The 56,990-nt window shown below is 72.6% G+C and carries 50 protein-coding genes and 1 pseudogene (1 of these 51 running past the window's edge); 30 read left to right on the top strand and 21 right to left on the bottom strand.

The genetic code is table 11. The features are described 5' to 3' along the window. On the bottom strand, window positions 1–8 hold the 5' portion of the coding sequence (locus FVS66_RS30215; RefSeq protein WP_149184430.1) for a phosphatidylglycerol lysyltransferase domain-containing protein. It extends 1,834 nt beyond the left edge of the window; only the first 8 of its 1,842 coding nucleotides appear in the window; its start codon is at window positions 6–8; its stop codon lies off the left edge, out of view. Between the two features lie 162 nt (window positions 9–170). Between FVS66_RS30215 and FVS66_RS30210 the strand changes: the two genes are divergently transcribed. Further along, entirely contained in the window at window positions 171–1,283 is a 1,113-nt protein-coding gene (locus FVS66_RS30210; RefSeq protein ID WP_149184429.1) for an esterase family protein, read from the top strand. On the opposite strand, the gene FVS66_RS30205 is transcribed toward FVS66_RS30210, so the two are convergent. Continuing rightward, window positions 1,270–2,430, bottom strand: a complete 1,161-nt coding sequence (locus tag FVS66_RS30205; RefSeq protein WP_149184428.1) for a betaine/proline/choline family ABC transporter ATP-binding protein — start codon at window positions 2,428–2,430, stop codon at window positions 1,270–1,272. The two genes, FVS66_RS30210 and FVS66_RS30205, sit on opposite strands and share 14 nt — an antisense overlap. Window positions 2,431–2,593: 163 nt before the next feature. Between FVS66_RS30205 and FVS66_RS30200 the strand changes: the two genes are divergently transcribed. The 4 genes from FVS66_RS30200 to FVS66_RS30185 all read left to right on the top strand — a co-directional run bounded on the left by FVS66_RS30200 (window position 2,594) and on the right by FVS66_RS30185 (window position 6,145). After that, window positions 2,594–3,334 (top strand): ABC transporter permease, encoded by a 741-nt coding sequence (locus tag FVS66_RS30200; protein ID WP_149184427.1) that lies wholly within the window; start codon window positions 2,594–2,596, stop codon window positions 3,332–3,334. A gap of 3 nt (window positions 3,335–3,337) precedes the next feature. After that, window positions 3,338–4,021 (top strand): ABC transporter permease, encoded by a 684-nt coding sequence (locus FVS66_RS30195; protein ID WP_149184426.1) that lies wholly within the window; start codon window positions 3,338–3,340, stop codon window positions 4,019–4,021. Next, window positions 4,021–5,007 (top strand): ABC transporter substrate-binding protein, encoded by a 987-nt coding sequence (locus tag FVS66_RS30190; protein WP_149184425.1) that lies wholly within the window; start codon window positions 4,021–4,023, stop codon window positions 5,005–5,007. The genes FVS66_RS30195 and FVS66_RS30190 overlap by 1 nt, the downstream gene beginning before the upstream one ends. Window positions 5,008–5,125: 118 nt before the next feature. After that, on the top strand, window positions 5,126–6,145 hold the full coding sequence (locus FVS66_RS30185) for a hypothetical protein (protein WP_149184424.1): 1,020 nt from the start codon (window positions 5,126–5,128) through the stop codon (window positions 6,143–6,145). Between the two features lie 51 nt (window positions 6,146–6,196). Here FVS66_RS30185 and FVS66_RS30180 read toward each other — a convergent pair whose 3' ends face one another. Both FVS66_RS30180 and FVS66_RS30175 read right to left on the bottom strand, forming a co-directional pair. Beyond that, window positions 6,197–7,357, bottom strand: a complete 1,161-nt coding sequence (locus FVS66_RS30180; protein WP_149184423.1) for an NADH-quinone oxidoreductase subunit D — start codon at window positions 7,355–7,357, stop codon at window positions 6,197–6,199. After that, window positions 7,354–8,481: an SAM-dependent methyltransferase gene (locus FVS66_RS30175; protein WP_149184519.1), complete on the bottom strand. Its 1,128-nt coding sequence runs from the start codon at window positions 8,479–8,481 to the stop codon at window positions 7,354–7,356. Before FVS66_RS30175 ends, FVS66_RS30180 begins: the two co-directional genes overlap by 4 nt. Before the next feature lie 137 nt (window positions 8,482–8,618). Between FVS66_RS30175 and FVS66_RS30170 the strand changes: the two genes are divergently transcribed. Continuing rightward, window positions 8,619–9,809 (top strand): sensor histidine kinase, encoded by a 1,191-nt coding sequence (locus FVS66_RS30170; RefSeq protein WP_149184422.1) that lies wholly within the window; start codon window positions 8,619–8,621, stop codon window positions 9,807–9,809. A gap of 52 nt (window positions 9,810–9,861) precedes the next feature. Further along, on the top strand, window positions 9,862–10,542 hold the full coding sequence (locus FVS66_RS30165) for a response regulator transcription factor (RefSeq protein ID WP_149184421.1): 681 nt from the start codon (window positions 9,862–9,864) through the stop codon (window positions 10,540–10,542). 42 nt (window positions 10,543–10,584) lie between these two features. Here the strand turns inward: FVS66_RS30165 and FVS66_RS30160 are convergent, their stop codons facing one another. After that, window positions 10,585–11,685: a DUF5937 family protein gene (locus FVS66_RS30160; RefSeq protein ID WP_149184518.1), complete on the bottom strand. Its 1,101-nt coding sequence runs from the start codon at window positions 11,683–11,685 to the stop codon at window positions 10,585–10,587. 335 nt (window positions 11,686–12,020) lie between these two features. Beyond that, entirely contained in the window at window positions 12,021–13,316 is a 1,296-nt protein-coding gene (locus FVS66_RS30150; protein WP_262387290.1) for a beta-eliminating lyase-related protein, read from the bottom strand. A 158-nt stretch (window positions 13,317–13,474) separates the two neighbouring features. Between FVS66_RS30150 and FVS66_RS30145 the strand changes: the two genes are divergently transcribed. From FVS66_RS30145 to FVS66_RS30100, 10 genes and pseudogenes are all read left to right on the top strand, one after another. Beyond that, the gene (locus FVS66_RS30145; protein ID WP_149184420.1) at window positions 13,475–14,419 is read left to right on the top strand and encodes a Rossmann-like and DUF2520 domain-containing protein; all 945 of its coding nucleotides are present in this window, start codon (window positions 13,475–13,477) and stop codon (window positions 14,417–14,419) included. After that, window positions 14,416–15,594 (top strand): pantoate--beta-alanine ligase, encoded by a 1,179-nt coding sequence (panC, locus tag FVS66_RS30140; protein ID WP_222946994.1) that lies wholly within the window; start codon window positions 14,416–14,418, stop codon window positions 15,592–15,594. Before FVS66_RS30145 ends, panC begins: the two co-directional genes overlap by 4 nt. After that, window positions 15,591–17,438 (top strand): L-aspartate oxidase, encoded by a 1,848-nt coding sequence (locus FVS66_RS30135; RefSeq protein WP_399226600.1) that lies wholly within the window; start codon window positions 15,591–15,593, stop codon window positions 17,436–17,438. Before panC ends, FVS66_RS30135 begins: the two co-directional genes overlap by 4 nt. Beyond that, the gene (gene nadC / locus FVS66_RS30130; RefSeq protein ID WP_149184419.1) at window positions 17,435–18,478 is read left to right on the top strand and encodes a carboxylating nicotinate-nucleotide diphosphorylase; all 1,044 of its coding nucleotides are present in this window, start codon (window positions 17,435–17,437) and stop codon (window positions 18,476–18,478) included. The genes FVS66_RS30135 and nadC overlap by 4 nt, the downstream gene beginning before the upstream one ends. 3 nt (window positions 18,479–18,481) lie before the next feature. Further along, entirely contained in the window at window positions 18,482–19,288 is an 807-nt protein-coding gene (locus FVS66_RS30125; RefSeq protein WP_149184418.1) for a type III pantothenate kinase, read from the top strand. A gap of 126 nt (window positions 19,289–19,414) precedes the next feature. Next, window positions 19,415–20,029 carry a hypothetical protein gene (locus tag FVS66_RS30120; RefSeq protein WP_187645764.1) on the top strand — a complete coding sequence of 205 codons (615 nt, stop codon included), beginning with the start codon at window positions 19,415–19,417 and terminating at the stop codon, window positions 20,027–20,029. A gap of 14 nt (window positions 20,030–20,043) precedes the next feature. After that, complete coding sequence (locus tag FVS66_RS30115; protein WP_149184416.1) at window positions 20,044–20,232, top strand: hypothetical protein; 189 nt, start codon at window positions 20,044–20,046, stop codon at window positions 20,230–20,232. Between the two features lie 146 nt (window positions 20,233–20,378). Next, window positions 20,379–20,693, top strand: a pseudogene (locus tag FVS66_RS30110) (BlaI/MecI/CopY family transcriptional regulator); the annotation flags it as partial. 692 nt (window positions 20,694–21,385) lie between these two features. Further along, a complete protein-coding gene (locus FVS66_RS30105) occupies window positions 21,386–21,955 on the top strand; it encodes an amino-acid N-acetyltransferase (RefSeq protein ID WP_149184415.1) in 570 nt (189 codons plus the stop codon). 144 nt (window positions 21,956–22,099) lie between these two features. Further along, window positions 22,100–22,435 (top strand): Lsr2 family protein, encoded by a 336-nt coding sequence (locus FVS66_RS30100; RefSeq protein ID WP_149184414.1) that lies wholly within the window; start codon window positions 22,100–22,102, stop codon window positions 22,433–22,435. Here FVS66_RS30100 and FVS66_RS30095 read toward each other — a convergent pair. Continuing rightward, window positions 22,404–23,174, bottom strand: coding sequence for an SCO3374 family protein (locus FVS66_RS30095; RefSeq protein ID WP_222946993.1), 771 nt, complete (start codon window positions 23,172–23,174; stop codon window positions 22,404–22,406). The genes FVS66_RS30100 and FVS66_RS30095 overlap by 32 nt on opposite strands. 429 nt (window positions 23,175–23,603) lie before the next feature. On the opposite strand from FVS66_RS30095, the gene FVS66_RS30085 reads away from it, so the two are divergent. Continuing rightward, window positions 23,604–26,129, top strand: coding sequence for an ATP-dependent Clp protease ATP-binding subunit (locus tag FVS66_RS30085; protein WP_149184413.1), 2,526 nt, complete (start codon window positions 23,604–23,606; stop codon window positions 26,127–26,129). A 106-nt stretch (window positions 26,130–26,235) separates the two neighbouring features. Here the strand turns inward: FVS66_RS30085 and FVS66_RS30080 are convergent, their stop codons facing one another. The 3 genes from FVS66_RS30080 to dacB are packed head-to-tail and all read right to left on the bottom strand — an operon-like array spanning window position 26,236 to window position 31,114. Further along, window positions 26,236–29,103 (bottom strand): serine protease, encoded by a 2,868-nt coding sequence (locus tag FVS66_RS30080; protein WP_149184412.1) that lies wholly within the window; start codon window positions 29,101–29,103, stop codon window positions 26,236–26,238. Then, on the bottom strand, window positions 29,100–29,435 hold the full coding sequence (locus tag FVS66_RS30075) for a trypco2 family protein (protein WP_149184411.1): 336 nt from the start codon (window positions 29,433–29,435) through the stop codon (window positions 29,100–29,102). The genes FVS66_RS30080 and FVS66_RS30075 overlap by 4 nt, the downstream gene beginning before the upstream one ends. 41 nt (window positions 29,436–29,476) lie before the next feature. Continuing rightward, window positions 29,477–31,114 (bottom strand): D-alanyl-D-alanine carboxypeptidase/D-alanyl-D-alanine-endopeptidase, encoded by a 1,638-nt coding sequence (gene dacB / locus FVS66_RS30070; RefSeq protein ID WP_149184410.1) that lies wholly within the window; start codon window positions 31,112–31,114, stop codon window positions 29,477–29,479. A gap of 445 nt (window positions 31,115–31,559) precedes the next feature. Here dacB and FVS66_RS30065 point away from each other — a divergent pair, with 445 nt between their 5' ends. After that, window positions 31,560–32,315 (top strand): M23 family metallopeptidase, encoded by a 756-nt coding sequence (locus tag FVS66_RS30065; RefSeq protein ID WP_149184409.1) that lies wholly within the window; start codon window positions 31,560–31,562, stop codon window positions 32,313–32,315. Window positions 32,316–32,352: 37 nt separating this feature from the next. Here the strand turns inward: FVS66_RS30065 and cseC are convergent, their stop codons facing one another. The 6 genes from cseC to FVS66_RS30035 form a co-directional block, all read right to left on the bottom strand. Then, window positions 32,353–33,672 (bottom strand): two-component system sensor histidine kinase CseC, encoded by a 1,320-nt coding sequence (gene cseC / locus FVS66_RS30060; RefSeq protein ID WP_149184408.1) that lies wholly within the window; start codon window positions 33,670–33,672, stop codon window positions 32,353–32,355. Between the two features lie 198 nt (window positions 33,673–33,870). Next, window positions 33,871–34,584 carry a two-component system response regulator CseB gene (cseB, locus tag FVS66_RS30055; RefSeq protein ID WP_149184514.1) on the bottom strand — a complete coding sequence of 238 codons (714 nt, stop codon included), beginning with the start codon at window positions 34,582–34,584 and terminating at the stop codon, window positions 33,871–33,873. 24 nt (window positions 34,585–34,608) lie between these two features. Then, window positions 34,609–35,334: a hypothetical protein gene (locus FVS66_RS30050; RefSeq protein ID WP_399226593.1), complete on the bottom strand. Its 726-nt coding sequence runs from the start codon at window positions 35,332–35,334 to the stop codon at window positions 34,609–34,611. Beyond that, a complete protein-coding gene (locus FVS66_RS30045) occupies window positions 35,322–35,915 on the bottom strand; it encodes a SigE family RNA polymerase sigma factor (RefSeq protein WP_149184407.1) in 594 nt (197 codons plus the stop codon). Before FVS66_RS30045 ends, FVS66_RS30050 begins: the two co-directional genes overlap by 13 nt. A gap of 279 nt (window positions 35,916–36,194) precedes the next feature. Continuing rightward, entirely contained in the window at window positions 36,195–37,208 is a 1,014-nt protein-coding gene (locus FVS66_RS30040) for an A/G-specific adenine glycosylase (protein ID WP_149184406.1), read from the bottom strand. A gap of 70 nt (window positions 37,209–37,278) precedes the next feature. Next, complete coding sequence (locus FVS66_RS30035; protein WP_149184405.1) at window positions 37,279–37,995, bottom strand: phosphatase PAP2 family protein; 717 nt, start codon at window positions 37,993–37,995, stop codon at window positions 37,279–37,281. A gap of 169 nt (window positions 37,996–38,164) precedes the next feature. On the opposite strand from FVS66_RS30035, the gene FVS66_RS30030 reads away from it, so the two are divergent. After that, window positions 38,165–39,007 (top strand): hypothetical protein, encoded by an 843-nt coding sequence (locus tag FVS66_RS30030; protein WP_149184404.1) that lies wholly within the window; start codon window positions 38,165–38,167, stop codon window positions 39,005–39,007. A gap of 21 nt (window positions 39,008–39,028) precedes the next feature. Here the strand turns inward: FVS66_RS30030 and disA are convergent, their stop codons facing one another. Together disA and radA are read right to left on the bottom strand one after the other, a co-directional pair. Next, window positions 39,029–40,153: a DNA integrity scanning diadenylate cyclase DisA gene (disA, locus tag FVS66_RS30025; RefSeq protein ID WP_149184403.1), complete on the bottom strand. Its 1,125-nt coding sequence runs from the start codon at window positions 40,151–40,153 to the stop codon at window positions 39,029–39,031. Between the two features lie 265 nt (window positions 40,154–40,418). After that, entirely contained in the window at window positions 40,419–41,816 is a 1,398-nt protein-coding gene (gene radA / locus FVS66_RS30020) for a DNA repair protein RadA (RefSeq protein WP_149184402.1), read from the bottom strand. 188 nt (window positions 41,817–42,004) lie between these two features. Here radA and FVS66_RS30015 point away from each other — a divergent pair, with 188 nt between their 5' ends. Beyond that, window positions 42,005–43,780, top strand: a complete 1,776-nt coding sequence (locus tag FVS66_RS30015) for a BACON domain-containing protein (RefSeq protein ID WP_149184401.1) — start codon at window positions 42,005–42,007, stop codon at window positions 43,778–43,780. 220 nt (window positions 43,781–44,000) lie between these two features. On the opposite strand, the gene FVS66_RS30010 is transcribed toward FVS66_RS30015, so the two are convergent. Then, window positions 44,001–44,783, bottom strand: a complete 783-nt coding sequence (locus FVS66_RS30010) for a hypothetical protein (RefSeq protein ID WP_149184512.1) — start codon at window positions 44,781–44,783, stop codon at window positions 44,001–44,003. A gap of 124 nt (window positions 44,784–44,907) precedes the next feature. Here FVS66_RS30010 and FVS66_RS30005 point away from each other — a divergent pair, with 124 nt between their 5' ends. The 4 genes from FVS66_RS30005 (at window position 44,908) to ilvD (ending at window position 49,354) form a co-directional block, all read left to right on the top strand. After that, on the top strand, window positions 44,908–45,837 hold the full coding sequence (locus FVS66_RS30005; RefSeq protein ID WP_149184400.1) for a Ppx/GppA phosphatase family protein: 930 nt from the start codon (window positions 44,908–44,910) through the stop codon (window positions 45,835–45,837). Window positions 45,838–45,899: 62 nt separating this feature from the next. Next, entirely contained in the window at window positions 45,900–46,703 is an 804-nt protein-coding gene (locus tag FVS66_RS30000; RefSeq protein WP_149184511.1) for a sugar phosphate isomerase/epimerase, read from the top strand. Then, window positions 46,700–47,317 carry a TetR family transcriptional regulator gene (locus FVS66_RS29995; protein ID WP_149184399.1) on the top strand — a complete coding sequence of 206 codons (618 nt, stop codon included), beginning with the start codon at window positions 46,700–46,702 and terminating at the stop codon, window positions 47,315–47,317. Before FVS66_RS30000 ends, FVS66_RS29995 begins: the two co-directional genes overlap by 4 nt. A gap of 183 nt (window positions 47,318–47,500) precedes the next feature. Continuing rightward, complete coding sequence (ilvD, locus tag FVS66_RS29990) at window positions 47,501–49,354, top strand: dihydroxy-acid dehydratase (protein WP_149184398.1); 1,854 nt, start codon at window positions 47,501–47,503, stop codon at window positions 49,352–49,354. A 186-nt stretch (window positions 49,355–49,540) separates the two neighbouring features. Here the strand turns inward: ilvD and FVS66_RS29985 are convergent, their stop codons facing one another. Beyond that, window positions 49,541–51,748, bottom strand: a complete 2,208-nt coding sequence (locus tag FVS66_RS29985; RefSeq protein WP_149184397.1) for a serine/threonine-protein kinase — start codon at window positions 51,746–51,748, stop codon at window positions 49,541–49,543. 160 nt (window positions 51,749–51,908) lie between these two features. On the opposite strand from FVS66_RS29985, the gene FVS66_RS29980 reads away from it, so the two are divergent. The 5 genes from FVS66_RS29980 (at window position 51,909) to proC (ending at window position 55,318) form a co-directional block, all read left to right on the top strand. Continuing rightward, window positions 51,909–52,172, top strand: a complete 264-nt coding sequence (locus FVS66_RS29980; protein ID WP_149184396.1) for a peptidase — start codon at window positions 51,909–51,911, stop codon at window positions 52,170–52,172. A 45-nt stretch (window positions 52,173–52,217) separates the two neighbouring features. After that, window positions 52,218–52,760 (top strand): hypothetical protein, encoded by a 543-nt coding sequence (locus FVS66_RS29975; RefSeq protein WP_149184395.1) that lies wholly within the window; start codon window positions 52,218–52,220, stop codon window positions 52,758–52,760. Window positions 52,761–52,882: 122 nt separating this feature from the next. After that, on the top strand, window positions 52,883–53,668 hold the full coding sequence (locus FVS66_RS29970; protein ID WP_149184394.1) for an ABC transporter ATP-binding protein: 786 nt from the start codon (window positions 52,883–52,885) through the stop codon (window positions 53,666–53,668). After that, the gene (locus tag FVS66_RS29965; protein ID WP_149184393.1) at window positions 53,665–54,402 is read left to right on the top strand and encodes an ABC transporter permease; all 738 of its coding nucleotides are present in this window, start codon (window positions 53,665–53,667) and stop codon (window positions 54,400–54,402) included. Before FVS66_RS29970 ends, FVS66_RS29965 begins: the two co-directional genes overlap by 4 nt. 106 nt (window positions 54,403–54,508) lie before the next feature. Then, a complete protein-coding gene (gene proC, locus FVS66_RS29960; protein ID WP_149184392.1) occupies window positions 54,509–55,318 on the top strand; it encodes a pyrroline-5-carboxylate reductase in 810 nt (269 codons plus the stop codon). A gap of 70 nt (window positions 55,319–55,388) precedes the next feature. On the opposite strand, the gene trpS is transcribed toward proC, so the two are convergent. Then, entirely contained in the window at window positions 55,389–56,390 is a 1,002-nt protein-coding gene (gene trpS / locus FVS66_RS29955; protein ID WP_149184391.1) for a tryptophan--tRNA ligase, read from the bottom strand. Window positions 56,391–56,990 lie beyond the last annotated feature (600 nt).

The raw sequence follows: 56,990 nt of genomic DNA, 5'->3' as shown, positions 1-56,990 counted from the left end.
ACAGACATGGCTTCCCGTGGCTCCGCAAGAGATCGTTTTGTCCCTTCGGCCCGAACTGTTCTCGGCGCCGGACAACCGGACAATGTGTGCCCTCTAGGACGACGGGTCCATGCGACGGGTTTACTCGCGCCCCGTAGAAATCTCGACGAAGAAGAAGGCTTGGACAACGCATGGGTCTCACCAGTAACAAAGTTCTGGCGCTGGCCGTCCTTGTGGCCGTGGCGCTGTTCGCCGCCACCGTGTGGCTGTGGCCGCGGCTGTCACGGCGGAGCTGGCGTGCGGTGCTCGGCAGGGTGGGCCTCCTGCTCGTGACCCAGCTCTCGCTCTTCGCGTCGGTCGGCCTCGCGGCCAACAACTACTTCCTCTTCTACGGCTCCTGGGCCGATCTGCTGGGCCAGGAGCAGGAACTGGGCGTGGTCGTCGACCACTCGGCCGGCGGCAAGGACGTCAAGGTCGTCGAGAAGCAGCAGATGGACGTCCCCGGCGGCCGGCACCCGGAGATCGGCGGCCAGATACAGAAGGTCGTCATAGCGGGTGAGAAGTCCGGCATCGAGAGCCCGGCGTACGTCTATCTGCCGCCGGAGTACTTCCAGCCCGCGCACGCCGAGCGCACCTTCCCCGCCTCCGTCGTGCTGACCGGTTATCCGGGCACCGCCGAGAATCTGCTCAAGGGGCTGCGCTATCCGCGCACCGCGTACGAGCAGGCCAAGGAGAAGAAGATGCAGCCGATGATCCTGGTGCTGCTGCGTCCGACGGTCGCGCCGCCGCGTGACACCGAGTGCGTGGACGTGCCCGGCGGCCCGCAGACCGAGACGTACTTCGCCGAGGACCTGCCGAAGGCGATCTCCGAGACGTACCGGGTGGGCAAGGAGCCGCGGAACTGGGGGTTCATCGGCAACTCGACCGGCGGCTACTGCGCGCTGAAGATCGCGATGCACCACCCGGACCGGTTCTCGGCGGGCGCGGGCCTCTCCGCGTACTACAAGGCGGCCGAGGACGTCACCACGGGGGACCTGTTCAAGGGCGACGCGAAGCTGCGTCACCGGGCCGACCTGCTGTGGAGCCTGGACAACCTGCCGCAGGGCGCGTCGTCGTTCCTGGTCACGACGTCCAAGCAGGGCGAGAGCAACCTGAAGGGGACGCTCGACTTCATCAAGAAGGTGAAGGCTCCCGCGCGCGTGTCGTCCATCACCCTCGACAGTGGCGGCCACAACTTCGGCACGTGGAACCGGGAGATACCGCCTGCCCTGGTGTGGATGAGCGGCCGCCTCAGCGCGGCGTGACCTCGCCCTCGCCCACGGAGCGGCGCAGCGCCTCGTGCAGCCGGGCCGGGGTGAGGACGCCCAGGTAGCGGCCGCCGCGCGTGGCGCCCGCGGTGTCCGTCGCGTCCGTGGCGGCGGTGCCGTCCACTACGGCCACCCAGCCCGCGTCGTAGCGGAGCATCGCCGAGAACGCCTCCTTGAGGGAGGCGCCCAGCGGTACGCGCGCGTCCATGGGGCGGGCGAGCTCGCGGACGGTGCCGGTGCCCGTGGGTTCCGCGGCCGCCGGGAGCCAGCCGTACGGCCTGCCATCCTCGTCCAGGACGATGGCCCCTCCACCGTCGAGCGCCCGCTCCCGCGCGCGGGGCAGCGGGTCGTCCAGGCGCACGGCCGGCGGCTGCTCCAGGTCCCCCTCCTCGACCGGGGTGACGGAGAGCCGCCGCAGGGCGCGGTCGGCGCCGACGAAGTCCGCGACGTACGGGGTCGCCGGGGCGCCCAGGACCGTGGCGGGGGTGTCCAGCTGCTCGATGCGGCCGTGACCGTAGACGGCCATGCGGTCGCCCAGCCGGACCGCCTCCTCCAGGTCGTGCGTGACGAACAGGACCGTCTTGCGCATCCGGGACTGGAGCTTGAGGAACTCGCTCTGCAGATGCTCCCGTACGACCGGGTCGACCGCCCCGAACGGCTCGTCCATCAGCAGGACGGGCGGGTCGGCGGCGAGGGCGCGCGCCACACCCACGCGCTGGCGCTGGCCGCCGGAGAGCTGGTCGGGGTAGCGGTCGCCGAACGTACGCGGGTCGAGGCCCACCAGGTCCAGCAGTTCGGCGGCGCGGGCATGGGACTTGGAGCGTCCGGCGCCCAGGAGGCGCGGCACGGTCGCCGTGTTCTCCAGGACGGTGCGGTGCGGGAAGAGGCCCACCTGCTGGATCACGTATCCGATGCGGCGCCGCAGTTCGACGGGGTCGGTGGTAGCGATGTCCTCGCCGTCGACCCGGATGCGGCCCTCGGTCGGCTCGACGAGGCGGTTGACCATCTTCATCGTGGTGGTCTTGCCGCAGCCGGACGGGCCTACGAGGGTGACCAGTTCACCCTCCGCCACCTCGAAGGACAGATCGTCGACGGCCGTGGTGCCGTCCGCGTACCGCTTGGTGACGTGCTCGAACCGGATCACGGCTCCCCCTTGTGACGCGTGGTGATGTAGTGCCCCATGGTGCCTGCCCGGGGCGTATCGCGGTGATTGTCAGTGCCGGGGGTTAGGGTCTTCTCCGATCGAACACCACATCGACGGTCGGAGATCTGACGGACCGTCCGGGGAGCGGGGGAGGTGGGAAGCGATGAGCGGCTGTCTGGCGGCGAACGAGTGGATCTGCGGGGCGTATGTGAGCTCCCGTGCCCGGGAACTGGCGGATGCCACCCTCCAGCATGTGTGGATCACGGCCGCTTCCGTGCTCATCGGGCTCGCCGTCGCCTTCCCGCTGGCGCTGCTGGTGCGCGCCCGGCCGGGGTTCGCGGGACCCGTGCTCGGGCTGACGACCGTGCTGTACGCGGTCCCGTCGCTGGCGATGTTCTCGCTGCTGCTGCCGCTGTTCGGGCTGTCGGCGGCCCTGGTGGTCACGGGCCTGGTGCTCTACTCGCTGACGATTCTCGTGCGGAACATCCTGGCCGGCCTCGCCGCGGTGCCCGAGGAGACCAGGGAGGCCGCCCGCGGCATGGGGTACGGGCCGGGGCGGATGCTGTGGGAGGTCGAACTGCCGCTGGCGCTGCCCGCGCTGCTGGCGGGCGTGCGGATGGCGACGGTGTCGACGATCGCCCTGACGACGGTGGGCGCGCTGGTGGACTACGGCGGTCTGGGGACGCTCATCACCAGCGGGCTGAAGACCTTCTTCAAGGCGCAGGTGCTGACCGCTTCGGTGCTGTGTGTGCTGCTGGCGGTGACCGCCGATGTGCTGCTGCTGGGGCTGCAGCGGCTGCTGACGCCATGGACGCGGACGGCGACGCGGCCATCGCGGGCGACACGGGGCACCCGGGCGTCGCGGACTCCGCGGGTGCGGGGTGCCGCCGGGAAGGCGGGCTGAGCGATGGGGGTCGTGGCGGAGGCGTGGACCTGGCTGACCACCGGGGCCAACTGGACGGGCGAGACGGGGGTGTGGCACCGGCTCGGGGAGCACCTGTGGTTCAGCGGCGTCTGCCTGGTGATCTCCTGCCTGATCGCCCTGCCCCTGGCGTTCTGGCTCGGGCACATCGGCCGGGGCGGCGCCCTCGCGGTGAACCTCTCCAACGTGGGCCGGGCGGTGCCCACGCTCGCGGTGCTGGTGCTCCTGACGCTCACCCCGCTCGGCAGACAGAGCGGCATACCGACGATCGTGGCCCTGGTGCTGTTCGCCGTGCCGCCGCTGCTCACCAACGCGTACCTGGGCATGCGCGAGGTGGACCGGGCGGTGGTCGAGGCGGCGCGCGGCATGGGGATGTCGGGCGGCCAGCTCTTCCGTACGGTCGAACTCCCGCTCGCCTTCCCCATGGTGCTGACCGGTCTGCGGATGGCCTCCGTCCAGGTGATCGCCACGGCGACGCTGGCCGCGATGGCGGGTGAGGGGGGCCTCGGCCGGATCATCACAGCGGGTTTCCACACCTACGACACCGCGCAGGTGTTCGCGGGGGCGCTGCTCGTCGGCGCGCTGGCCCTGCTCGTCGAGGGCGTACTGGTGGCGGCGAGCAGGGTGCTCGTGGGCCATGGACCGAATGGACGGAGACGTACAACGTGATGAGCGGCAGAACCTCGCGTACGGCCGGTGCGGTGCTGGGCGTACTCGCCCTGACCGGCGGGCTCGCCGCGTGCGGCGGCAGCAGCCTGGAGGAGCGGGGCGCCACCGGCACGTCCGGTGAGCGCTCCGGTGCGGCGGCCAAGGGCGCCGTGGTCGTCGGCTCGGCCGGCTTCACCGAGTCGCAGGTGCTCGCGGAGCTGTACGCGCAGATGCTCACCGACGCCGGCTACCGCACGACCATCAGGACGGTGGAGAACCGCGAGCTGTATGAACCCTCCCTGGAGAAGGGCGAGATCGACGTCGTACCGGAATACGCGGCTACGCTTGCGGAATTCCTGAACGCGAAGGTGAACGGGCCGAAGGCGCCCGAGGAGAAGCCGGTCGCGTCCAGCGATGCGGCGGCCACCGTGGCCGCCCTGGAGAAGCTCGCCGCACCGCGCGGACTGAAGGTGCTGCCGGCCGGCGAGGCCGTCGATCAGAACGCTTTCGCGGTGACCAAGGAATTCGCCGCGAAGAACAGGCTCACGACGCTTTCGGATCTCGGCCGGGCGAAGCTGAAGGTGAAGATCGCGGCGGGCGACGAGTGCGCCGTACGGCCGTTCTGCGCACCCGGCCTGAAGTCCGTCTACGGAATCGATGTGGCGGGCATCGACCCCAAGGGCGTGGGAACCCCGCAGTCGAAGCAGGCCGTGAAGGACGGCGTCGACCAGCTGGTGCTGACCACGACGACCGACGCCACGCTCGACGCCTTCGGCCTGGTGCTCCTGGAGGACGACAAGAAGCTCCAGAACGCCGACAATGTGCTGCCCGTCGTCAATGCCGAGGACGCCGGTTCGCCGGAGATCGCCGCCGCGCTCGGCAGGATCACCCAGGCCCTCACGACCGACGATCTGGTCGAGTTGAACCGGAAGGTCGACGCCGAGCGGGCAAAGCCGGTGGACGTTGCGAAGGCTTACCTGGAGGCCAAGGGACTGATCCGTAAGTAACGGCGAAGAGCGCGCGGGAGCGCGGGGAAGTGGAAGCGTCGGCCCGGAACGGACCGGGTGGCAAAACATTGCCGGGCCGACACCCCAAAAGACACCTACGCACGGTAAATTTCGGGCCATGCCACGTGGACGCCACCGCCATTCCCCACCCCTGCACCGGCTTCTGCCGCCCTCCGCGGTGGCCGGAGCGTCCGTACTCTGTGCCGGGGGCGCCTGGCTCCTGGCCGATCCACTGGGCCTGCGCCTGCTCGTCGCGGCCACGGCCGCCGCGGCCGTCACCGGTGCGGTCCTCATGCGTGCCTGGGACCGCACGGCCGGCCGCCGCGTCGCCGAACTGACCCGCGCCCGCGCCAGTGACCAGTGGAAGACCGAGGAGCGCATAGCCGAGCTGGAGGCCGACCTCGACGAGGCCCGCGAGCTGCGCGTCAAGCTCGACGCGAAGCTGCGCGCCAAGCGGGTCGAACTCGCCGGGCTCCGCAACGAACACGCGGAACTCCTGCGCAGGTACGCCACCGCCGAGACCGAGCGGGCCAGCGCCCTGGAGGGCCGCCGCCAACTCGCCCTGGGGGCCGCCTCCCCGGCCGGACCCGACGCCGGTTCCGCCTCCGGAACCTCCGCCGCGGCCCGCGCGCTCACGGCCGGCTCCTCGGCGCCGACCCCGGACGACTACCTCCGCGCGGCCCAGGCCCTGCGCCGGCTGACGCACAACGCCGTCACGCAGGAGGCCCGCCGCATCGCCGAGGCCGCGCTGGGCCCGACGAGCGGCGCCGCCGGAACCACCGGAACCACCGGCACGGCCGCCCTGGCCGTGCGCCCCGTACCCGCGGCGGCCGCCATCGTGCCGTACAGCTCACAGCGTCGGCCCGTGCCGCGCCCGGAGGGCAGCTTCGACTTCTTCGGCACGCAGAAGGGCGCCCAGAAGGAGGAAAGCGGCGGCAAGAAGCCGGCCGCCGCCATCGAGGCCGCCGTACAGGAGGAGGACCTGGCGGACGTCGTGGGCGAGGAGGCTCTCGCCGCCGAGAAGCCGGACGGGCGGCGCGGCCCCGGGCAGGCCGTCGGCAAGGTCATCGACCTGACCGCGCACGACGAGACCGAGCAACTGGACGTGGTGGAGCTGCGGGACGTGGTCAGCTCGTAGGAGCCGTCAGTACGTGGGCATGGTGCGCGGCCGGGGCCTCCCCGGCCGCCGCTACTTGTCGATGTCGCCGACGACGAAGAAGAACGACCCGAGAATCGCCACCATGTCGGAGACCAGCGTCCCCGGCAGCAGCTCCGACAGCACCTGGATGTTGTTGTACGAGGCGGAGCGCAGCTTCAGCCGGTACGGGGTCTTCTCGCCCTTGGACACCAGGTAGTAGCCGTTGAGGCCGAGCGGGTTCTCGGTCCAGGCGTATGTGTGGCCCTCGGGTGCCTTGAGGACCTTCGGCAGCCGCTGGTTGATCGGCCCGGGCGGCAGCTGCGCGATCCGGTCCAGGCAGGCGACGGCCAGCTCCAGGGAGTTGTGCGTCTGCTCCAGCAGGCACTCGAACCGGGCCAGGCAGTCGCCCTCCTGGCGGGTGACGACCTTCAGGGTGTCCTGCAGCTCCCCGTACGCGAGGTACGGCTCGTCGCGGCGGAGGTCGAAGTCGACGCCGGAGCCGCGGGCGATCGGTCCGCTCACCCCGTACGCGTGCGCCGCCTCCGGGGAGAGGACGCCGACGCCGCGGGTGCGGCCGCGGAAGATCTCGTTGCCGAGGACCAGCCGGTCGTACACGTCCATGCGGGAGCTGATCGCGGCGACGGCCTCGCGGGTGCGGCCGAGCCAGCCCGCCGGGAGGTCCTCCTTCAGGCCGCCGACCCGGTTGAACATGTAGTGCATGCGGCCGCCGGAGACCTCCTCCATGATGTGCTGGAGGTCCTCCCGCTCCCTGAAGGCGTGGAAGATCGGGGTGATTCCACCCAGTTCGAGGGGGTATGAGCCGAGGAACATCAGATGGTTCAGCACCCGGTTCAGCTCGGCGAGCAGGGTGCGCGTCCACACGGCGCGCTCCGGGACCTCCATGCCGAGCATCCGCTCGACGGCCATGACGACACCGAGCTCGTTGGAGAAGGCCGACAGCCAGTCGTGGCGGTTGGCGAGCACGATGATCTGGCGGTAGTCGCGGGCCTCGAACAGCTTCTCCGCGCCCCGGTGCATATAGCCGATCACCGGCTCGGCGTGCTGGATCAGCTCCCCGTCGAGGACCAGGCGGAGGCGGAGCACACCGTGCGTGGAGGGGTGCTGAGGCCCGATGTTCAGCACCATGTCGGTGCTCTCCGCGGCACCGCCGATGCCGACCGTGGTCTCCCTGTGCTGGGTGGTCTCCGTCATGCCGGACAGTATCCCTCGCCGGGTACCCGTTGGAGGAGCCAGGTGAAGTCCCCGAGCCCGCCGCGCGCGGTCAGCTCGGCGGCCTCCCCGGCGGAGGCGAGCGCGCGGACATACGCGGCGGGGTCGGTGGAGGCGAGTGCGAGCGGGGGGCGCTCCCCGGAGACGCCGAGACGGCGGAGCGCCTCGCGCTGGGGGATCAGCTCGGTGCTCGCTCCGGTGCCGGCTCCGGTGTGCGCCCCGGTGCCGGCTCCGGTGTGCGTGGCCGCCGCGGCGGCGCAGGCGTCCAGGGCCACGTGCGCGGTGATGTCGCAGGTGCCGTCCGGGGCGGGCGGGACCTCGCGGCCGTCGCGGAAGCCGGTCAGCGTGCCGAAGGGCGGTCGGGCCCCGGCCATGTGGGCGTAGTCCACGGCGACGGCGAGTCCGTCCGCCAGGGTGCCCACGGCGGTCGCCCACGCCTCGTCACGGGGGCGGCCGATCTCCGCGCGTTCGCCGGGCTCCCGCAGGGGCCACCAGCGGTCGAGCCACGCGGCGTCCGCCCCGGTCACCGGCGCGCCGAGCTGTTCGGTGCCGTCCTGCCGTACCTCCACGTACCGGGGTGTGCCGGTGTCGTCCGCCTGGGCGACGTCCACGGGCACGTTGTCCAGCCACTCGTTCGCGAAGAGCAGCCCGCGCACACCGTGCGGCGGCTCCGCGACCCACTCGACGCGCGGGTCCAGGCCCTCGGGGCGGTCGGCACGCTCCACGGCGTACGCCCGCACGCGCAGCCCGGGGTCCGCCGCGGCCAGCACACCCGTCACCAGTTCGCCGCGGCCCGCGGCCATGTCCACGAACGCGACCTCGTCCGCCCCGGCCGTCCCTGTCCCCGGCCCTGGCCCCGTCCCCGTCCCTGGCCCTGGCCTTGGCCCCAGCTCGGCCGCGACCTGCTCCAGGAGCCGGGCGACGGCGGTGGCGTAGAGCGGCGACGCGTGCACGGACGTACGGAAGTGGCCGGCGGGGCCCTCCGGGCGGAGGTAGAAGCCGCCCGGCCCGTACAGCGCGGCCTCCGCCGCCTCCCGCCAGCGGCGCGGGCCGGGCGGGCCGTGCGGGTCGCGCCGGTCACCGTGCTCGGTCCGGGCCCTCGCCATGTCGTCGTTCGTCACGTCGGCCATCGCCGCCTCATCCGTCACGGGCACAGTGTCCACCTTGGGGAGTAGGCCCGCCGCAGCCGGATCGCCCTCCCGGTTGACCCCTGCAGCTATCCGGCTTCCCTACGCTGGGTTACGTGCAGCGCCTCTACGACTTCCTCCGCAGACACCCGACGGGCGTCGACGGCTTCTGGGCTCTGATGCTCTTCGGCTTCTCGATGCTGTGGGTCGTCGAGGTGCCCAGCGGCACATGGACGCCCGCCGCGGTCGTGGTGCTGCTGTGCCTGGTCGTCGCCCTGCGCCGCCGCGCGCCCCGCCAGATGCTGGTGCTCGCGGTGGCGGTGGGGATCGCCCAGCTCGTGCTGGACGTGGAGGTCAATCCGGCCGACTTCGCGATGCTTGTCATCATCTACACGGTCGCCGCGCACGGGGGCCCCCGCTGGGCGTCCCGGCTCGCGCTGATCGGCGGGCTGTCCGCGGCGCCGCTCGCCCAGGTGCGCTGGCCGATGCGCGACGGCTCGACGGCCGCCACCGTGTTCGGCACGGTCGTGATGGCGGTCCCGTTCGCCCTCGCGTGGGTGCTGGGCGACTCGGTGCGTACCCGGCGCGCTTACTTCGCGCAGCTGGAGGAGCGGGCGTCGCGGCTGGAGCGGGAGCGCGAGGCGCAGGCCAAGGTCGCGGTCGCCGCGGAACGGGCCCGTATCGCCCGTGAACTCCACGACGTCGTCGCACACAATGTGTCCGTCATGGTCGTCCAGGCCGACGGCGCCGCGTATGTCCTCGACTCCTCGCCCGACCAGGCCCGGCAGGCGCTGGAGACCATCTCGTCCACCGGCCGCCAGGCCCTCGCGGAGATGCGCCGACTGCTCGGCATCCTGCGCACCGGTGAGCCGGAGGAGGCCGGGGAGTACGTGCCGCAGCCGGACGCGCAGCAGATCGAGGACCTCGTCGAGCAGGTGCGTACCGCCGGCCTCCCGGTCGACTTCAGGATCGAGGGCACCCCGCGCCGCCTGCCGAGCGGCGTCGAACTCACCGCGTACCGCATCGTCCAGGAGGCGCTCACCAACACCCGCAAGCACGGCGGCCCGGACGTCGGGGCGAGCGTGCGGCTCACGTATTTCGACGACGGGCTGGGCCTGCTCGTCGAGGACGACGGCCGCGGCGCCGCACACGAGATGTACGAGGACGGCGGCGCCGACGGCAGGGGGCACGGCCTGATCGGCATGCGCGAACGGGTCGGGATGGTCGGTGGCACCCTGGACGCCGGGCCGCGGCCGGGCGGCGGGTTCCGGATCAGCGCGCTGCTCCCCCTGAAAACCGCTCACTAGACCGCGACGCCCCCCGAACGCCCCGCAGGCCCCCAAGAACAGGACCCGAGACATGGCGATCCGTCTGATGCTCGTCGACGACCAGGTGCTGCTGCGCACCGGCTTCCGTATGGTGCTGGCCGCCCAGCCGGACATGGAGGTCGTGGCGGAGGCGGGCGACGGCGCCGAGGCCCTGCAGGTGCTGCGGTCCACACCGGTGGACGTCGTCCTCATGGACGTCCGTATGCCGAAGCTCGACGGGGTCGAGGCCACCCGCCGCATCTGCGCCGAGCCGGACGCCCCCAGGGTCCTCATCCTCACCACCTTCGACCTGGACGAGTACGCCTTCTCCGGGCTGAAGGCGGGCGCCAGCGGCTTCATGCTGAAGGACGTGCCGCCCGGCGAACTCCTCGCCGCCATCCGCGCCGTGCACAGCGGCGACGCGGTGGTCGCCCCCTCCACGACCCGCCGCCTCCTGGACCGCTTCTCACCGATGCTGCCCGCCACCGGCGGCAGGCAGCCGCGGCACAAGGCCCTGGAACGGCTCACGGAGCGCGAGCGCGAGGTCATGCTCCTGGTCGCCCAGGGCCTCTCGAACGGCGAGATCGCGGCCCGCCTCGTCCTCTCCGAAGCCACCGTCAAGACCCACGTCGGCCGCATCCTCACCAAGCTGGAACTCCGCGACCGGGTCCAGGTCGTGGTCCTCGCCTACGAAACCGGCCTGGTCCGAGCGGGCGGCGGCACGTTCTCCTGACCCGGCCGACCCGGCCGACCCGGCTCCGCCCGACCCGCCCGGCTAGCGCAGCACCGTCTCCAGGAAGTCGCTGCCGATCCGGGCCACCGCCGTCACGTCCAGCTGGTGCAGCACATAGCGGCCACGCCGGCGGGTGGTCACCAGCTGGGCCTTCTTCAGCACGGACAGGTGGCGGGACACCTCCGGCGCCGTGATGCCGTACGTGTCGGCCAGCTCGCTCGTCGTATACGCGCCGCGCGCCAGCTGTCGGCACAGTCGCATCCGCATCGGGTGCGCCAGCGCCTCCATCCGGGTCTGCAACAGCTCCACCGGGCCGGGACCCGGCAGCTCCGGCGCGCCGACCGGGTAGACGACGACCGGCCGCCACCCCGGCGCGTGCAGGATCATCAGATGCGGCCAGCCGAGGCTGGACGGCACGAACGTCACCCCGGCCTCCACCTGGGAGTCGAGTGCCGTCGTCCCTCCCTGCGCCAGCTTGTCCACGCTGATGCGCCGCCGGCCGCCGTCCTCGTCGAGAGTGACGGCGGGCGACACGGCGCGCAGCACCTCTGGCAGGCCCTTGCGGCGCAGCAGCTCGGCCTTGTGCCGGGCGTCGGCGGCCAGGCCGGGCTGGGCGCGCCGCCAGGTGTCCGCGAAGAACGCCTCGTCGCAGTCCTCGAACAGCCGCCGCAGCCAAGCCCGCATCCCACTCGGGTCGTCGAGCAGCCGCCGCGCGAACTCCAGCTGCCGAGGCCCCCGGTTCGCGGCCATCTCCAACGCCCGCTCGGGCCGCACGGCACAGCCGTTCGTGTACGTACTGGAGCAGGTGAACTCCAGCGCGGCGGTCATGAACCGCTCCTCGTCCAGCCGCTCCAGCCGGTCCAGCTCCTCGGCGAGCGTGCTCCCCGGCCGCCCGTCCCCGTCCCGCAAACCCGCGAACGGCAGGAACACGTCCGACATGCTCGCCGTCCAGAGGAAGTTCGCCTCGTGGAGACGGTCGGCCAGGTCGGGCTTGAGCCCGGCTGCCGTGGCGGTCGCCCAGCCGTGCAGCCCGGGGTGGTGCCCCGGCTCGGCCAGCGCGTGCAGGGCCACACCCAGTTCGGCGAGGGGCGAGATGTCGAAGGCGATCCGCTCGGGCGGCAGGCCCGTGATGTCTATGGTCACGCTCACGCCCCTATGGTGCGGTGCGCGCCGCCGGAGCGGGCGGTCACTTGACGACCCTCGTCAATCGACGCGCCGCCCCGGCCGCGGCCGTCGCAGCCTGACTCCCATGGACGTGATCCAGCAACACCTCCTCGACACCTACCGCGCCACCCGGCACGGCAACCCGCTCCCGCCCGCACCGGGCGGCGGGACCCTGCCCCGACCGGTCCGCCCGCCCTTGCCCCCGTCGGGTCACACAGCCCCGCCCCCGCCGGACGGCACGCCCCTCTCGCTCCGGCTGTTCCGGCTGCTCCGCCGGCGACCGCGCTCCACCCAGACCCTTGCGGGCCCGCCTCTCACCCCTCCCGCACCACCTGGTGCACGAACTCCATGAACGTCAGCACCGCCTCCCTCACATCACTCGCCGTCCACTCCAGCCCCGGCGCCGCCACCGTCACCTCGGTGAACGCGACACCGGGCGGGCCCGCCGGGCTCCCCGTACTCCAGCGGCGGAAGAGCACCACCCCCGTCTCCTCGGCCTGCCGCACGGCCGCCTCCGTCAGTACCTCGGACCCGTACGGCAGCCACACATGGAACTCGTGTGTGTGCGGCACCTCCGGATTCACCCGGAACCACGGCACCCCCGCCGCCTGGAACCCCTCCCGCAGCCCCGCCGCGACCACCCCCGCGTGTGCCACGTACGACGGCAGCCTCGGCAACTCGCGCTCCAGCCCCACCAGGGCGGCCAGCGCCGCCGGATGCTGCTGGAACACATTGCCCCCGTAACGGTGACGCCACGCCCGCGCCTCCTCCACGAACGGCTCCGGCCCCACCAGTGCCCCCCCGGACAGTCCGCCCAGCGACTTGTAGAACGAGACGTACACACTGTCCGCCAGCCCCGCGATCTCCGGCAGGTCCCGCCCGAGGTGCGACGTGCTCTCCCACAGCCGCGCGCCGTCGAAGTGCACCACGGCGTCCCGCTCCCGCGCGGCCTCCACCACCTCCTCCAGTTCGTCCCAGGCCGGCAGCAGGAACCCGGCGTCCCGCAGCGGCAGCTCCAGCATCAGCGTGCCGAACGGCTCCTCCAACGCCCGCACCTCGTCCGCCGTCGGCAACCGCGCCTCGCCCGTCGGATGCACCGTCCGCAGCCCGCTCACCGCCCCCAGCGCGCCCCGCTCGTGCACCTCCGGGTGGGCCAGCGGGTGCAGCGCCACGACCCGGTTGCCCGTCCGTCCCGCCCAGCACCGCAGCGCCACCTGCTGCGCCATCGTCCCGGTCGGGAAGAACACCGCCCCAGGGAACCCGAGCAGCTCCGCCACCCGCCGCTCCAGCTCCTCGACGATCCCGTTCCCGTACAGGTCGACGGTCTCGTCCAGGTCGTACACCGCGCCCCCCTCGGTGGTCAGGGCCGCGAGCCGCTCTCCGAGCGTCGCCGCCGCCGACACCCGTGCCAACACCCTTCCGGCCGCCCGCAGCGCGGCGATCCTGCGCCGCCGCTGCCGTTCCTCCTCCCCGTGCTCGTCTTGCCGCTCGCCCGCCCGCTCGTCCGCCTGCTCCTCTCCGTATGTCTCGTGTGCGCGCTCCTCCTCTCCGTGTGTGTCGTCCCCGTGTTCCCCGGTGCGTTCGCCGTCGTCCGTCATTGCATCAGCCATGAGCCGATCATCCACGCGCTCCGTCCACAGGCGCCCGTGATTATCGGACCGGGCGTCGCGCCCTGTGGACAGTGCGGAAGCGGCGGCGAAACGCTGGCGTAGCATGACGAGAAATCGTCCGGTACCCGCCGAGGACTGGAACGGAAGGCCGTCGCCCCGTGAACCCAACAGCAGACCCCCGCCCCGCCCGGCTCACCGTCGGAGTCGTGGGTGCCGGCCGGGTCGGACCCGCCCTGGCCGCGTCGTTGCAGCTCGCAGGACACCGCCCGGTCGCCGTGTCCGGCGTGTCCGACGCATCCCTGCGCCGCGCCGCCGAACTGCTCCCCGGTGTGCCCCTCGTCCCTCCCGCCCAGGTGATGGAACGGGCCGAGCTGGTTCTGCTCACCGTCCCCGACGACTCCCTGCCCGGTCTGGTCGAGGGCCTGGCCGAGACCGGAGCCGTACGCCCCGGGCAGCTCCTCGTCCACACCTCCGGCCGGTTCGGTGTCAGCGTCCTCGACCCGGCCCGGCGCGTCGGCGCCCTGCCGCTCGCCCTGCACCCCGCCATGACGTTCACCGGCACGAGCGTCGACGTCCAGCGGCTCGCCGGCTGCTCCTTCGGTGTGACCGCGCCCGACGAGCTGCGCCTGGCCGCCGAGGCGCTGGTCATCGAGATGGGCGGCGAGCCCGAGTGGATCGCCGAGGAGTCCCGCCCGCTCTACCACGCGGCGCTCGCCCTGGGCGCGAACCACCTGGTCACCCTGGTGGCCCAGTCCATGGAGCTGCTGCGAGCGGCGGGTGTCGGGGCGCCGGACAGGATGCTCGGCCCGCTGCTCGGCGCCGCCCTCGACAATGCGCTGCGGTCCGGCGACGCGGCTCTGACCGGCCCCGTCGCGCGCGGGGACGCCGGTACGGTCGCCGCGCACGTCGCGGAGCTGCGCAAGCACGCGCCGGGCACCGTCGCCGGCTACCTGGCGATGGCCCGCTCGACCGCCGACCGGGCCCTCGCGCACGGTCTGCTCAAGCCGGAACTCGCGGAGGACCTGCTCGGGGTCCTCGCGGCGGGCCCGGCCGGTGAAGGACGCCCCGACACCGAGGGCCCGGAAGGAGACAGCAGCCGATGAGCCCGACGTCCCATGCCGCCCGGACGTCCGACGGGGCCCCGGGCGCGCCACGCCCCGGTGTCACGCTGGTCCACACCCGCGAGGCGCTCGACCAACTCCTCGCACAGACCCGGAGCCGCGCCCGGGTCGTCGCCTCGGCAACCGCCGCAGCCGACCTCGTCGGCCACGCCGACCTCGTCGGCCACGCCGACCCCACCGACCCCGTCGGCCACGCCGACCCCACTCCCCGCGTCGCCGTCGTCATGACCATGGGGGCCCTGCACGAGGGTCACGCCACTCTCGTCCGTACCGCGCGGGAGCATGTCGGCCGGGACGGCTTCGTCGTCGTGACCGTGTTCGTCAATCCGCTCCAGTTCGGGGCCGGCGAGGACCTCGACCGGTACCCGCGCACTCTCGACGCGGACGTGCGGGTCGCCGAGGCGGCGGGGGCCGACGCCGTGTTCGCGCCGTCCGTCGACGAGGTGTACCCGGGGGGTGAGCCGCAGGTCCGGATCAGCGCGGGCCCCATGGGGCAGCGGCTCGAAGGGGCGTCGCGCCCCGGGCACTTCGACGGCATGCTGACCGTGGTCGCCAAGCTGCTCCACCTCACCGGACCTGACGTGGCGTTCTTCGGCCAGAAGGACGCCCAGCAGCTGTCCCTGATCCGCCGCATGGCGCGCGACCTCGACTTCAGGGCCGAGATCGTCGGCGTACCGACCGTCCGCGAGCCCGACGGCCTGGCGCTGTCCAGCCGGAACCGCTACCTGTCGCCCCGAGAGCGGCGCACCGCGCTGGCCCTGTCCGCGGCCCTGTTCGCGGCCGGGGACCGGCTCGCCGCCCAGCAGGCGCTGCGCGCCCGTGCCGCGTCGCTGCCCGCGTCGCAGAGCCGGGCCGACGCCCTGTCCCGGCTCGGCGAGTCACGCGCGGCGGCCGACGCGCACGCTGTCGCCCAGGTCGCCCACGCGGGGCAGGGCGGCGGCGCCGAGGCCGTACGCGCCGCGGCCCGGGCCGTGCTGGACGAGGCGGCGAAGGCCGAACCGCCGCTCGACCTCGACTACCTCGCCCTCGTGGACCCGGCGGACTTCACCGACGTCTCCGACGACCACACCGGCGCCGCCGTCCTGCTCGTCGCCGCGAGAGTCGGTACGACCCGTCTGATCGACAACCTGCCCCTGACCTTCGGAGCTCCCGCATGACCGGCATACGACTCCAGGCCCCGGCGCCCGGCTGGGCCATCGACGCCGACGTGGTCGTCGTCGGCTCCGGCGTCGCCGGCCTGACCGCCGCCCTGCGCTGCACGGCGGCCGGTCTCCGTACGGTCGTGGTCACCAAGGCCCGGCTCGACGACGGCTCCACGCGCTGGGCGCAGGGCGGCATCGCGGCCGCGCTCGGCGAGGGCGACACCCCCGGCCAGCACATGGACGACACCCTCGTCGCGGGCGCCGGCCTCTGCGACGAGGAGGCGGTCCGCCTCCTGGTCACCGAGGGCCCCGACGCCGTACGGCGCCTCATCGCCACCGGCGCCCGGTTCGACACCGACGGCCACGGCACCATCGAGCTCACCCGCGAGGGCGGCCACCACCGCCGCCGCATCGCCCACGCGGGCGGTGACGCGACCGGCGCCGAGATCTCCCGGGCCCTCGTCGACGCCGTCCGTGAGCGCGCCGTCCGCACCATCGAGAACGCCCTCGTGCTCGACCTCCTCACCGACGCCGAGGGCCGTACGGCGGGCGTCACCCTGCACGTCATGGGCGAGGGCCAGCACGACGGCGTCGGCGCGGTCCACGCCCCGGCCGTCGTCCTGGCCACCGGCGGCATGGGCCAGGTCTTCTCGGCCACCACCAACCCGGCGGTCTCCACGGGCGACGGCGTCGCGCTCGCCCTGCGCGCCGGGGCGGAGGTGAGCGACCTGGAGTTCGTCCAGTTCCACCCCACCGTCCTGTTCCTCGGCCCCGAAGCGGAGGGCCAGCAGCCGCTGGTCTCGGAGGCGGTACGGGGCGAGGGCGCCCACCTGGTCGACGCGGACGGCGTCCGGTTCATGGTCGGGCAGCACGAGCTGGCCGAGCTGGCCCCGCGGGACATCGTGGCCAAGGGCATCATGCGCCGCATGCGCGAGCAGGGCACCCAGCACATGTACCTGGACGCCCGCCACTTCGGCTCCGCCATGTGGAAGTCCCGCTTCCCCACCATCCTCGCCGCGTGCCGCACCCACGGCTTCGACCCGGTGGCAGAGCCCATCCCCGTCGCCCCGGCCGCCCACTACGCCTCCGGCGGCGTCCGCACCGACCTGCGCGGCCGCACCACCGTGCCGGGCCTCTACGCGTGCGGGGAGGTCGCCTGTACGGGTGTCCACGGCGCGAACCGGCTCGCCTCCAACTCCCTCCTCGAGGGCCTCGTCTTCGCGGAGCGCATCGCCGACGACATCGCGGCCGACAAGGTGCGGGCAGGCACGCCCGTCCCGCACCCCGCCCCGCGCGTCCTCCCGCTCCTCGACCCGGCCGCCCGCGCGCGCGTCCAGCACGTCATGACGAACGGCGCCGGAGTGCTGCGCTCCGCCGCCAGCCTCGCCGAGGCGGCCCAGCAACTGGACGCCATCCACAGCGAGGCCACCACAGCAGGCACCGCCACCACCGGGGGCACAGGCGACGGCGGCCACAAGGCGGCCGAGCCGGGCGTCGAGTCGTGGGAGACCACCAACCTCCTGTGCGTGGCCCGTGTCCTCGTCGCCGCCGCCCGCCGCCGCGAGGAGACCCGCGGCTGTCACTGGCGCGAGGACCACCCCGACCGGGACGACACCACCTGGCGTCGCCACCTCGTCGTACGCCTCGCCCCCGACCGGAGCCTGGACGTCCGCACGACCCACACCCAAGACTTCCCCCAGACGGTCCACACCGCCGAGACCGCCGAGACCGCCGAGACCGCCGAGACCGCCGAGACCGCCGAGACCGCCGGCCGGTACACCCACCGGACAGCACCGATCGCCGCCCAGACGGCACCGACCGCCGACCAGACCGCCGCCCGCAGGGAGCAGCAGCCATGAGCACGCCCGAAGAACGCCCACAGCCCGTGGACGTACCCCTGATCCAGATCGGGGCGCCCGCGTCCGCCGAGGACGCGGCGAGAGGCGGCGGCTGCGGTGACGGCTGCGGCTGTGCGGCCGGCGGCGAGGGCGACGACGAGGTCTACGAGTGCGGGCTCGACCCCGCGCTGGCCGCGCTCCTCGCCCAGGGCGGCCTCGACCCCGTACTCGTCGAGGACGTGGCGTACCGCGCGGTCGAGGAGGACCTGGACGGCGGAGTGGACGTGACGACGGTCGCCACCGTCCCCGAGGACGCCGTCGCGACCGCGGACTTCACCGCGCGCGAAGCGGGCACGGTCTCCGGCATCCACATCGCGGAGGCGGTGCTGTCGATCGTCTGCACCCATGAGTTCGAGGTCGAGCGCCATGTCCTCGACGGCGACCGCGTCGAGGCCGGCCAGACGCTGCTCTCCGTCACCGCCCGCACCCGCGAGCTGCTGACCGGCGAGCGCAGCGCCCTCAACATCATGTGCCGCCTCTCCGGCATCGCCACCGCCACGCGCGCGTGGGCGGACGCGCTTGAGGGCCACAGGGCGAAGGTCCGCGACACCCGCAAGACCACACCCGGCCTGCGCGCGCTGGAGAAGTACGCGGTCCGCTGCGGCGGCGGCGTCAACCACCGGATGTCCCTCTCCGACGCCGCGCTCGTCAAGGACAACCACGTCGTCGCGGCGGGCGGCGTCGCCCAGGCGTTCAGGGCCGTACGCGAGCAGTTCCCCGACCTGCCGATCGAGGTCGAGGTGGACACCCTCCACCAGGTCCGCGAGGTCCTCGACGCGGGCGCCGACCTGATCCTGCTGGACAACTTCACCCCGATGGAGACCGAGGAGGCCGTCACGCTCGTCGCCGGCCGCGCCGTCCTCGAGTCGTCCGGCCGCCTCACCCTGGAGAACGCCGCCGCGTACGCAGCGACCGGCGTCGACTACCTCGCGGTGGGCGCCCTCACCCACTCGTCCCCGATCCTCGACATCGGTCTCGACCTCCGAGAGGCGAAGGGCTGACAGATGCTGCTCACCATCGACGTCGGCAACACCCACACCGTCCTCGGCCTGTTCGACGGCGAGGAGATCGTCGAGCACTGGCGCATCTCCACGGACGCCCGCCGCACCGCAGACGAGCTCGCGGTCGTCCTCCAGGGCCTGATGGGCATGCATCCGCTGCTCGGCGAGGAACTGGGCGACGGCATCGGGGGCATCGCGATCTGCTCCACGGTCCCGTCGGTCCTGCACGAGCTGCGCGAGGTGACCCGGCGCTACTACGGCGACGTCCCCGCCGTGCTCGTCGAGCCCGGCATCAAGACGGGCGTGCCGGTCCTGACCGACAACCCCAAGGAGGTCGGCGCCGACCGGATCATCAACTCGGCGGCGGCGGTCGACCTGTACGGCGGTCCGGCGATCGTCGTCGACTTCGGTACGGCGACGACGTTCGACGCGGTGAGCGCGCGCGGCGAGTACGTGGGCGGGGTGATCGCCCCCGGTATCGAGATCTCGGTCGAGGCGCTCGGCGTCCGCGGCGCCCAGCTGCGCAAGATCGAGGTGACGCGGCCCCGCGGTGTGATCGGCAAGAACACCGTCGAGGCCATGCAGTCGGGCATCATCTACGGCTTCGCGGGCCAGGTCGACGGGGTCGTCCACCGCATGCGGCAGGAGCTCGTCGGTCCGGACGGTGACCCGTCCGACGTCACCGTCATCGCGACGGGCGGCCTGGCGCCGATGGTCCTCGGCGAGGCGAAGCTGATCGACGAGCACGAGCCGTGGCTGACGCTGATCGGTCTGCGCCTCGTGTACGAGCGGAACGTCTCCCGCATGTGACCCGCCCGGCCCGTCGGAAGCGCGCCGGGCCCGTCGGCAACGCGCCCGGCCCCTTCCTGCACGAAGTTTGTCCGATAAGCACGTATTGTCGGCTCCATGCCCACGCCATACGGATCACGAGGCGGCCTGGCGTTCAGCGCAGACGAGCTGCGTGTGCTGCGACGCGCCCTGGGTCACGCCCTGCACCCGACCCCGCTCGACGACGAGGACGTCCGGGACTGCCTGCGCCTCGCCGACGCCGTGGACGAGGCGGCCCGCGAAGTCGGCAGGCTGAGGGCCTTCGTCCTGGCCGACCTGGCCCGCTACCGCGCCTCCCTGCCCGGCGCGGCCACCGGATACCTGGACCTCCTGCGGGACGCCCTGTCCGCCGGGTACGACCCGCGGCCCGAGGATCTGGCCGCGCTGCGCACCCTGCGGGACACGCCCGGGGGTGCTGAGCTGCTGGCACGCTGCCAGGTGCTGGCCGAGCGGTCGGTCCGCGCCCGCCTGGCCGGCGGGCGCCCCACCGTGGCCGGCGCCCTCGCCGCGACAGCCGCGATCCCGGCCCCCGCCGGGCCGCGCGCCCGGCTGTTCGTCCTGCCGGGCGGCCGCAGCGACAAGGGCCAGGAGCCGAAGAAGCCGCAGCCACCCAAGCCGTCGGCCCCGGCGCCCGGCGAGCGCCCGGTGCCCAAGCCGTCCGAGGTCTTCCCGCCCCGGCGCCGGCCGGCCCCGCCCCCGGCGGAGAAACGCGCCGCCGGGTAGTTAGTCTGGTTGCCATGGACTACGTATCCGCGCTCCTTCCGCCTGTGGTGATGGCCATCTTCTTCACCGCGGTCGTGGTGACGATCGTGAAGAGCCAGGGCGGCCCGAACAAGTCCAAGGAGGACGCCGCCGTCGACGCGGCCCTGGCGCGCGCCGAGGCCACGTCCCAGGCCGACGGCTCCCCGGAGCCCGGCAAGGCGTGATGTGACCTTCTGAAGACCGCTTTGAGGACGTACGACGTGATTTCGCGTCGTACGTCCTTTTTGTTACGTCAATAGCTGTTCATTCTGAGAACTCCCACTATGGTGGCGGTGTGCCCCGTCCATTGGGAGAGCTTGAAGACGCCGTCATGTCGCGCGTCTGGCAATGGAACCGTCCTGTCACCGTCCGGGAAGTCCTGGAGGATCTTCAGCAGGAACGGTCCATCGCCTACACGACGGTCATGACCGTGCTGGACAATCTCCACCAGAAGGGCTGGGTGCGAAGGGAAGTCGTCGGCCGCGCCTATCGATATACGGCGGTGTCCACCCGCGCCGCGTACTCGGCCGCACTGATGAACGAAGCGTGGGCCCAGAGCGACAACCCGGCCGCCGCACTCGTCGCCTTCTTCGGCATGATGTCGCCCGAGCAGCGGGAAGCGCTGAACGACGCGGTCCGCATCGCCCGGCGGGGCGCCTCGGAAGGAACCCGGGAAGAACCGGAAGAGCCCGCCCCGGCGGAACGGGAATCCCCCGGAAAAGGCCCCGGGCAAGAGCCCGGAGAAGACTCGCGCGCCGCCCACGGAGAACCGCGGAATGCCACTGGGCAAGGCGCCGGCCCGGCCGCCCCGCAAACCGGTCCCCGAGTCCCGGGCGGAGACGTGGCACAAGGCACCGCCAAGGAGCCCCCGCAGGCCACCGGGCATGCCCCGGATGTCACCCACCAGGACACCGTCCGGGACGCCGGCAGGCCCACCCCTGAAACCCCGGCTGAGACCCCGCCCGAAACCCCGCCCGAAACCCAGGGTGTGACCCCGCGCGAAGACGCCGGACAAAGCAGCCGACAAGGCCCGGCACAAGACTCTCCGCAAGACCCCGCCGAAAGCGCCGGTCAAGGTGCTCCGGAAGCCCCGGCCGAAGGCCCTGGTCGAAGTACCTCGGAAGCCCCCGACGAAGACGCCGGGCCCGGCGCCGGCCGCGACGGGCGGCCAGGGGTCCCGCGGACACCGGGCGGCCTCCCCGCCACGCCGGAGACGGCGGTGCCGGGGGAGCCGCGGCCAGGCCCGCGAGGCGGCGCGGGCGCCGTCGGCCGCCCGGGACGGCACGGCGCCGAGGGCGGCGACGGCACGCGCGGTACGGAGCGATAGCGTTCGCAGCCATGTCGTCCACGTCATCCGCGTCTCCGACCCCGCCCTCCCCGCAGCCGCCCGGGAATCCCGGGGCGAAAGCCGTCACAGTTCGCCGGGCGCGGACCAGCGACGTCGCGGCGGTCCGCCGGCTCGTCGATCCGTACGTCTCACGCGGGATCCTGCTCGACAAAGCGACCGTGACCCTTTACGAGGACATCCAGGAGTTCTGGGTCGCGGAACGGGACGCCGACGCGACCGTCGTGGGTTGCGGGGCACTCCATGTCATGTGGGAAGATCTCGCCGAAGTCCGCACGCTCGCCGTCGACCCCGACTTCAAGGGTGCGGGCGTCGGCCATCAGGTGCTGGACAAGTTGCTGCACACCGCCCGCTGGCTCGGGGTGCGCCGGGTATTCTGCCTGACCTTCGAAGTCGACTTCTTCGCCAAGTACGGCTTCGTCGAGATCGGTGAGACCCCGGTCGACGGAGATGTCTACAGCGAGCTCCTGCGTTCCTATGACGAGGGCGTCGCCGAGTTCCTGGGTCTCGAACGGGTGAAGCCGAACACCTTGGGTAACAGCCGGATGCTTCTGCACCTGTGACCGTCCACGCGATCGCGATCCCTATGTCCGAATCGCGTATGTTTCCCGCGTTCTCGCGGTTCTGAACCTGTCCCAAGGGTTTGTGTTTTCCAGGGAAAAGCGGTTTCCTTTCCGCGTACTGCATTTTCGATGAAAGGAAATCCGGTGGCACAGAAGGTTCAGGTCCTTCTTGTCGACGACCTCGACGGCGGCGAGGCGGACGAGACCGTGACGTTCGCTCTGGACGGCAAGACCTATGAGATCGACCTCACCACCGCCAACGCGGACAAGCTCCGCGGACTGCTCGAGCCATACGCCAAGAGCGGCCGACGTACCGGCGGCCGCGCCGCGGGTGGCCGTGGCAAGGGTCGCGCGGCGGCGAGCGGCAGCCCGGACACCGCGAAGATCCGCGCGTGGGCCAAGGAGAACGGTTACAACGTGAACGACCGCGGGCGCGTACCGGCCGAGATCAAGCAGGCGTACGAGGACGCCAACCGCTGACGTCGCCGCACGCCGGCGTCGGCGCGGGCACCGTCACGGTAGCGGGCACCGTCACGGGTACGGGTGTCGTCACGGGCGAACCGGCGGGCACTTCACGTGCGCCGTCCCGTGCACGGTCACGGGCGCCGGCGGCCAGCAGCCGGGTCCGGTGGCACTCCGCGGCCGCCACGGCGACGAGCCGCATGAGCCCTGAACCGCCCGTAGGTGCCGTGACCCCGCCGAGGTCCGCGAGTCCCGGCAGCCCCACGAGGGTGGGCTCCACCTCGCGCCCCGGCTCGGGCGGCCGCAGCCACACGGAAGCACCGGGCGCGCCGGATACGTCCCACCCTGGGGGAGTGGGGGCGGTCATCCGGCCGCCCGCTCCCCAGGCGGCCAGGTCGAGGGCGACACCGCCCCACTCGAGCCAGTCGAGGAGGCCGGGGAACTCCTCCGCGCTCCCCGCGGCCACCAGGAACCGCATGCGGCTCCCGGTGAGCGCCACGGGCCCGACGGGCCTCCCACGCCCCATGGGCCCCTTGGGCAAGCCGCCGTCCACCCGCCGCAGCACGGAGAACCCGGCGGCGGCCGGAAGGTCCAGGACGTCGAAGCGGAGACCGGTCAGCAGCCGCACCGGCGGCCCGCCGTCCGTGGCCCAGTCCAGCTCGTCCTCGTACCACCGCGCGACAGACGGACCCGCCGCACGGCAGCCGCCGAGCGGCGTGCGCGGGGGCTTGCGCGGAGCAGGGACGGTGCGGGCCATGCCCGGGGAACTCCCGACACCCCAGGAAGGTTACGCACAGTGCGTTAGCGATCACTGTGCGTCTTTGAGTCGGCGGTGTGCGGGCACGTTCCCCGGCGCAAGGATGTTCGCCCGTAGCTGAGGCGACGGTGGTGTGCCGCATGGACTGTCAGTGCTTACGGGTAAGACAACCCTTGTGGGGAGGGGCGACACGCGGCGCCGGGCATCTCACGTTCGCCATCGGCGTAGTGCCGGTGCGGGTATCTGCCTGGCCTGCGGGAACATCGTCTCGCACCATCGGGTTGGAGCATTTGTCGGCGTTCGGGTCAGGAGGCCATCGACGGGTGTCGGCAGTTGGAATGAGCGGTCCCCGCTTGCGGGACTAAGCTGCGGAAGGACAGGGAGGGGACCGACCCCTTACTGCCTGACCGCTCTGAGGAGCGATTAACGATGTTCGAGAGGTTCACCGACCGCGCGCGGCGGGTTGTCGTCCTGGCTCAGGAAGAAGCCCGGATGCTCAACCACAACTACATCGGCACCGAGCACATCCTCCTGGGCCTGATCCACGAGGGTGAGGGTGTCGCCGCTAAGGCCCTGGAGAGCCTCGGGATTTCGCTCGAGGCGGTCCGCCAGCAGGTGGAGGAGATCATCGGCCAGGGCCAGCAGGCCCCGTCCGGTCACATCCCCTTCACACCCCGTGCCAAGAAGGTGCTGGAGCTGTCGCTCCGCGAGGCCCTTCAGCTCGGCCACAACTACATCGGCACCGAGCACATCCTGCTCGGCCTGATCCGCGAGGGCGAGGGCGTCGCCGCCCAGGTCCTCGTGAAGCTGGGCGCCGATCTCAATCGGGTGCGGCAGCAGGTCATCCAGCTGCTCTCCGGTTACTCCGGGGGCAAGGAGGCCGCCACCGCCGGCGGTCCCGCCGAGGGCACGCCCTCGACTTCCCTGGTGCTCGACCAGTTCGGCCGGAACCTCACCCAGGCCGCTCGCGAATCCAAGCTCGACCCGGTCATCGGGCGCGAGAAGGAGATCGAGCGGGTCATGCAGGTGCTGTCCCGCCGTACGAAGAACAACCCGGTCCTCATCGGCGAGCCCGGCGTCGGCAAGACGGCGGTCGTCGAGGGCCTGGCCCAGGCCATTGTCAAGGGCGAGGTGCCCGAGACCCTCAAGGACAAGCACCTCTACACCCTGGACCTGGGCGCGCTCGTCGCCGGCTCCCGGTACCGCGGTGACTTCGAGGAGCGCCTGAAGAAGGTCCTCAAGGAGATCCGCACCCGCGGCGACATCATCCTGTTCATCGACGAGCTCCACACCCTCGTGGGTGCGGGTGCCGCCGAGGGCGCCATCGACGCGGCGTCCATCCTCAAGCCGATGCTGGCCCGCGGTGAGCTCCAGACCATCGGTGCCACGACGCTCGACGAGTACCGCAAGTACCTGGAGAAGGACGCCGCGCTGGAGCGCCGCTTCCAGCCCATCCAGGTCGCCGAGCCGTCGCTGCCGCACACGATCGAGATCCTCAAGGGTCTGCGCGACCGGTACGAGGCCCACCACCGTGTGTCCATCACGGACGAGGCCCTTGTGCAGGCGGCCACGCTGGCCGACCGGTACATCTCGGACCGCTTCCTGCCGGACAAGGCGATCGACCTGATCGACGAGGCCGGTTCCCGGATGCGTATCCGCCGGATGACCGCGCCGCCGGACCTCCGCGAGTTCGACGAGAAGATCGCGGGTGTCCGCCGGGACAAGGAGTCCGCGATCGACGCCCAGGACTTCGAGAAGGCGGCGTCTCTCCGCGACAAGGAGAAGCAGCTGCTGGCCGCGAAGGCCAAGCGGGAGAAGGAGTGGAAGGCCGGCGACATGGACGTCGTCGCGGAGGTCGACGGCGAGCTGATCGCCGAGGTCCTCGCGACCGCCACGGGCATCCCGGTCTTCAAGCTGACGGAGGAGGAGTCCTCCCGTCTGCTCCGCATGGAGGACGAGCTCCACAAGCGCGTCATCGGCCAGAAGGACGCCATCAAGGCCCTGTCGCAGGCCATCCGCCGTACGCGGGCCGGTCTCAAGGACCCGAAGCGCCCCGGTGGCTCGTTCATCTTCGCCGGCCCGTCCGGTGTCGGTAAGACCGAGCTGTCCAAGACGCTCGCCGAGTTCCTCTTCGGCGACGAGGACGCGATGATCTCGCTCGACATGTCGGAGTTCAGCGAGAAGCACACGGTCTCGCGCCTCTTCGGCTCCCCGCCCGGATACGTGGGCTACGAGGAGGGCGGTCAGCTCACCGAGAAGGTGCGCCGCAAGCCGTTCTCCGTGGTCCTCTTCGACGAGGTCGAGAAGGCCCACCCCGATATCTTCAATTCCCTTCTCCAGATCCTGGAGGACGGTCGCCTGACCGACTCCCAGGGCCGGGTCGTGGACTTCAAGAACACGGTCATCATCATGACGACCAACCTCGGGACCCGGGACATCTCGAAGGGCTTCAACCTGGGCTTCGCCGCCCAGGGCGACGTCAAGACGGGCTACGACCGGATGAAGGCGAAGGTCAACGAGGAGCTGAAGCAGCACTTCCGCCCCGAGTTCCTGAACCGTGTCGACGACACCGTCGTCTTCCACCAGCTCAGCCAGGACGACATCATCCAGATCGTCGACCTGATGATCGCCAAGGTGGACGAGCGCCTGAAGGACCGCGACATGGGCATCGAGCTCAGCGGTTCCGCGAAGGAGCTCCTGGCCAAGCACGGCTACGACCCGGTGATGGGTGCCCGGCCGCTGCGCCGGACCATCCAGCGCGAGATCGAGGACGTGCTGTCGGAGAAGATCCTCTTCGGCGAGCTGCGCCCCGGTCACATCGTGGTCGTGGACACCGAGGGCGAGGGTGAGGAGAAGAAGTTCACCTTCCGCGGCGAGGAGAAGTCGGCACTCCCGGACGTTCCGCCCATCGAGGCGGCCGGCGGGCCGGGGCCGAACCTGTCCAAGGACGCGTGACGCCGCGCTGAGCTGTAACGCAGGCGCGTAGCGCACAGCGCACAGCGACTGAGGGCCCGCCCCGTACCGTGTACGCACGGTCCGGGGCGGGCCCCTTTCGATGTGCCTACGGCGTGATGGCAAGGCGGTCGCCGAGTGGGCGGCGGCCGCTGATCCGGCTCTTGGGAACACCCTTGATGTGCACGCCGGGGGCAGGGATGCCGTGCAGGGGCTTGAGGTCGAGCCCCTCCTCCTCCAGGAGCGGGTACTCGACGACCAGCGAGCGCAGCCCGGGCAGTGTCGCCAGCGCCTCCAAGCCACGCGTGGAGAGGCGTACGGCGGTGAGGTGGACGCTGCGGAGACCGACGGGGCCGCCGGCCAGGGCATCGGGTGGCAGCGCGGGGCAGTGGCTCAGCGCCAGCTCCTGGATGCCGGGGCAGCGCCCCAGGAAACGCAGGTCGCTCACGAGGCGGTTGTCCTGGATCCGGACACGCCGGGCGGGGTACCCCTCGAGTGCGTCGGCCAGCTCGGCGTCGCCGAAGTCCCCCGACACGATGACGCTCCCGGCCTCACGGAGACCGGCCAGCTGCACCAGCTGGGCCCGGGCCGACACCAGGACGGGTGCGTACTGGAGATCGAGCAGGGCGAGCACCTCGCGCGCGTACTCACGGGCGGGGTAGCGGTCCCAGTCGGACGTGAACAGCGAGGCGGGTGCGCCGGCCTCGGCGAATCGCCGGGCGTGCGGAACGGCCGCGTGACCGCCCACCTCGTGGATCATCCGCAGCGTCCGGTTCTCCTCGTCGAACTGGGCGCCCGGTTCCGGCAGGAGCGGCAGTACGTACGGGCCGAGGCGTGCCAGCTCGCGCAGCTGCGTGTGGTTGCCGGGCGGCAGGACGCTCCGTACGGCCTTCCGCGTCCGCTCGTGGGTCGGCTCGTCCAGCCAGGCGGCGTGCTGGGCGCACAGGGCCGCCAGGACGTACAGCGTGGTGCGGCGGTCGCCCTTGGCGGTGTCGCCCGCGCGGAGGATGCCGTTCACCAGGACCGGGAGCTGGCGGCGGGTGCAGTGGCCGGCCGCCAGCAGCAGGACGTCGTGCCACTGCTGGTCGTGGCTGTGGCCGAGCATCTCCTTGATGTTGTCGTCCTCGACGAACTCCTTCGCGGACAGGAAGTCCTGGAAGGTGCGGTGGGCGAACTGGAACACGCCGTCCGCGCGCTCCTGGAGGAGACCGCTGCGGTTGAGGAGGTGGGTGAGGACCGCCTCGGGGGTGCCCTGTTCCCGTACGCGGGGCATGCCGGGGAGGGCGCGGTTCAGCTGGTGGAGGACCTGATCGCGGGTGAACTCCGTCTGGCCGCCGCGCACCAGCCAGGCCGCCACGCGCTGGAGCAGCTGCGAGTGCTCCTCCACCGACAGCGCGATGCCCTCGGGAGCCGCCACGCTGCGGCGCTTGTCGCGGGCGCCCAGCAGCATCTGGAGGGCCGACTCGTACAGCGCCCAGCGGGTCTCCGGGAGGAAGCCCTGCCGCAGCCGGTGCAGGGCGCAGACGACGGCGCAGAGGAGCGGGGTGCGGGCCAGGTCGCTGAGGGTCGGGTTCTGCTCGAACTGCTGGGACAGGTCGCGTTCGAGGTCGTCCAGGTCCTCATGGACGGGGTCCGCGTCCAGGCGGGCCGCACGGTGCCAGGCGGCGACGAAGGCCCTGATGTCCCCGTCCCGCATGGGCAGGAGGGTCAGCTCCTCGAAGCCCGCCTGCTCCAGCCACGCCGGTTCCACGGCGAGCGGGCGTACGGTCACGAGGCAGCGGGTGCCCGGGAAACGGTCCAGAAGGGCGGAGAGCCACGCGTGCGCCGCCTCCCGGTCCTCCTGCGGCACCTCGTCCAGGCCGTCCACGAGGAGCAGCCCGGTGCCCGCCTTGAGGACCCGGCCCGCCCAGCCGTCCGGCGGCGCGTCCACCGGCAGCCGCGCCGCGCCCGGCAGCTCCGCCGGGGTCGGGAAGGCGCCCCCTCGCGCGCGTAAGGACCGCAGCGGCAGCACGAAGGGTACGAGGCCGTTCAGTTCGTCCAGCTCCGGGCCGAGCGTGCCCGCCGCCGCGTGGGCGGCCAGCCACCACACCAGGGTCGTCTTCCCGGCGCCCGCGTCACCCCGGAGCAGCACCCGGGGGCGGGAGCCCAGCAGGTCCTCGATCCGCTGAGGGGCCGGATCGTGGGGCGTCGCCTCCAGGGACAGGTATGCCGTGTCCAGGTCCCACTCCGAGCCCCGCCGCCCCAGCTCGTCCAGGCCGAAGATCTTCGTACGGCGGTACGCGGCGCCCAGCGCCTCCGCGTACTCCTCGGCGTACGCCCGGTCCTCCGGGTGGGCGCCGGTCACCGTCGTCAGCCGGTTGGGCAGGGGAGAGCCGACGACCAGGGCGTACGCGTTCCGGAATCCCGCGTCCCGGGCGAGTGCGCCGAGGGGGACGCAGTGGACTCTGCGGTGCCCGCGCCCAGGCGGGACCTCCTTGACGATGCCGAGCAGGCCGTCGCCCGCGAACACCGGGGCGCCGGAGAGCCCGGCGAGCGGTGAGCGGCCGTCCGCCCGCTCGACGGCCGGAGGGCGGTCGAACTCGAAGACCATGGTCCGCTGGATGAGTCCGGCCAAGGGCAGGACGGTCCCCGTGTACTGGTCCAGGTCCGGCTTCCGGTCGCCGTCGTACCGCTGGACGTGCGGCAGGCCGACGATCTCGCAGCGCGGCACGGGGCGGTCGGTGGCCAGCCTGAGCGGCGTGGACCGGTACCAGTAGCGCGTCGGGTACTGGGTGAGGTGGACCAGAGCGGCGTCCAGCCGATCGTCGGACCAGACCACGGTGCCCGCGAACCGTCGCTCGTGGCCGGGGAACGCGATGTCGCAGACGGTCCTGCCGTCGAGGACGTGTGCGGCGGTCAGCACGGTGCCCGGGGCGAGCGCCGCCCCGGTGCCCTGCCGCCGCTCGCCCAGGACGGCGACGGCGGCCCGCCGGCTCAACGCGGCTCCAGCGCGCCGCCGAAGTCACCCATATCCACGCCCGCGTCGTCGCTGCCCACCTTCCACGCCTGCCCCGTCCGCGCGTCCTGGGGCTTGAGGGTGAAGGCCACCCGGTGGGTGCGGCCCGAGGCGCGGGTGCCGTCGGCGCCCGCCTCCACCACCCACGCCTTGACCTTCGTCCCGCCCTTGATCTCCTTGCGGAGTTCGATCGTGAACTCCATCTCGATCTCGCCCATCTCGAAGGCGACGGGGTGTCCGGTGGCGCGGTTGGCGGCGTCGATGAGCTGGTCGCGTACGGAGGCGATGGCGTCGGCCAGTTCGATGTCGGTCATGGCCCGGACCGTACCCGCCGTACGGTCCGGGTGACGGGGCTTCAGCAGAACAGCCCGGGTTTCCGCCAGGTGCATTCGACGCCGGGCGACGCGTCCATGACGCGGGGCTGGTTGCGGGGCTCGCTGCGGGGCTCGCTGCGGGGCCTGGCCGGGGCGATCGTGCCGGCCGCCGTGTCGGAGGACGCGAGCGTCACGACGACGGCGTCCTCGATGCTCTTCACCGACGGCGCCAGGTGGTTGTTGAGGACGACGGTGTAGACGAGGCGGCGGCCGCCCGCGTCAGTGACGTACCCCGACAGGGCGGACGCGCCGGTCAGCGTGCCGGTCTTGCCGCGGGCGTTCAGGGCGGCAGGGGTGTCGCACATGCGGCGGCGCAGGGTGCCGCCGACGGCGCGGTCCGGGGCGCAGGCCACGGGGAGCGACGCGTACCAGTCCGCGTACCAGGGGGCGTCCTGCACGGCGAGGAGGAGCCGCGCGAGCTGGGCGGCGGGGAACAGGTTCATCCGGGACAGGCCGGAGCCGTCGACCTGGCGGAGCTGCGCGGTGTCCACACCCTCCTTCGCCAGGTACGCGTCGATGGCGGCGAGGCCCGCGTCCCAGCTGCCGCCGCCGGAGATCTCATGGCCGATGGCCTTAGTCAGGGCCTCGGCGTGCATGTTGTTGGACAGCTTCATGAAGGGCAGCATCAGCTCCTTGAGCGGCATGGAGCGGTGCGTGGCCAGGGGCTTGGCCGACGACGGGGTCCGTACGCCGAGCCGGGTGGGGCCGGTGACGTGTACACCGTGGGCGGCGAGGGCGTCGGCGAACACGGCGGCGGCGTAGCCGGTCGGCTCGTCGACGGTGATCCACTCCTTGGTGGGGGAGGCACCGACGGGGATCTCGCCGCTGATGACGATGGTGTTCGTGCCGTGGGCGCGCTCGACGGTGAGGGTGTCGGGGCGCCCGGCGCCGACGGTGGTGGCGCGGTTGTCGACGCGTACGTAGTCGGTCTTCGGGGTGAGTGTGACCGAGGGCCGCCGGCCCGCGGACGTGGCCGCGGCGGCCTCGACGACGACGGTGCCCGAGTCGTAGTCCGTGTCCGGGGCGAGGGTGAGCGCGGAGATCTGCGCGGAGTAGTACGACGACTCGTCGTCGGCGGCCCAGGAGCGGCCCAGGCGGTGGGTGTCGAAGCGGGTGTCGTCGGCGACGAGGCGGCCGGTGACCCACCTGACGCCGGCGGCGGCGACGCGGGCGGCGAGCCGGTCGTAGTCGGCGGCGAGCGTGGTCGGGTCGCCGGTGCCGCGCAGGTAGAGGTCGCCGTGGAGGACACCGGCGCGCTGCCGGCCGGTGGACAGCACCTCCGTACGGAACCGGTAGTCGGGGCCGAGGAGGGCCATGGCCGCCACCGAGGTGGGGATCTTGGTGTTGGAGGCCGGCATGAGGCGGTCGCCGCCGTCGCGCTGGTAGAGGGTGTCCCCGGTCGTGGCGTCGGCGACGACGACGCCCGCGGCGCCTCCGTCGAGGCGGGGGTCGGTGAGGATCTCGTCGATGGCGCCCTTGAGGCCGGTGTCGGACGGGCCCGCGTCGGCGGGTGGCCCGGCCAGGCCCAGCATCGTCCAGGTGAGGAGCGCGGCGAGGCCGAGGGCGGTGCCACGGATCAGCGACTTACGCGGCTTTGTGGTGCGCGTCACGGGTCTCATGGGACCCGAGCATCCCGGAGCCGACGCTGCTCAGGAAGTAGGCGTTGCGCGGTTCGCCGTGACGATGCGCACAGGGCATTTCGGACGTACTAGGGGGATTAGTGAAGCCCGGGGCCCGTTGATCTCCAGGTCGGGTGCCGTGGGAGGCGGTGTGTCGGCCGTTCGGGCGGGGGTGGGGCGCGGGGCCTGCGGCCGGAGGGGGCGGCAGGGCGCGTACGCCTTGGACATGCGGGCCGATTGTCCCTTTTGAGTGCATATCTATAGGGCGATAGGGCCATCGCCCGTGGCGTCAAGTGTGCGCGTCACATCGCTCGTACTACGACCGTATGTCGTAGATCGGGCTTTTGGGGCAGGACGGGAGAAGCCGGTACCAAGGATGACCAGAAGCCCGGCGCGCCGCTCGCGTCGGGTCGGTTCTTGCCCCCAGCACGGAGGTCCTCCCCGTATGTCGCAGCGCGCCAACCACCCCGCCCGTAACGCCGTCGTCGCTCTCGCCGCCGCCGGCATGGGAGCCGCGATGGTGTTCGGAGCCGGTGCGTCGGCCGTCGCGGCCGAGGCCCAGTCGGCCCCGCTCGCCGTGAACACCGCGTCCGCCGTCGCCGCCCAGGCGAAGGCCCAGTCCATGGCCGCCCAGGAGGCCGCCGCCGCCCAGGCCGCCAAGGCGCAGGCCGTCAAGGCGCAGGCCGCGGCCGTCAAGGCCGCCGCCGCGAAGCAGGCCGCCGCGAAGAAGGCCGCGGCCGCCAAGGCCGCCGCCGCCAAGAAGGCCGCCGCGAAGAAGGCCGTGAGCTGGGTCAAGCCCGTCACCGGCTACAAGCTGACCGCCAGCTTCGCCCAGGGCGGCGGCATGTGGACGAACAAGCACTCCGGCCAGGACTTCGCCGTCCCGGTCGGCACCCCGGTCAAGGCCGCCCACAGCGGCGTCGTCGTCAAGGCCGGCCCCAACGGCGGCGGCGACGGCCCGGCGTACGGCAACGCCGTCGTGCTCAAGCACCCGAACGGCACGTACTCCCAGTACGCCCACCTGTCGAAGATCAACGTCAAGGTCGGCGCCAAGGTCAAGACCGGCCAGGTCATCGCCCGCTCGGGCAACACCGGCAACTCGTCCGGCCCGCACCTGCACTTCGAGATCCGTACGAGCCCGAACTACGGCTCCGCGCTGAACCCGGCCAAGTTCCTGCGCTCCGAGGGCGTCTCCATCTGACGTCCGCGGCCGACGCCGCCCGCGGACGGGCGGACGCTCAGCTCTCGTCCGTGAACCGCATCACCGGAAAGCTCCCCGTGTTCGTCGGGGCGTGCTCCGGCAGCCACAGCACCGCGACGGCACCGCCCGCCCCCGGGGCGGTGCCCTCCGGTGCCGCGTTGCGGAACGTGAGCCGGGCGCCCAGCACGCGGGCCTGACCCGCCGCGATGGTCAGCCCCAGGCCGTGACCGGCGCCCGCCCGGTCGCTCGCCCCCGTACGGAACCGGCTCGGCCCCTCGCGCAGCAGCGCCTCCGGGAACCCGGGCCCGTGGTCGCGGACCCGTACGACCCGCCCCTCGACGGTGACCTCGACCGGCGGCCTGCCGTACTTGGCGGCGTTCGTGAGCAGGTTGCCCAGGATGCGCTCCAGCCGACGCGGGTCCGTGTTCACCCATGACTCGTGCACCACCCGCACCACCGCGTCCGGGTTCAGCACGGTCACCCGGCGGACGACGAACTCGCCCAGCGAGATCTCCTGGAGCTCGGCCCGCTCCGACGCGCTGTCCAGCCGGGCCACCTCCAGGACGTCCTCGACGAGCGTCCGCATCGCCCGCGCCCTGTCCCGTACCAGCTCGGTCGGGCGGCCGGGCGGCAGCAGCTCGGCGGCGGTGAGCAGGCCGGTCACGGGGGTGCGCAGCTCGTGAGCGATGTCCGCCGTGACCCGGCGCTCGGCCTCGATCCGCTCGTGCAGCGCGTCCGTCAGGGCGTCCACGGCCCGCGCGAGCTCGTCCGTCTCGTCCCGTACGACGCCGCCGATCGCGTCCCGCACCCGCACGTCCGTGTTGCCCTGGGCCACCTTCCCGGCCGCGGTGGCCGCCTTGCGGAGCCTGCGCGACAGCTGGCCGCCGATCAGCACCCCGAGCGCGGACCCGGCGAACACGACCGACACCGAGCCGACGACGAGCGCCTCGTCCAGCCGCTTCATGATCGTCGCGCTGCGGTCGGCGAACGGCGTGTGCAGCGACAGCACATCGCCGTTCCCCAGCGGCACGGCCGCCCACACGTCCGGCGCGCCACTGCTGTGCTGCTGCACATACGTACCGCGGCGCTTCCGCCCCGTCAGCCGGTCGAGCTCCCGGGGCAGCTTGGGGTCGTTCACCTTGGTCCCGAACCTCGGCTCCCTCGGCTTGGACGCCTCGTACATGCGCTGGGCGAACAGCAGCCGCTCCATCTGCACCTCGCGCGCGTTGTCGAGCATCGAGACCCGGGCGGCGTTGTGCACGACGAGGCTCAGCGCGACCGCGACCAGGGCACCCACGGCGGCGATCGCGATGGAGATCTTCCACCGCACGCCGGTCCGCAGCGTGGGCTGTTTCATGGGGCGCGGTCCTGTCCTTCACGTGTGGGGTATGGGGGTGGGTCGCTGCCGGGGGTCCGGGGGTCGTCCCCCGGGGGATGCGGTCACCGCACGCCGGTCCGCAGCGTGGGCTGTTTCATGGGGCGCGGTCCTGTCCTGTCACGTGTGGGGTACGGGGGGTGGATTGCTGCCGGGGGTCCCAAGGGCCCCGGCGCGCTGCTACGCCCTGAGCTTGTACCCGAAGCCGCGGACCGTCTCGATCCGGTCCTGGCCGATCTTCGTGCGCAGCCGCTGCACATGGACGTCCACGACGCGGGTGTCGCCTCCCCAGCCGTAGTCCCAGACGCGCTCCAGGAGCTTGTCGCGCGACAGGACGGTCCCCGGCGCCGACGAGAACTCCAGGAGCAGCCGCATCTCCGTCGGGGTCAGCGCGACCGGCGCGCCGCCCTTGCGGACCTCCATGCCCTCGGTGTCGACCTCCAGGTCGCCGAAGGCCAGCAGCCCGCGCTCGCCCTGCCCGCCCCGGTCGCCCCCGTCCCCGCCACCGGCACCCGCACCGCCCGCGTGCCCGAAGCGGCGCAGCACGGCCCGGATGCGCGCCATCAGGACCGCCCCGTCGAACGGCTTCGTCACGTAGTCGTCGGCGCCGGCCTCCAGCCCCAGCACCACGTCGATCGAGTCCGCGCGCGCGGACAGCATGATGACCGGGACGGTCGACTCGTCGCGGATACGGCGGCAAAGGCTGACGCCGTCCATGCCGGGAAGCATCACGTCCAGCAGCGCGATGTCGGGCCGCCGGGCGCGGAAGGACTCCAGGCCGGACAGCCCGTCGGGCATCGCCGTGACCGCGAAGCCGTCCCGTTCGAGGGCCAGCTGGGTGGCCTCCCGGATGACATCGTCGTCCTCGACGAACAGCACATGCGTCTCTGCCATGGCCATACCGCGTTTCCCGCGCCCTCAGTTCTCGCTCGGCGCGGTCGGTGCGGGACCGCTGATGTCTCCGCCCTCGACCGCCTGGCTGTACTCGTTGTGCACCACGTAGTGCTCCGTGAACTTGTCCGAAGCCCACCGGTACGTGATCACATCCTCGCCCGACGGATACGCGACCGGGTCGCCCTTCGCGTACACCTGCTTGGTGACGACCAGGTCGCCGCGGTCGATCGCCGAGTAGACGGCCGGCTCCTCCAGCGAGAACACATTCTCGTACGTGTCGTCCCGCAGCCGGTACACATACGTTCCCGTGCTGACGGCGTCGTCGCACGTCATCACGTTGACGACGACGTCCGGAGTGCCGGTTCCCGTGAGGTTGCCGTACGAGGTGTCGACCGGGTAGGCGTCGCCCTCGCACGGGCGGAGGTCGCGCTTGACCCGGTCGCTGACCTTGGGGTCGGTCTTGATCAGCCGGATGACGTCGACCCTGCGGAAGGCCGGCGACGAGGAGGACGCGGAGGGCGCGGGCGAGGCCGACGGGCCGCCCTGCTCGGCGGGGGCGGCGCCCTCGTCGCGCATGCCGGTGCCACCGGTGGTGCAGCCGGTCGCGAGCAGCCCGAGCAGGCCGGCGGCGGCGAGCCCGGCCATCGCCGCCGTACCCGCCGCCCGCATGTTCCTCGGCTCGTCCGGGGCCGCCCCGGAGGGGGGCCGCCCAGTGCCGCCGTTACCGCGTATGCCGCTCAGGCCGCGCACCGCTCCTGCTCCCGTCCGTGACCACGTCCGTCCACGCTCACCCCGCGCTCGGTGCCCCGGCCCCGGCCCCGGTCCAGGGCGCGGGCGTCGATGTCCCGGCTCTCCAGTTCCTGGCGGAGGCGGGCCAGCGCGCGGTGCAGCGTGCTCTTCACCGTACCGGTCGACATGCCGAGCGCCGCGGCGGTCTCCTCGGTGCTCATCTGCTCCCAGTGGCGCAGGACTACGACGCTGCGCTGCTTGGGCGCGAGCACCTTGAGCACGTCCATGAGCAGGGCCCGGTCCGCGTGCTGCTCGGTCGCGTCGTCGACCGACGCGTCGGGCAGCTGCTCGGTGGGGACCTCCTCCAGCTTGCGGGCGCGCCACCACTCGGTCCGCGTATTGATCATCACACGGCGCAGGTACGCGTCGGCGAGGGTTTTGTCGGCTATGCCGTCCCAGCGGCCGTACGTACGGGCCAGGGCGGTCTGCAGCAGGTCCTGCGCGTCCACCGGGTCGGGCACGAGACGTCGGGCGCTGCGCAGCAGGGCGTCCTGCCTGGTGCGTACGTACTCCTCGAATCCGAGCACCTCGCCGTGCGACATCTCGAACCGCCTCCCGTTTCCCCGTGACACGCAGTGCTGCTCCAGCGCCGCCGACCACTTCGGCCGGGCTCCCTCGCTGACATCACGAGAAGCTACGGAGCGCTTGTCACGGCCCTGTCCGAAGCACCCTTCGGCGGACGCACGGCTGTCCATCGGTTGTGTAACAGCGGTGATGCGCCTGCGGTGCGTGAGCAGTGGGATACGGAGGGGTGGGGAATGCGGGCCCAGGGCGATGCCTGATCGGCGCCTGGGCCCGGGGCGGGCAGGAGAGGGGAGCTGTCAGCGCGCGGGGAGCCGGTACAGACCGTTCTCCAGGGGCTCGACGAGGCCGTCGGCGACCAGGCCGTCCAGCGCCCGGGCACGCTGGACCGGGTCGCGCCAGACCGCGTCCAGTGCGGACTGCGGGACCGGGGTCACCGCCTCGCGCAGCACCGCGAGCAGCTTGCCGCGGACCTGGCGGTCCGTGCCCGCGTACGTCTGGCCGCGCCGCGGCGGGCCCTCGTGGGCGGGCTTGCCGGCGAGCCGCCAGGCGCATTCGTGGGCGATCGGGCAGCGCCCGCACTGCTCGTTCTTCGCCGTGCAGACCAGTGCGCCCAGTTCCATCGACGCCGCCGCCCAACGGGCCGCCGTCCCTTCGTCGTCCGGCAGCAGGGCGCGGGCGAGCCGGCGTTCGGCGGCGGTCGTGGCGTTCGGCGGGTACTGGGCGCCCGTCACCGCGCGGGCGAACACCCGGCGGACGTTCGTGTCGAGGACGGCGTGCCGCCGGCCGTACGCGAACGACGCCACCGCCGCGGCCGTGTACTCCCCGATGCCGGGCAGGGCCAGTAGGTGGGCGTGCTCGCTCGGTACGTCGCCGCCGTGCCGTTCCGTTATGGCGACGGCCGCTCCGTGCAGCCGCAGGGCGCGGCGCGGATAGCCGAGCCGCCCCCAGGCGCGTACCGCCTCGCCGGGCGCCTCGGCGGCCAGCGCGGCGGGGCGCGGCCAGCGGGCCAGCCACTGCTCGTACACCGGCAGGACCCGGTTCACCGGGGTCTGCTGGAGCATGAACTCGCTGACCATCACGCCCCACGCGCCCGCCTCCGGGCGGCGCCAGGGCAGGTCGCGGGCGTGCTGGTCGAACCACGCGAGGACGGGGGTGTGGAGCCGGCCGGCCGCCGCGACGGCGGGATCGGCCGACAGGGCGGGATCGGCCGCGACGGCGGGATCGGCGGGGGCGGAGGCAGTCGATGCAGTCGAGGCGGTTGAGGCAGTAGAGGAGGCAGGGGCGGCTTCAGGAGTCTCGGTCGCAGTCATGGCAATCCGATCCTGACACGTCCAACGCCCGTTTCCGCGCTCCCCGGACCCGTGCCCGACGCCCCGCAGCTCAGGACACACGCCGGTGCGCCGCCTCCCGCCGCTCGGCACGCCGACCCGCACGCCGCTCCGTGGGCGTCCCGTGCTGCCGAGGCACCGTGTGCGCCTCCAGGTCACCGGAGGGCGCCACGGCCGGACCGGCCCCGGCGAGCCACGTGGCCGCGCCCGACCTGCTTGTACGCATCGTCTCCACCAGCCGCTGCGTCGGCCCCGTCAGGAGCCGTACGAACAGGAGCACCGCCAGCGCGCCGACGACCAGGCCCGCCGCCACGTCGTGCGGGTAGTGCACCCCCACGAACACCCGTGAGAACGCCATGACCACCGCCAGCGGCATCGTCAGCCACGCGATCCGCCGCCACGCCAGCGCGAGCGCCATCGCCGAAGCACCCGCGATCGCCGCGTGGTTGCTCGGGAACGACCAGTCGCCGTACGGGGGGCACTCCGCGATCGACGCGACGGCACCGGCCACCGCGCGGCACGGCCGCTCCTCGTCGATCAGCGACTTGAGCGTCTCACTGACGACGTATCCGAAGGCGGTGGCGACCGGGGCGAGCGCGGCGAGCGCCATGGCCCGCGAACCGGCGGGGCGTACCCGCCACCAGGCGACGACGAACAGCACACCGAAGACCAGCAGTCCGGCGTCGGTGCCGATCTCGGCGAAGACGTGCACCCAGTGCGGAGTGGTCTGGGCGAAGTCGGTGATCGAGCGATAGAGGTCCTGACTCATGGTTACGGACGGTACCTGGCCGCCGGAACCGGTCGTTCGCCGCCGTCCGTCCCCGCTCACCACCGGCCAGGGCCGAAACCCCCTACGCAGATGTGATCATCGGCAAAAACCTGCGCAGGAGCGGAGGGTGGGGCGGGAGTCGGCGACGATCTCTCGTACAGTTTGGGCCGTGGGATCTCTGCGCAATCCGGTCGGGCCGCTTCCCTCCTCCATCTACTGGCGGCGGAGGGCAGTCGCCGCGAGTGTGGCCGCGCTGCTCGCCGTGCTGATCGTATGGTTCGTCAGTTCCGGTGACGACGGCTCGAAGGACAGGAGCGACGGCGCCAACGCGACCTCACCAGCCCCGTCCATCACCCCTGGGCCGACGCCCTCGGGCCCCGCCATCAGCACCCAGCCGGGCGGCCGCGACGAGCCGGGCGCCTCCGAGGGCACCGGCGACTCGGGCGGTACGGACGGCTCCGGCGCGGGTGGCAGCGGTGACGGTGACGGCAACGGCGACGGCGCGGGGTCCGGTACGGGTACGGGCGGCGGTACGGGCACGGGCGGCGGCTCCGCGACCGGTGGCGGCGGCACGGGCTCCGTCCAGCAGGTCCCCGCGAACTCCAGCCTCCCCAACTGTGCGCCCGGCAGCCTGCAGTTGGCGCTCAGCAGCTCGAAGGTGTCGTACGCGCCGGGCGAGAAACCCCGGTTCCGGCTCACCGCCCGGAACACCTCGGCGACCGGCTGCAAGACGGACCTGGGCCCGGCCACAGCCGTTCTGACGATCAGCGACGAGAAGGACGACGAGATCTGGTCGTCCAAGGACTGCCCCAAGGGCTCCGGCAGCGTGTACGTCGCCGTCCCGGCGAGCGGCACCGCGACGTACACGGTCGAATGGGACCGCCGCCACAGCGCACCGCGGTGCGGCACCCCGCCGCCTGGTGCGGCGGGTCCCGGCACCTACCTGGCGGAGGCCACGGTGCCGGGGCAGAAGGGCGTACTGCGCTCGTCCATCACCCTGACCAAGGACTGAGGACGAACCCCGAAGCCCTCGTCACACATACCGCTCGAGAATCGACGACTCGGCGAGCCGGGAAAGCCCCTCGCGGACGCTGCGGGCGCGGGCCTCGCCGACGCCGTCGACGGTCTGGAGGTCGTCGACACTGGCGGCGAGCAGCTTCTGCAGGCCGCCGAAGTGCTCGACGAGCCGCTCGATGATCGCGCCGGGCAGCCGGGGCACCTTGGCGAGCAGCCGGTAGCCGCGCGGCGAGACCGCGGAGTCCAGGGTCTCGGGGGAGCCGCTGTAGCCGAGCGCGCGGGCCACGGTCGCCAGCTCCAGCAGCTCGGAGTGGGACAGGGCGTCCAGCTCGGTGAGCGCCTCGGCGACGGTACGGGACCGCTTCGCGGTGGGCTCGGGCACATAGTCCCGTACGACCAGCTCGCGCTCGGGCTCCACACCCGCGATCAGCTCGTCGAGCTGGAGGGCCAGGAGACGGCCGTCGGTGCCCAGCTCCACGACGTACTCGGCGATCTCGGTGGCGATCCGGCGCACCATCTCCAGGCGCTGCGCGACGGCCGTGACGTCCCGGACGGTCACCAGGTCCTCGATCTCCAGCGCGGAGAGCGTGCCGGCGACCTCGTCGAGCCGGAGCTTGTACCGCTCCAGGGTGGCGAGGGCCTGGTTGGCGCGGGAGAGGATCGCGGCGGACTCCTCCAGCACGCGCCGCTCCCCGTCGACGTACAGCGCGATCAGCCGCATCGACTGCGACACCGAGATCACGGGGAACCCGCACTGCCTGGAGACCCGGTCCGCGGTGCGGTGCCGGGTCCCGGTCTCTTCGGTGGGAATCGATGCATCAGGCACCAATTGGACACCCGCTCGAAGAATCTTGGTGATGTCCTTGTCGAGGATGAGGGCGCCGTCGAGCTTGCACAGCTCGCGGAGGCGGGTCGCGGTGAACTCGACGTCCAGCACGAAACCGCCGGTGCACATCGACTCGACGGTCTTGTCCATGCCGAGGACGATCAGACCGCCCGTGTTGCCACGGAGGATGCGCTCCAGTCCGTCCCGCAGTGCCGTGCCCGGGGCCACCGCACTCAGGGACGCGCGCATGAGCGCTTCATTGCCGGAGCCTCCGCCCGACTTTCCGGGTGCTGCTGCCCGGTCGTTGGCTGCCACTGCGCTCCTCCGGCTCGTACGGGTGGGCGAGACCAGGGCAAAGTCTAGCGACCCCCACCCACGAGGGGAGTGCGCCCGCGAAGACGCCCCCTGCCATCCCGCTGTGCGCCTGTGTTCCGCCAGGGGCGACGGGGCTGCCCTTCCGCCCCGGGGACGGCGTCCCGCCCGGGCCCGCGCGTCGGGCGGCGCCGGCGGGCAGGCCACCCGCCAGGTTCACCTCACCCCCGGCACCTCACCCCCGGCACCTCACCCCCGGCACCTCACCTCACCCCCGCTCCGCCGCCGGCTCCCGCCGGCTCCGCGGCAGCACCCGCAGCGCCTCCCCCACGTCGGCGACCTCCAGCACCCGCATCCCCGCCGGCACCTTCCCCGGATCGACGGGGACCAGCGCATGGGTGAAGCCCAGCCGATGAGCTTCCGAGAGCCGCCGCTGGACACCCGTGACCCGCCGCACCTCCCCGGCCAGCCCCACCTCCCCGATCGCGACAAGGTTCTTCGGCAACGGCGTGTCGCTCGCCGCCGACGCCAGCGCCAGAGCGACCGCCAGGTCGGCCGCGGGCTCCGACAGCCGCACGCCCCCCACCGTCGCGCTGTAGATGTCCCGCTTGCCCAGCGCGCTGATCCGCCCCCGCTGCTCCAGCACCGCGAGCATCATCGAGACGCGGGAGGTCTCCAGCCCCGATGTCGTACGCCGCGGCGAGGGGATCTGCGAGTCGACCGTCAGTGCCTGCACCTCGGCGACCAGTGGCCGCCGCCCCTCCAGGGTGACCGTCAGACAAGTGCCCGGCACCGGCTCGTCGCGCCGGGTGAGGAACAGCCCGCTGGGGTCGGCGAGACCGGTGATGCCCTCGTCGTGCAGTTCGAAGCAGCCGACCTCGTCCGTCGCCCCGTACCGGTTCTTCACACCCCGCACCAGCCGCAGCCGAGCATGCCGGTCGCCCTCGAAGTGCAGCACCACGTCCACCAGGTGCTCCAGCAGCCGCGGCCCCGCGATCGCGCCGTCCTTGGTGACATGGCCGACCAGCAGCGTCGCCATGCCGCGCTCCTTGGACGCCCGGATCAGCGCCCCGGCCACCTCCCGCACCTGCGCCATGCCGCCCGGCGCCCCGTCGATCTCGGGCGACGCAACGGTCTGCACGGAGTCCATGATCAGCAGCGACGGCTTCACCGCGTCGAGGTGCCCCAGCACCGCCGACAGATCCGTCTCGGCGGCCAGGTACAGATGGTCGTGGAGCGCCCCGATCCGGTCGGCCCGCATCCGCACCTGGCTCGCCGACTCCTCACCCGTCACATAGAGCGTCGGGTGCTCGGCGCTCGCCGCCTTCGCCGCCACGTCCAGCAGCAGCGTCGACTTGCCGACCCCGGGCTCGCCCGCGAGCAGCACGACGGCACCGGGAACCAGCCCCCCGCCCAGCACCCGGTCCAGCTCGTCCACCCCGGTCGAACGGGCCGCGGCCTGCCGCCCGTCCACCTCCCCGATCGGCAGCGCCGCCGCCGACACCCGCCCGGCGGCGGTGGTGCGGACCGCGGGCGCCCCGTACTCCTCCACCGTCCCCCATGCCTGGCACTCGGGGCAGCGGCCAAGCCATTTGGCGGTCGTCCAGCCGCATTCGGTGCAGCGGTAGGACGGCCTGTCCTTGGAGGATTTCGTACGGGCAGCCATGCGCCACACCGTAGCCGCCCCCACTGACAGCGGGGTCTCCGCCGCTCCCGCCCGGGGGCTTGCTCGTACGCCCGTCACGGGACATTGGCAAATCCCGCTGTCCTCTTTTGAGGGATACGTTCACCCGTAAGGCTTAAAAGTGCGGAAGGGGTACAGAGAGTGTGCCTTCAGCCGCCTACGGTCGCCGGGTGACGAGCAGCAGGCTGGAGCCCCCCACGTACACCACCGGCGCACACCGGGTGCAGCGCCGTGCGCCCCGGAGCGGGCCCCGGACGCTCGCGCAGCGCCCGCCCGCGCGCTACGAGCCGTATCTGGACGGCCTTTTCACCTACTGCCTCTCCGTGCTCTGCGACCACGACACGGCGACGGCCGTGCTCGGTGACGTCCTGGCCGTGTCCGAGCGCCAGTACGGGCGCGGCCCCACGGACACGGCACGCCGCAAGGCATGGCTGTACGCCCTCGCCCGCTGGGCCTGCCTGCGCGAGCTGGGCGAGCAGCGGCGCAGGCGGCAGGGCGCCCACGGCGGCCGGCCGCCCGTCTCCGAGGAGGCCTCCCGCCTCACCGAGGAGACCGCCGAGCAGCGCCGCCGCGAGCTGGCCCTCCTCGCCTGGCCCGAGGCGGCCGGCACCACGCCCGAGCAGCGCGAGGCCCTGGAGCTGGCGGTACGGCACCAGCTCGCCGTCCCCGAGGTCGCCGCCGTCCTCGGGATGGCCCCGCAGGCCGCCCGCGAGCTGCTGTCCGCCGCCGCCTGCGAGGTCGAGCGCACCCGCGCCGCGCTCGCCGTCGTCGAGACCGGTACATGCTCCGCCGTCGCCCGGCTCACCGGCGATCACCAGGTGCTGCTCTCGGCGGCGCTCCGCCGCGAGCTCGTCCGGCACGTCGACGACTGCCCCCTGTGCCGCCGCGCCGCCGAACGGGCCGAGGCGGCCGGCCCCTGGCCCGGCTCCACGGTCACGCCCGCGACGCTGCCCCTCGTACCGGCGCCCAGGTCGGCGGCGTGCGCGGCGATGCTGCACGCCCCCCGCAGCCGCTCGGCCTGCCCCCGTTTCGGCCGCGACGGCTTTCCCCTGGACCCGAAGGACCACGCGGCGCGCCGCGACCGGATGCGTGCCCGGGCGGTCACCACCACGGTCGTGGCCACCGTCATCGCGGCGCCCGTCCTCGCCCTGTGGGCCGCGTACCGCGGCGACACGGTCGCCGCCGACCGCCGCGACGCCCCGGCGGTCAGCACGGCCGACGACGAGACCGACGCCCGGGCCACGGGCCGCACCGGCCGCCACTACGAGAACACCGGAAACACCCGCGACGGCGGGTCCGGTCACCGCTTCCGCACCCCGGGCCAGGCGCCCGACGTCTCCGTCGAGGTGATCAGCGCAGGCGCCTCCCCGCCGCCGCCGACCCTGCCCGGCCAGGCGGGCCCCGGCCGCATCACGGTCTCCGCCCAGCCGTACGGCGACACCACGATGATCACGCTCACCGCGTCCGGCGGCACCCCCGTCGACTGGTCCCTCTGGAGCGACGCGCCCTGGCTGTACGCCAGCCGTACCTCCGGCACGCTGGAGCCGGGCCGGTCCGAGAACGTCTACGTCTCGGTCGACCGCTCCCGCGAACCCCAGGGCGCCTGGAGCGCCCGCGTCGGCGTCAACCCCACGGGCGCGGTCATCGGCATCGACGGCCTCGGCCCGAAACGCACGCCGTCCCACACCGCGAAACCCAGACCCTCGAACCCCCCGGCCTCCCAGTCCCCCCAACCGGACCCGACCCCGCCGCCCTCCACCACGAACCCGCCCCCGTCGACCACCCCACCGCCGTCGAGCACCCCGCCCCCGTCGACGCAACCGCCCCCCTCCGCCGATCCGCCCCCGTCCCCCGATCCGCCCCCCACCTCGGACGCACCCCCACCCCCGGCCTCGGACACCCCGAGATCCATGCCGGAGGGCGAGCAGCCCGCGAAACGGGACTAGCCCGCAGCCAAGTCCACCTGCGGGTACATGTCCTCCGGGTGCGGACCAACATCACCGCTCCTGACCCCGTACCGGCCGCCCTGCAGCCCGTACCGGCCGCCCTGCAGCCCGTACCGGCCGCCCTGCAGCCCGTGCCGACCGCCCTGCAGCCCGTGCCGACCGCCCTGCAGCCCGTGCCGCGCCGGGCGGCCCGGCGCCTCGGGCCGAAGCCGAGCGCCGCCTACCGCCCCGGGTCCGCCGGATGCGGGGCCACCAGCGGCAGCTGCGACGCCAGCCGCGCCTCGCACAGTTCGACCAGCACGTCGTACGCCGCCTTGCCCATCAGCTCCGTCAGCTCCGGGCGGTACGTCACGTAGACCGGCTCGCCCGCGCCGTGCGCCGATGTGGCCGACGTGCACCACCAGTGCAGGTCATGGCCGCCCGGGCCCCAGCCCCTGCGGTCGTACTCGCCGATCGACACCTGGAGGACCTTCGTGTCGTCGGGGCGCTCGATCCAGTCGTATGTACGCCGGACCGGCAGCTGCCAGCACACGTCCGGCTTCGTCTCCAGCGGCTCCCGCCCCTCCCGCAGCGCCAGGATGTGCAGCGCGCACCCCGCGCCGCCCGCGAACCCCGGACGGTTCTGGAAGATGCAGGAGCCGTTCCAGCGCCGCGTCTGCCGGTCACCGTCCTCGTCGAGCTGCGTCCAGCCGGACTCCGAACCCACGTCGTGGAACTGCCACAGCTCCGGCGTCAGCCGGTCCACGTGCGCGGCGACCCGCTGCTCGTCCTCCTCGTCCGAGAAGTGCGCGCCGAGCGTGCAGCACCCGTCGTCCGCGCGCCCCGCCTGGATGCCCTGGCAGCCGCTGCCGAAGACGCACGACCAGCGTGACGTCAGCCACGTCAGGTCGCAGCGGAAGACCTGGTCCTCGTCCGCCGGGTCCGGGAACTCCACCCATGCGCGCGGGAAGTCGAGGCCCTTCTCGTCGTCGCGCGGTCCGTCCTCACTGGCCGGTGGGACCACGGTCCCCTCCCGGGCCTCGTCGCGCTTCTTCCCGGACGTGGTTCTGCCCGGCTTTGCCTTCTTCGTCTTTGGCACACACCCAGCGTAGGCGCAGCGCGCTCCGTGGGCGCAGTAGCGTTCTGCCATGAGACTCGGAGTCCTCGACGTCGGTTCGAACACGGTGCACCTGCTGGTCATGGACGCGCACCCCGGCGCCCGGCCGCTGCCCGCCCACTCGCACAAGGCGGAACTGCGCCTCGCCGAACTGCTCGACGCGGAAGGCGCGGTCGGCGCCCCGGGCGTCGACCGGCTGGTCATGATCATCGGGGACGCCCTGCACACCGCGGAGGAGAAGGGCTGCGAGGCCGTACTCCCCTTCGCGACCTCCGCGATCCGCGACGCCGCCAACGCCGACGCCGTCCTGGCGCGCGTGAAGGACGAGACCGGCGTCGATCTCCAGGTCCTCACCGGCGAGGAGGAGGCCCGGCTCACCTTCCTGGCCGCCCGCCGCTGGTTCGGCTGGTCCGCGGGCAAACTGCTGCTGCTCGACATCGGCGGCGGCTCCCTGGAGATCGCGTACGGCATCGACGAGGAACCCGACGCGGCCGTCTCCCTCCCGCTCGGCGCCGGGCGGCTCACCGCCGGGTGGCTGCCCGGGGACCCGCCGGACCCGGCCGACGTGAAGGCGCTGCGCCGCCACGTACGGGCGCAGATAGCGCGTACGGTCGGCGAGTTCGCCCGGTTCGGGAAGCCGGACCACGTCGTGGCCACGTCCAAGACCTTCAAGCAGCTGGCCCGCATCGCCGGCGCGCCCGGCTCCGGCGAGGGTCTCTACGTGCAGCGCGTACTGAGTCGTACGTCACTCGAGGCATGGGTGCCGAAGCTGTCCGCCATGACCGCCGAGCAGCGCCGCGACCTGCCCGGCGTCTCCGAGGGCCGCGCCGCGCAACTGCTGGCGGGAGCCCTGGTCGCGGAGGGGGCGATGGACCTGTTCGGCGTCGCGGAGCTGGAGATCTGTCCCTGGGCGCTCCGCGAAGGGGTCATCCTGCGCCGCCTCGACCACCTCCCCGAGTGACAGTACGGGCCCGTACGCTGTCCCTCGTGGCAGACGTGGCAGATCAAGCGCAGCGGTCAGCGGTGCGCGTCCCCCGCGCGAAGGTCGCCCTCTCGACGGCCTCGGTCTACCCCGAGTCGACGGCGACGGCCTTCGAGGTGGCCGCGCGCCTCGGCTACGACGGGGTCGAGATCATGGTGTGGACCGACCCGGTCAGCCAGGACCTGGAGGCCCTGCGCCGGCTGTCCGACTACCACCAGGTGCCCGTTCTCGCCATCCACGCGCCCTGCCTGCTGATCACCCAGCGCGTCTGGTCGACCGACCCCTGGGTCAAGCTGCAGCGCGCCCAGGCGGCGGCGGAGAAGCTCGGCGCGTCGACGGTCGTCGTCCACCCGCCGTTCCGCTGGCAGCGCCAGTACGCGCGCGCCTTCGTCACCGGCATCTGGCGGATGGCGAACGAGACGGACGTACGGTTCGCCGTGGAGAACATGTACCCATGGCGCTACCGCGACCGCGAGATGCTGGCGTACGCCCCCGAGTGGGACGTCACCAAGGACGACTACCGCCACTACACCGTCGACCTGTCCCACACCGCGACCGCCCGGACGGACGCCATGGCCATGGTGTCCCGCATGGGCGACCGGCTCGGGCACGTCCACCTCGCCGACGGGCGTGGCTCCGCGAAGGACGAGCACCTCGTACCCGGGCGCGGTTCTCAGCCGTGCGCCGAGCTGCTGGAGCACCTCGCCCGTACCGGCTTCGACGGGCATGTGGTCGTCGAGGTCAACACTCGGCGCGCCATGTCCGCCGCCGAACGCGAGGCCGACCTCGCCGAGGCGCTGGCGTTCACCCGGCTGCACCTGGCGTCGGCGGCCCGTATCCCATGACCGGCACAGGCTCACCCCGCAGGGGCCGCGGCCGGCCGCCCGCCTCCGAGCGCGCCGACGGACCCGGCGCCCGCGAACGCATCCTGGAGGCCGCCCGCGCCGAGTTCGCCGAGCGCGGCTACGACAAGACGTCCATGCGCGGCATCGCCAAGGCCGCCGGGGTCGACGCGGCCCTCGTCCACCACTACTTCGGTACGAAGGACGAGGTCTTCGCGGCGGCGGTCGAGGTCTCCTTCGAGCCCGCGCTGATCATGTCGGCCGTGCTGGAGCCGGGCCCCGAGGGCGTCGGCGAGCGGCTCGCCCGGTACTTCATCGGGGTGTGGGAGAACCCGGCCACGCGCGCGCCGCTCCTGGCGGTCCTGCGTTCCGCGCTCACGCACGAGGCGGCGGCGAAGGTGCTGCGCGGCTTCCTGCTCCGGCGTGTACTGGAACGGGTCGCCAAGGACCTCGACGTACCCGACCCGAAGTTCCGGGCGGAGCTGGCGGCGTCGCACATGGTGGGTATCGCGATCCTGCGGTACGTCGTCCAGGTGGAGCCGCTGGCGTCGGCGGACCCGGACGACATTGTGGCGATGGTGGCGCCTACGCTCCAGCGGTACCTGACGGAAGCCTGACGTACGGCGCGTACGGCATGTGCGGCATGTGCGCATGTGCGGCATGCGCCGGGCGTACCGCGCGCGCTCCGAGGTGACCGACAGGCGACCAGCCGGTCCCGGCATCCGGACGAGCTGTCCAGATCTTGGAGCGGCGGCGTACTCTCGAAGAAGCCAGATCTCTCTGATGAGGAGCGAGCGACGATGCCCGAGCTGAGGTCCCGCACTGTCACCCACGGCCGCAACATGGCGGGCGCCCGCGCCCTTATGCGTGCCTCCGGGGTACCGGGCGCGGACATCGGCCGCAAGCCGATCATCGCGGTCGCCAACTCCTTCACGGAGTTCGTCCCCGGCCACACCCACCTCCAGCCGGTCGGCCGCATCGTCAGCGACGCCATCCGGGAGGCCGGAGCCATCCCGCGCGAGTTCAACACGATCGCCGTGGACGACGGCATCGCCATGGGCCACGGCGGCATGCTGTACTCGCTGCCCTCCCGGGACCTGATCGCCGACTCCGTCGAGTACATGGTCGAGGCGCACTGCGCCGACGCCCTGATCTGCATCTCCAACTGCGACAAGATCACCCCGGGCATGCTGATGGCCGCCCTGCGCCTCGACATCCCCACGGTCTTCGTCTCCGGCGGCCCCATGGAGTCCGGCCGTGCCACGCTCGTCGACGGCACGGTCCGCACGCTCGACCTGGTCGACGCGATCTCCGACGCCGTCAACGACAAGATCTCGGACGAGGACATCCTCCGTATCGAGGAGAGCGCCTGCCCGACCTGCGGGTCCTGCTCCGGCATGTTCACCGCCAACTCGATGAACTGCCTGACCGAGGCCATCGGCCTGTCCCTGCCAGGCAACGGCTCGATCCTGGCGACGCACACGGCCCGCAGGGCCCTGTACGAGAACGCGGCGCGCACGGTCGTGGACATCACGAAGCGCTACTACGAGCAGGACGACGAGTCGGTCCTGCCGCGCGCCATCGCCTCGTTCGCGGCGTTCGAGAACGCCATGGCGCTGGACATCGCCATGGGCGGATCGACCAACACGATCCTGCACCTGCTGGCGGCGGCCCAGGAGGCGGGCGTCCCCTTCGGCCTGGAGGAGATCGACGCGGTCTCGCGCCGCGTGCCGTGCCTGGCGAAGGTCGCGCCGAACGTCGCGAAGGACCGCACGTACTACATGGAGGACGTGCACCGCGCCGGCGGCATCCCCGCCCTGCTGGGCGAGCTCCACCGCGCGGGCCTGCTGAACGAGGACGTGAACTCCGTCCACAGCCCGTCCCTGGCGGACTGGCTGAAGACCTGGGACGTGCGAGGCGGCTCCCCGTCGGCGGAGGCGCTGGAGATGTGGCACGCGGCACCGGGCTGCAAGCGCTCGGCGGAAGCCTTCTCCCAGTCCGAGCGCTGGGAGGCCCTCGACGAGGACGCCGAGAACGGCTGCATCCGCTCGGCCGAGCACGCCTACTCCAAGGACGGCGGCCTGGCGGTCCTGAAGGGCAACCTGGCGGTCGACGGCTGCGTGGTCAAGACGGCGGGCGTCGACGAGTCGATCTGGACGTTCGAGGGCCCGGCGGTCGTCTGCGAGTCGCAGGAGGAGGCCGTCGAGAAGATCCTCAACAAGCAGGTCAAGGACGGCGACGTCGTCGTCATCCGCTACGAGGGCCCCAAGGGCGGCCCCGGCATGCAGGAGATGCTCTACCCGACGTCCTTCCTGAAGGGCCGCGGCCTGGGCAAGACCTGCGCGCTGATCACCGACGGCCGCTTCTCGGGCGGCACGTCCGGGCTCTCCATCGGCCACGCCTCCCCGGAGGCCGCGTCGGGCGGCACGATCGCCCTCGTCGAGGACGGCGACCGCATCCGCATCGACATCCCGAACCGCACCATCGACCTCCTGGTCGGCGACGCCACCCTGACGAGCCGCCGCGAGTCCCTGAACGGCACCTACGCCCCCAGGAACCGCACCCGCAAGGTCTCGGCCGCCCTCCGCGCCTACGCCGCCATGGCCACCAGCGCCGACAAGGGCGCCGTCAGGGACGTCAGCCTGCTCCCGTAGCGATTCGGGGTCGGCGCACCGCCCTTTTGCTCAAGGCCCGGCCAGGTCGCAGGGGTCCCCTTGTGGGCCGCTGCGGCCCGGTCCGTCCGGGCGCCGCCGACATCCGCGGGGGCGACCCCGCACGGCCTCTCCCGCCGGTGCGGCGCCCACCGGACAGGGGTGGCAGAGGCCGGCGGCCCCCGCACTTCACCACCCCGCGGGGTCCGCCGAGAACACCACCCCGTCCGGCGCCGCCCCATAGACCTTCCCGTCCACGACAACAGGCGCAGGCAGTAACGGCACGAACGTCAGCCGCCCACCGCCCATCCGAGGACCGGTCTGCCCCACCAGCACCCCCCGTTCGCCATCCACGCCCAACAACCGCCCGTCCCCCGCCATCAGGAACACGCGCCCCTCCGCCACCACAGGCCGCGACACCCGGGCCGCCCCGGTCTCCAGCCGCCACCGCTCCCGCCGCCCCGACGCGGTCAGGTCGACCGCGGCGAGCGACCCGCCCGACCCCACGACGTACACGGTGTCCCCGTCCACCACCGCCTGCGCCTGATCGGACGGAGCCGTCAGCGCGACCCTCCGCGAGCTCCGGTCACCGGTGTCCAGCCGTACCACCGCGTCGGTGAACAGGTCCTTGTCCGCGGACAACAACACCAGCGCCCCGTCCGTGGCCTGTACGGGAGACAGCGACCCCTTCAGCCGCTTCTGCCACAGCACGCCGCCGTCGGCCGGGTCGACCGCGCTGACCAGCGTCGAGGCCCCGTCCCCGGCGACCGCCACGGCGTACACCGGACCGCCCCCCGGCCCGGCGGCCATCCACTGCGCACCCCGCGCGGCCGGCCGGCCCGTCCAGAGCTCACCGCCGTCGGAGCCGTCCAGCGCCCGCACCCGCCCGTCGGCGCGGACCATCAGCGCCACGTCGCCGCTGTGCACGACCTGCGCGTACGAGGCGAGGTCGACGCCCCACCGCACGGCGCCCGACCCGGGATCGAGGGCCTCCAGCCGACTGCCGCCCGCGGCGACCACGTGCAGCAGCCCGCCGGACAGCACCGGCGCGGCGCCCTCGCCCGACGCGCCCCCGCCCGGCCCGGCGGGCACCGACCAGGCGAGCGCCCCGTCGGCCGGCCCCAGCCGCGCGGCCTTGATCCCGGGCGCCGCGCAGTACAACGCGCCGTCGGCGGCGGCACAGACGGGCGGCCGGGTCCCCTCGCCGCCCGCGCTCAGGGGCACCGCCCAGGCCCGGAACGTCTCCGCGACGGCGGCGGGCCCGGCATCCCGCACCGCGGCACGCCCACCGACGCCCTGCACGGCGAACACCGCCCCCACCGCGGCGCCGGCCAGCGCCGTAGCGGCACCGCCCCAGACGAACCCCCGCCGCCGCCCCTTACGCCCGTCGGCCGGCTCGCGCGCCGAGCCCGGACCCACGGAGGCACCATCCACCCCCGCACCGGACGCAGCTCCACCGGACGCAGCTCCACCGGACGCAGAGCCACCACCCGCGGAGGAGCCACCACCCGCGGAAGCGACTCCACCACCCCCCGCCCGCTGCGCCGGCACCCGCGACCCGGACCACTCCTCCGCCGCCACCCGCAGCGCCCCCATCACCTCCCCCGGCGTGGGCCGCTCCGCCGGGTCCTTCGCCAGGCATCGCGTCAACAGCGGCGCCAGCTCCTCCGGCACCCCCGCGAGATCCGGCTCGTTGTGGACGACCTGGTACGCCACCACATAGGGACTGTTCGAGTCGAACGGCCCCCGCCCGGTCGCCGCGTGCACCAGGACCGCGCCCATCGCGAACACATCCGCCGCCGGCCCGACGTCCCGGGGCCGCTGGAACTGCTCCGGCGCCATGAACGGCGGCGTCCCGATCAGCTTCCCGGTCTCCGTACGCACATCGCTGTCCGTCGGTCGCGAGATCCCGAAGTCGATGACTTTGGGCCCGTCCGACGCAAGCAGCACATTGCTCGGCTTGAGGTCCCGGTGGACCACCCCGGCGCGGTGGATGTCGCGCAGCGCCTCCGCCAGTCCGGCGCCCAGCCTGCGCAGCTCCTCCGCGCCCAGCGGCCCGTTCCGCTTCACCCGTTCCGACAGCGTCGGACCGTCGATGAACAGCGTCGCCATCCAAGGCCGTACGGCCTCCGGATCGGCGTCCACGACAGGCGCGGTGAAGGCCCCGCTGACCCGCCTGGCAGCGCTGACCTCCTGCCGGAAACGAGCTCTGAACTCGGGGTCCGCCGCGTGTTCCCGGTGCACGACCTTCACCGCGAGACGCAGCCCGGAGTCCGAGGTGGCCAGCCGGACGACCCCCATGCCACCCGAGCCCAGGCACTCCTCCAGCCGGTATCTGCCGGCGTACTCCGGATACTCCGCTTCCGGTACGGGCCCGGTGCTGCGCAGCGGCGGCATCGTCCACCCCCGTGTGTGCTCGCTCGGACGCGGCGCGCACGACCGGCGCACACGCGACGCACGGAGCCTAGTCGATGACGCGTGCGATGTCGGTGTGGCTTGTTAGCCTCCCTTTTCGAAGCGTCCGCATCCGGCGGGAGCCTCACGGGGGGAGATCACCATGGAGACCTACTCGGTCAAGCGCTACCCGGTCGCACCGGGCGTCCGGCTCAATGTCCGCAGCGGCCCGGGCACGAACTACGGCATCGTGAAGGTGCTGCCCGAGGGCGTCAGCGTGCCCGTCAACTGCCAGACGCCCGGCCAGTGGGTCACGGGCACGTACGGCACGTCGAACATCTGGGACAACATCGGCAACGGCCAGTACGTCTCGGACGCGTATGTGAGGACCGGCAGCGACGGCTACGTGACCGTGCGCTGCGCCTGACGCCCACCACGACGGCCGCCCCGGGCACCGGGTGATAATCGCCCCGTGAACGACCCGAGGGACACCGCCGACACCGCCGGCACCGCCGACACCACGCGCCCGGCCCGCACCACCGGCGGCCCGCAGCCCGAGCCCCTCCGCTTCTTCGGCACGACCTGGGTCGGCCACGACGGCGGGTACGGGCTGCGGCGTGCCGGTGTCGCCGTCGGCTCCCTCGCCGCGTCCGTCGCGGGCACACTCCTCCTGCGCTTCGCCTACGAGGGCCTGGCCATCGCCCAGGTCGGCGGTTTCGTCAACGGCCTGGTCGTCGTCATGTTCGCCGTCTGCACCGCCATCGCGTTCCGCAAGACGTGGGAGGGCTTCACCCGCCGCCCGGCCGACCCGGCCCGCGACGACGCGCTGCGCAGTCTGAAGGCCATCGGCTTCATCGGCTCCCTCCTCGCGTACGCCGTCCGCTCCCTCACCGAGGCCCCCGGCGAGAAGCTCCTGCGCACCGAGTACGAGACGGCCCGCGCCCAGTACGAGAAGCGCCGAGCCACCCGCACCGGCAACCCGGCGGCCCGCAAGAAGAGGCCCAAGCGCCCCTAGCCGCAGCCGGCGTCCTCGCGATCCCCCACCGAGCGCCCTCGCGACACCACACCCCACGCCCGGGCTTCCGCCCCCCCCGCGCCCCCTTGACGCCCGGCACCCCCGCGTCCATTATTCATCGCATGATGAATTCCTCCGGTGCAGCCATCGAAGCCCGTGGCCTCACCGTCGTACGAGGAACCCGCACCGTCCTGCGCGGCCTCGACTTCTCCGTACCCCCCGGGCAGATCACCGGCCTCCTCGGACCCTCCGGCTGCGGCAAATCCACCCTGATGCGCGCCATCGTCGGCACCCAGGCCAAGGTCACCGGCAGCCTCGTCGTACTCGGCCGCCCTGCGGGCGACCCCACCCTCCGCCGCCGCATCGGCTACGTCACCCAGGCCCCTTCCGTCCACGACGACCTGACCGTCCGCCAGAATCTCGCCTACTTCGCCGCCGTGCTCCAGCCCGGCCGCCGCCACCGCGACGCCCGCGCCGAAGCCGTCACCCGCGCCATCACCGACGTCGACCTCACCGACCACGCCGACGCCCTCGCGGGCAACCTCTCCGGCGGCCAGCGCAGCCGCGCCTCCCTCGCCGTCGCTCTCCTCGGCGCCCCCGAGCTCCTCGTCCTCGACGAGCCGACCGTCGGCCTCGACCCCGTACTCCGACGCGACCTGTGGGACCTCTTCCACCACATCGCCGCGGACCGCGGCGCCACCCTCCTCATCTCCTCCCACGCCATGGACGAGGCCGAGCGCTGCCACCGCCTCCTTCTCATGCGCGAGGGCGAGATCCTCGCCGACGACACCCCCGACGCCCTCCGCCGCCGCAACGACACGCCCACCGTCGAGGCCGCCTTCCTCCACCTGGTCGACACGGCCAACGCCATGGCGACGGCCCCCGTCCACCCCGAGGACCACCGATGAACGGCTCCCGCACACTCGCCACCGCCGCCCGCGTCCTGCGTCAGCTCCGCCACGACCCCCGGACCATCGCCCTGATGCTCCTCGTCCCGGTGCTGATGATCACCCTGCTCCGGTACGTCTTCGACGGCAGCCCGCAGGTCTTCGACAACATCGGCGCGTCACTGCTCGGCATCTTCCCGCTGATCACCATGTTCCTGGTGACCTCGATCGCCACCCTGCGCGAACGCACCTCGGGCACTCTCGAACGACTCCTCGCCATGCCCCTGGGCAAGGCCGACCTCATCGCCGGCTACGCCCTCGCCTTCGGCCTCATCGCCATCGTCCAGTCGGTCGTCGCCACCGCCGTCGCCCTCTGGGCCCTCGGCCTCGACGTGATCGGCTCCCCGTGGCTGCTGCTCCTGGTCGCCCTGCTCGACGCGCTCCTCGGCACCGCGCTCGGCCTCTTCGTCTCGGCGTTCGCCGCCTCCGAGTTCCAGGCCGTCCAGTTCATGCCGGCGGTGATCTTCCCGCAGCTGCTCCTGTGCGGCCTGTTCACGCCCCGCGACAAGATGCATCCCGCCCTCGAAACCATCTCCGACTTCCTGCCCATGTCGTACGCCGTCGACGGCATGAACGAGGTACTCCGCCACACGGACGTCACCGGCGACTTCATCCGCGACGTCCTCATCGTCGCCGCCTGCGCCCTCCTGGTCCTCGTCCTGGGCGCCGCGACCCTCCGTCGCCGCACGGCGTGAGCCGTACCGCCGCGCCGTACCGCCCATCGGACAGCCACACCACCACCCCCCCACCCGGTGGAAGGATGGCGACAGGCACGTACCCCACGGCGAGGTGAGCAGAGCAATGACCCAGACAGTCGCGGTCCTCGGCACCGGAAAGATCGGCGAGGCGCTCCTGAGCGGCATGATCCGGGCCGGCTGGCCCACCGCCCACCTCCTGGTCACCGCCCGCCGCCCCGAACGCGCCGAGGAGCTCCGGGCCCGGTACGGCGTCGAGGCCGTCTCCAACGCCGACGCGGCCAAGCGGGCCGACACCCTCATCCTCGCCGTCAAGCCGCAGGACATGGGCAAACTCCTCGACGAACTCGCCCACCACGTCACCCGCGACCGCCTCGTCATCAGCGCCGCCGCGGGCATCACCACCGCGTTCATCGAGGAACGCCTCGCCCCCGACACCCCCGTCGTGCGCGTCATGCCGAACACCCCCGTCCTCGTGGACGAGGGCATGTCCGTCATCTCGGCCGGCACCCACGCCACGGCCGACCACCTCGCCCACACCGAGGAGATCTTCGGCGGCGTCGGCAAGACACTCCGCGTCCCGGAGTCCCAGCAGGACGCCGCCACCGCCCTCTCCGGCTCCGGCCCGGCGTACTTCTACTTCCTGGTCGAGGCCATGACCGACGCCGGCATCCTCCTCGGCCTGCCCCGCGCCCAGGCCCACGACCTCATCGTCCAGGCCGCCATCGGCGCCGCCGTGATGCTCCGCGACAGCGGCGAACACCCGGTCAAGCTCCGCGAGGCCGTCACCTCCCCGGCGGGCACCACCATCAGCGCCATCCGCGAGCTGGAGAACCACGGCGTACGCGCCGCGCTTATCGCCGCCCTCGAAGCCGCCCGCGACCGCAGCCGCGAACTGGCCTCCGGCAACGGCTGACGCGCCACCGGGCCGGGGCTCACGACAACCCCGGCCCTCCGGCGCAGCACATCGGCCGCCGCCCCGGCGTTCACCCGGCCGGAAGCAGCCCCATGGCCCGATACGCACGGTCGACCACGGGCCGGGCGATGGCCCGCGCCCGATCGGCCCCGTCGCGCAGCACCCCGTCCACATACGCGGGATCGGCGACCAGCTCCGCATGCCGCTCCCGAAGCGGCCGCAGCAGCTCCACCACGGCCTCCGCGACATCCCGCTTCAAGGCCCCGTACGACGCGTACCCCTTCGCCACCTCCGCCGGATCCGCCGCGCCCCCACAGGCCGCGAGCACCTCCAGCAGATTGGCGAGGCCCGGCCGCTCGTCCCGGTCGTACACGACATCCCGCCCGCTGTCCGTGACGGCCCGCATGACCTTTCGCCGCACCACATCGGGCTCATCGAGCAGATAGACGATCCCGGGGCCGCTGTCGTCGGACTTCCCCATCTTGGAGGTCGGCTCCTGCAGATTCATGACCCGAGCGCCCACCGCCGGATGGGTGGCCTTCGGAACGGTGAAGGTATGCCCGTACCGCTGGTTGAACCGCACGGCGAGATCCCGGGTCAGCTCCACATGCTGCACCTGGTCGTCCCCGACCGGCACCTCGTCGGTCTCGTAAGCCAGGATGTCCGCCGCCATCAGCACCGGGTACGTCAGCAGCGACAGCCGTACGCTCCCGCCCCGATCGCGCTCCCTCCCGGCCTTCTCCTTGTACTGGACCATCCGTCGCATCTCCCCGTCGGTGGCCGTGCACTCCAGCAGGTATGACAGCCGCGCGTGCTCATCCACATGGCTCTGTACGAAGAGGGTGCACCGCGCCGGATCGAGCCCCGCCGCGAGGAGCAACGTCGCCGCCTGCCGACTGAGCCGCCGCACCCGCGCCGGATCGTGCTCCACGGTCAGGGCATGCAGATCCACGATGCTGAACAGCGCGTCCGCCCGCTGCTGGTCCTCCTGGACCCACCGCCGTACGGCTCCGAGATAGTTGCCCAGCGTCAGATGCCCGGTCGGCTTCACCCCGCTGAAGATCCGTGTCACGTTCTCTCCCTCTCACTCCTGGCCGGGACCGCCGCCATCGGCGGCCGGCCCACCCGGAGGAGGGAGATACGCGAACGGCCGCCGAGGCGGCGGCCGTTGTCTGCATACGTGTCAGGGCGGCCGCCGTCAGGCGGCCCACCACCGAAGGATGCACGCATGCGCTGTCATGCCTCCAGGCTAGGGGGTGCGACCCAAGTTGACAGTGGTTTGCCGCGTCCGTAGTGTTCTCCGAGTTGTCCGACGTGAGCGCCGACCTCGGTCGGTCCCCGGGCAGCCATTCCGCAAGACCCACTCTCAGTGAGCGACACGCCGTCGCGTCGCTTTACGTGCGTTTTTGCGAAATGAGGAATCGATGTTCGAGAGAACGGGGCCCGATTAGCGTCGGGCTCGCCGATTCGCTAAAGTTCACGACGTCGGAACGGCCGAACAGCCGGAAAGACATACCCTCTGACTGGGAATCAGGGCCGAAAGGATCTGATAGAGTCGGAATCGCCGGAAAGGGAAACGCGAAAGCGGAGAGCGGCCCGGCAGCCCGCTCCAGCGGGTGGCAGAAACGGAAAACGGATCTGCTAAGCTGGAAACACGAAAGACCGAAGGGAA

This window comes from Streptomyces sp. TRM49041 (genome assembly GCF_008271805.1).
In the GTDB taxonomy this organism is placed as follows: Bacteria; Actinomycetota; Actinomycetes; order Streptomycetales; family Streptomycetaceae; genus Streptomyces.
Note: the sequence above shows the minus strand (reverse complement) of the source record. Positions and strands in the feature narration are given on the sequence as shown.

Excerpts from the sequence above, each read along its gene's own strand:
- FVS66_RS30210 (WP_149184429.1), top strand. The coding sequence starts at position 171 with ATGGGTCTCACCAGTAACAAAGTTCTGGCGCTGGCCGTCCTTGTGGCC.
- FVS66_RS30200 (WP_149184427.1), top strand. The coding sequence starts at position 2,594 with ATGAGCGGCTGTCTGGCGGCGAACGAGTGGATCTGCGGGGCGTATGTG.
- FVS66_RS30195 (WP_149184426.1), top strand. The coding sequence starts at position 3,338 with ATGGGGGTCGTGGCGGAGGCGTGGACCTGGCTGACCACCGGGGCCAAC.
- FVS66_RS30190 (WP_149184425.1), top strand. The coding sequence starts at position 4,021 with ATGAGCGGCAGAACCTCGCGTACGGCCGGTGCGGTGCTGGGCGTACTC.
- FVS66_RS30185 (WP_149184424.1), top strand. The coding sequence starts at position 5,126 with ATGCCACGTGGACGCCACCGCCATTCCCCACCCCTGCACCGGCTTCTG.
- FVS66_RS30180 (WP_149184423.1), bottom strand. The coding sequence starts at position 7,357 with ATGACGGAGACCACCCAGCACAGGGAGACCACGGTCGGCATCGGCGGT.
- FVS66_RS30175 (WP_149184519.1), bottom strand. The coding sequence starts at position 8,481 with ATGGCGAGGGCCCGGACCGAGCACGGTGACCGGCGCGACCCGCACGGC.
- FVS66_RS30165 (WP_149184421.1), top strand. The coding sequence starts at position 9,862 with ATGGCGATCCGTCTGATGCTCGTCGACGACCAGGTGCTGCTGCGCACC.
- FVS66_RS30150 (WP_262387290.1), bottom strand. The coding sequence starts at position 13,316 with ATGGCTGATGCAATGACGGACGACGGCGAACGCACCGGGGAACACGGG.
- panC (WP_222946994.1), top strand. The coding sequence starts at position 14,416 with ATGAGCCCGACGTCCCATGCCGCCCGGACGTCCGACGGGGCCCCGGGC.
- FVS66_RS30135 (WP_399226600.1), top strand. The coding sequence starts at position 15,591 with ATGACCGGCATACGACTCCAGGCCCCGGCGCCCGGCTGGGCCATCGAC.
- nadC (WP_149184419.1), top strand. The coding sequence starts at position 17,435 with ATGAGCACGCCCGAAGAACGCCCACAGCCCGTGGACGTACCCCTGATC.
- FVS66_RS30125 (WP_149184418.1), top strand. The coding sequence starts at position 18,482 with ATGCTGCTCACCATCGACGTCGGCAACACCCACACCGTCCTCGGCCTG.
- FVS66_RS30115 (WP_149184416.1), top strand. The coding sequence starts at position 20,044 with ATGGACTACGTATCCGCGCTCCTTCCGCCTGTGGTGATGGCCATCTTC.
- FVS66_RS30105 (WP_149184415.1), top strand. The coding sequence starts at position 21,386 with ATGTCGTCCACGTCATCCGCGTCTCCGACCCCGCCCTCCCCGCAGCCG.
- FVS66_RS30095 (WP_222946993.1), bottom strand. The coding sequence starts at position 23,174 with ATGGCCCGCACCGTCCCTGCTCCGCGCAAGCCCCCGCGCACGCCGCTC.
- FVS66_RS30085 (WP_149184413.1), top strand. The coding sequence starts at position 23,604 with ATGTTCGAGAGGTTCACCGACCGCGCGCGGCGGGTTGTCGTCCTGGCT.
- FVS66_RS30075 (WP_149184411.1), bottom strand. The coding sequence starts at position 29,435 with ATGACCGACATCGAACTGGCCGACGCCATCGCCTCCGTACGCGACCAG.
- dacB (WP_149184410.1), bottom strand. The coding sequence starts at position 31,114 with ATGAGACCCGTGACGCGCACCACAAAGCCGCGTAAGTCGCTGATCCGT.
- FVS66_RS30065 (WP_149184409.1), top strand. The coding sequence starts at position 31,560 with ATGTCGCAGCGCGCCAACCACCCCGCCCGTAACGCCGTCGTCGCTCTC.
- cseC (WP_149184408.1), bottom strand. The coding sequence starts at position 33,672 with ATGAAACAGCCCACGCTGCGGACCGGCGTGCGGTGGAAGATCTCCATC.
- cseB (WP_149184514.1), bottom strand. The coding sequence starts at position 34,584 with ATGGCAGAGACGCATGTGCTGTTCGTCGAGGACGACGATGTCATCCGG.
- FVS66_RS30045 (WP_149184407.1), bottom strand. The coding sequence starts at position 35,915 with ATGTCGCACGGCGAGGTGCTCGGATTCGAGGAGTACGTACGCACCAGG.
- FVS66_RS30040 (WP_149184406.1), bottom strand. The coding sequence starts at position 37,208 with ATGACTGCGACCGAGACTCCTGAAGCCGCCCCTGCCTCCTCTACTGCC.
- FVS66_RS30035 (WP_149184405.1), bottom strand. The coding sequence starts at position 37,995 with ATGAGTCAGGACCTCTATCGCTCGATCACCGACTTCGCCCAGACCACT.
- radA (WP_149184402.1), bottom strand. The coding sequence starts at position 41,816 with ATGGCTGCCCGTACGAAATCCTCCAAGGACAGGCCGTCCTACCGCTGC.
- FVS66_RS30005 (WP_149184400.1), top strand. The coding sequence starts at position 44,908 with ATGAGACTCGGAGTCCTCGACGTCGGTTCGAACACGGTGCACCTGCTG.
- FVS66_RS29995 (WP_149184399.1), top strand. The coding sequence starts at position 46,700 with ATGACCGGCACAGGCTCACCCCGCAGGGGCCGCGGCCGGCCGCCCGCC.
- ilvD (WP_149184398.1), top strand. The coding sequence starts at position 47,501 with ATGCCCGAGCTGAGGTCCCGCACTGTCACCCACGGCCGCAACATGGCG.
- FVS66_RS29985 (WP_149184397.1), bottom strand. The coding sequence starts at position 51,748 with ATGCCGCCGCTGCGCAGCACCGGGCCCGTACCGGAAGCGGAGTATCCG.
- FVS66_RS29980 (WP_149184396.1), top strand. The coding sequence starts at position 51,909 with ATGGAGACCTACTCGGTCAAGCGCTACCCGGTCGCACCGGGCGTCCGG.
- FVS66_RS29970 (WP_149184394.1), top strand. The coding sequence starts at position 52,883 with ATGATGAATTCCTCCGGTGCAGCCATCGAAGCCCGTGGCCTCACCGTC.
- FVS66_RS29965 (WP_149184393.1), top strand. The coding sequence starts at position 53,665 with ATGAACGGCTCCCGCACACTCGCCACCGCCGCCCGCGTCCTGCGTCAG.
- proC (WP_149184392.1), top strand. The coding sequence starts at position 54,509 with ATGACCCAGACAGTCGCGGTCCTCGGCACCGGAAAGATCGGCGAGGCG.